Raw genomic sequence first — 54,549 nt, forward strand, 5'->3', positions numbered from 1 at the left:
GGAGTCCTACCGAGCGGAGAAGGGATTCGCGGGCAACAGAAACGCAACCGTGCCCGCGCGGCGTAGCGGCTACCACTTTTGCGTTTCCCCGCGAATCCCTGCGGAGCGGACAGTCCCAGCCCTCAGCAGGACGGAGCCTGGAGCCTAGACTGGAAATATTCTTCTCTCCACCGCAGCCACATAAAAAAGCAGGGGCAGACTGATTTTTGCAGTCTCCCCCTGTCTTATATAATTCGGATCGCTTAGCGAATCGGGCAAGCTCCGCCTTCGCAAGATTCAGCCGTGGACAGATCAGCCTCGCCGCCAGTTTCATACTGCTGCAAAATCGCAGGATCAAACGGCTTCATGGACTGCTTTAATGCCTCGTACTGTTCTTTGGTGCACTCTTCGTAAGGAGCCAATTGGTAGTTTCCGCCATCCAATTGCAAGAAGGATACACCTACGAAATTATCCCAGTTATCGTATACGATGTCTTCTACTTCTGCCCATTCTTCCTTACGTACAGTAATGGTGTTCGAAGAGTTGTGCTCCGTATATTCCTTCTGGAAACGGAAGTACGTATCGAATTGGCGTTTTGCACTTACTTCGTTCTTCGTTTCTTCTGCCCCTGATGCTACAGGGAAATCGATGACGAGTGTACGTGCATTTGCCATGCGCTCTTCATACGTTTCGCCTGGTGTTCCTACCTCTGGGTTGACTGTCCAGCCGAGAGTTTGTACCGCTTTTGCCAATGGATCCTCAGCATTAATGCGAATGCGGCGGATGTAGTACGGCGAATGGGACCAGTGCAGACCGCTGGAGACACCACCAGCTACCTGAGACAGCGTACCTTCCGGCTTCACAGTCGTTACCAAGAGTGGAGAGTTCACACGCAGCTCATACGCATAACGGTTCGCCTCGTCACGAGCAGCATCGCCCAGCTGGCGCAGCAGTTCGAGCTCTTGCTCTTCTGTATAGCCAAGGGATGCCAACGCATCCTTCACTCCAGTAAGAGAAGTTCCGAGCAAGCGGTCACGCTGTTGAACGGTATCCCAATGCGGCAGCTCCAACGTGACCAGCGTCATGCGCAGACCGGCACGAGCAGATTTGCGCTGTGCTTCCAGCAAGCCATCGAGATCCAGATACTTGGAGCCATCCCCGCGATCCTTCACGAATTCAACCAGATTGACTGTCGTCAGGTTGCAGACGCCATAAGAATCGAGCAGGATTTCTGCACAAGGGTTCAAGCCCTCTGCATTTGGGCGGCGACGGTTTGCTTCTTCCAGGTTGATGAAGCCTGGTTCGCCTTCCAATTGCATCAAAGTGAACACGAGGTTCAAGAATGGCTTAGTTGGTTGTTTGGTAAAGGCGATGGAGTTGTTGGACATACGGCGGTGATCCAGACCAAAGCGTCCGTCTCCTACGTTTTGGATGCTGTCAAACCATACAGGCTTGTGCTCTCCCAACAGCTCGCCTACACGACGGTGATGGTTCAGCTGATCCTCCGTCCAGAAACCATTGATGCCGTATTTCGCCAGCATGCACTCATAGTCATCGTGATCAAACAGGAAAATTTCCGCTGTACGGCGTACGCCACCTACCACAACGTTTGCTCCGATGAGGTTTCCAATGTCGAGAATATGTATCGGACGGATTTTACCGTATCCTATTTCATCACTCTCGATTGGTGCCAAATGCTGGTCGATTTGGTTTTTCAACACTTTATCGATTCCTTCAAACATTTCGCGAAGCGGCTCATGACCACTAGCTGTACCGCCAAAACGCTTCAGTCGCTCGCCTTTCGGACGCACGCTGTTATAAGAGATTTTCACGGTGTGAATGTGCTCGTAAGTGGAATCTGTCAAAATTTGCAGGTAGAGACGGAGGGATTCTACCCAGCCTTCTTTACTGTCTCCCACATAAATTTTGGCAAAGCCGTTATCCAGTACATTCAGCTCAGAGCGCTCCAGGCGTTGATGCTTTGGCAGCGGTCTGTATTCAGAAGAAAGCAGCGAGACATTCGTGCGAATCGGGCCCAGTCCAGCAGCCATTTCCTTCGTGCATTTGAAGCCTACGCCAGTTCCTACCAAGAGAAGGTAGAACAAATCGCCCAAGTCATCCCAAGACTTGATGTTCAGGAAGGAGCAGTTGAAGTTCGCCAACGGATACAAATCCGCTACGCCGTTGTCTGCACCGCCAACCCACAAGGTACGGCCGGACAAAAACTGGCGAAGGTTGAACATGTTGTCAAACAATCCTTCTGCCTCTTTTTCCATTGCGCGGGAATCGGCATACATTCCGATTTTGTTCAAATGCTGATAAGCCAGCTTAATATTGTAATCCACCGAGCGGCGGCAAGTTTCTTTCCACGTTTCCCGTCTTCCTTTTTCCGGTACAAAGCGAGAATAAGTACGGTAGTAAACAAATTGTCCAAGAGGACTCATATGGTTCGGAAAATCAGGATATTGATTTAAGAATTCATCCCGCAAAAATTGAGTTCGGGATACGGTTTCGGTCGCCAGCATATCGTTCCTCCTTCGAATCTTTCCTCTCTAGTTTAACTATCTTTATCTGTAAAACTCAATAGTTTCACCTATATATTGTGCAAAATAATTTTCGACAATACTAGATGTTGTGTTCACCCTAAAAAAACACTTGACACAAAATCCCGAACATTGGACGTACAAAAGGACCATTTTACGTTCAGCCTTTTCCTGAGAACGAGCCCTACAACACCCATTCTGTCATGATTTGGAAACCCCGAACGTATGGATTTCATCCGTTCTGGCACAAAGCCACCGACCGATTTTAACAGATTCCCACTCGCTTTGCATCACCTAATAATCGCCGTTATCTGGTAAAACTTATCAAGCAGTTCGTCGGCTAATCCTTTTTCCACCAAGCCAAAAAGGGTGACACTTGGTCACCCTTCAGAGGCATTCTTCATTAAAGTTGAATAGTATTACCTACAGAATCCGGGCATGTCCTGAATAAATATGCCCACGTTCAGAATCCACCGTTACGATTTGCCCGTCCTTCAATACATCCGTTGCAAATTGCACACCTACGATGACTGGAATGCCGAGATTCAGGCCTACAATGGCTGCGTGAGAAGTAAGTCCTCCCTCTTCGCAAATCACCGCTCCAGCCTTGCCAAACGCTTCAATCATATCGGAGTCGGTACCGATGGTAACCAGGATTGCACCTTCTTCTACCTTTGCCAGCGCCTCTTCAGCGGATCTGGCAATCACTACCTTGTTGGTGACAACTTTTCGGCCGATTCCTTGTCCTTTTGCTACCACATCCCCAATGACGTGGATTTTCATCAGATTCGTTGTCCCAACCTCACGCACAGGCACGCCTGCTGTGATCACAACGAGATCGCCATGACGAACGAAGCCTGTATCAAGCGCCTCTTGAACAGACATCTCCAGCATTTCATCGGTGCTATTCGCCATTTCGCCCTTCACCGGATACACGCCATTTACGAGTGCAAGACGGCGAATAATCGCTTCGTGCGGCGTTACAGCCACGATTGGTGCTTTTGGACGGAACTTGGATACCATGCGAGCTGTGTGTCCGCTTTCAGTCGCAGTAATGATTGCCGCTGCGTCCAGATCCAGTGCTGCATTGGATACAGCTTGGCTGATGGCATCGGTAATCGTCACTTGTTTGAGCTGTGCTTGTGCGTACAAGATCTCACGATAATTCAGCTCTTGCTCTGCACGTACAGCAATGCGCACCATGGTTTCGACAGACTCAACCGGGTATTTACCGGCAGCCGTCTCTCCAGAGAGCATGATTGCGTCTGTCCCATCGAAAATGGCATTCGCAACGTCACTCGCTTCCGCACGTGTTGGACGTGGGTTGCGCTGCATGGAATCAAGCATTTGTGTCGCCGTAATAACTGGCTTCGCGAGTTCGTTACATTTTTTGATCAGCTTCTTCTGAACAAGTGGTACTTCTTCTGCCGGAATCTCTACGCCCAAATCACCACGCGCAACCATGATTCCATCTGTTACTACCAAAATTTCGTCTACATTATCGACGCCTTCCTGGTTTTCGATTTTCGCGATAATATCGATACGCACGTTATGGCGCTCCAGGATTTGGCGAATCTCCAAGATATCCGAAGCTTTTCGGACGAAGGAAGCCGCAATGAAATCGACTCCTTGTTCAATACCGAATTCGATATCCTGCGCATCCTTTTCTGTGATACCTGGCAAGTTGATTTTGACACCAGGAACATTGACGCCTTTTTTGCTCTTCAGTGTTCCGCCGTTTTTGATCAAGCAGATGATTTCGGTGTCACTCACTTCTTGTACAGTCAACCCGATCAAGCCGTCGTCGATCAAGATCGTATCGCCGATTTTTACATCACCAGGCAATTCCGGATACGTAATGGAGACGCGCTCTGCGGTACCCGCTACTTCCTCCGTGGTGAGGATCAGCGTATTTCCTTCTACGAGCTCGACTGCATCTACTGCAAGCGTACCCGTGCGAATTTCAGGACCTTTTGTATCCAACAGGATTGCAACGGGTTTCCCGGTTTCTTTTGATGCCTGACGAATGTTTACAATTCGCGCCGCATGCTCCTCATGGGAACCGTGCGAGAAATTCAAACGCGCTACGTTCATTCCTGCTTCGATGAGTTTTTTCAGCGTTTCAACCGATTCACTCGCTGGTCCGATGGTACACACAATTTTTGCTTTCCTTAACATAGGATGTAAGCCTCCTCGACACTCCGAAAACTGTCAGTATTATATAGATAGCGTGCGCGCCAATTGATAAATAGATAAATCCAATTGATGCTTTTTCGCCAATGCTTCTTGAAAATCAACATCCACGATCTGGTTGTTCTGAATCCCAACCATTCGGTCCTGCTTGCCTTCCAGCAACAAATCGACAGCTGCGGCACCCATTCGGCTTGCCAGCATTCGGTCCATCGCAGTAGGGGAACCACCACGCTGAATATGACCGAGTACCGTCACACGAGTCTCCCAGCCTGTCTCTTTCGTGATCGCTTCGGCGTACGAAGCGGCACTTCCTACCCCTTCCGCCACAATGATGATGGAATGCTTTTTGCCACGGCGTTGTCCAGCATGCAGTCGCTCAATAATGTCGTCCATCTCCTGCGACGCTTCCGGGATCATAATGGACTCGGCACCAGCCGCAAGCCCTGCCCACAATGCCAGGTCGCCAGCATCTCGCCCCATTACTTCAATAATGTACGTGCGTTCATGCGAAGTGGCCGTATCGCGGATTTTATCGATTGCTTCCACAACGGTATTCAATGCCGTATCAAACCCGATCGTGAAATCGGTGCATGGAATATCATTATCAATCGTACCCGGTACGCCAATAGTCGGGAAGCCTTTTTCGGTTAGCTTCTGCGCACCGCGAAACGACCCATCTCCCCCAATGACAATCAGACCCTCAATTCCATGAGTACGTAATTGCTCCACCGCTCTTTGCTGTCCGGCTTCCGTCTTGAACGCTTCACTGCGAGCGGAGTAGAGAATGGTTCCTCCCCGTTGGATAATATCCCCAACAGAGCCTAGAGACATCTCCGTGATATCTCCCCTCATCAGCCCTTCGTATCCGTGGTAAACCCCAAACATTTGTACCTCGTGAAAATGAGCACGACGTACAGCCGCCCGGACTGCGGCATTCATTCCAGGAGAATCTCCACCGCTAGTGAGAACTGCAAGTTTCCGCATGGAATCCACCTCTCCAATCGTATCGTCTTTAGCATGTCATTTAACGGAAACAGTATGTACCATACTTTGTATGAAACATGCTGTATCACTCAAATCCTCATATCTGTTATACAATCAAAAGATATGTGCCATACTTTTTGAAAGCTCTGATAACTCTTTCATCCGACTTCGATTGTAGCAGATTTTCCTCGGAGAAAAAAGAAAAAAACGCCCCCTGTTTCTTACAGGGAGGCGAATTCTCCGATCTGCTTAAACTTCTCGTAACGGTCCTGTATCAATTCATCTGGAGTTAAACGCCCTAGCTGTTCTAGTTGTTCCGTGATGACCGCCTTGACCATGCCTGCCTGCGCGATCAAATCACGATGGGCTCCTCCGAATGGTTCATCAATAATTCCATCAATGACTCCTAATTCCAACAAATCAGGTGCCGTAATTTTCATCGTCTCCGCTGCCCGCATACCCAAGCTGGAATCTCTCCAGAGAATCGCGGCGGCACTCTCCGGTGCAATCACGGAGTAATAGGAATTCTCCAACATATAGATGCGGTTACCTACGCTAATCGCCAAGGCTCCGCCGCTTCCGCCTTCCCCGATGACGATACAAATAATCGGCACGCCAAATGTCGCCATTTCACGCAGATTGCGAGCAATCGCTTCGCTCTGACCGCGCTCTTCTGCCGCTTTTCCAGGATATGCCCCTGATGTATTGATAAAGCAGATGATCGGGCGACCGAATTTATCCGCCTGCTGCATAATGCGCAATGCCTTCCGGTAGCCTTCTGGATGAGCCATCCCGAAATTACGCTTGATGTTGTCTTTCGTGTCTTTCCCTTTTTGGTGACCGATAACCGTAACCGGACGTCCATCCAGCTTGGCAATTCCACCCACAATCGAATGGTCGTCTCCGAACAAACGGTCTCCATGAACCTCGATAAAATCAGTAAAAAGTAGTTGTATATAGTCCAAAGTCGTTGGCCGTTCCGGATGACGAGCCAGCTGTACGCGTTGCCATGGAGTCAAATTGCCGTAAATTTGCACAGCAAGCTCTTTTGATTTTTGTTCGAGACGCTGTACTTCGTCAGAGAAGTCAATTCCCTTTTCCTCAGTAAAACGGCGCAATTCCTTAATCTTATCCTGTAATTCTACTAATGGCTTTTCAAAGGAGAGCTCGCCTGCCATGTTTCTACTCCTTCCCGAGACGTGTGCATCTCTACCAGTTTGGACAGCGTATTTCGCATATCCTTACGGTGTACCACCATATCGAGTTGCCCGTTTTTTAACAAGAATTCCGCTGTTTGGAAGTCTTTTGGCAACTCCTGACGGATCGTTTGCTCAATGACTCGACGCCCAGCAAAACCGATCATAGCTCCTGGTTCTGCGATATTGTAATCTCCCAACGAAGAAAAGCTCGCTGATACCCCACCATATGTAGGATTTGTCATGACCGAGACAAACAGCAAGCGTTCGCGATCCAATCGAGACAACGCTGCGCTGGTTTTCGCCATTTGCATCAGGCTCAACACACCTTCTTGCATGCGTGCTCCACCAGATGCACTGAACAAAATGAAAGGCAAACGCCGTTCGATCGCTTGCTCAATTGCGCGCGTGATTTTTTCCCCGACGACCGATCCCATACTCGCCATACGGAAACGAGAATCCATGACCCCAATCACGATGCGGTTCCCACTCAGGAGACCTTCACCTGTAATGATCGCCTCGTTCAAATTGGTGTTGGCCATATCTTGCTCCAGTTTTTCCAAATAGCCAGGAAAACCGAGTGGATTGGCTGTTATCAAATTGGCATCAAATTCTTCTGTCAGAACCCCATCATCCAGAAGCGCTTGCAGACGCTCTGGAGCGGACATGGAGTAGTGGAACTGGCAGCCTTTGCAGACGCGCAAGTTCTTCTCCAAATCCTTCGAGTAGTGAATCGTCCCACAATGTGGGCATTTATTCATCAATCCCTCAGGGACTTCCTTTTCTTTCGTACCCGCTTCCTTGCTCATGTCGGTGGAAGCAGGGACACGTGCTAGTGTCTCTGAAGGAACTGTAGCGAATTTGCGCTTTTTCCCAAACAGATCTTTAAGCACAGGTACACCCACCTTTCTCTTCAGTGAAGGATCGTGCCGAGAACATCCCGGACTTCGTTTAGTTCGCTCTCGGGCACGAGAATCTCGTATTGCTTGGAGACCCTGCCTTCGCGAACCTTTACCAAAAACCCTTCATCTGTCAAACGTTGCTGTATCCGTTCTGCAATTCTAGCGCTAGGAGCGATGTAGATGACCGTCCACATGCTGGCTTCCTCCTCAATCGTCCAATACAGGTCTGCATCATCATATCACAGCGCCAGCGCCCCTCGCAAATTGAGGGAAAACTAAAGCTTGCTGTTCTCCAAATGCTGTTTCATTCTCTCTAATGCGACGTTCACATCGCCTTCGCGAATGGCTTCCATAATCTGTCGATGCTCTACGAGTGCTGCACTTGCTCTGCCTTCGCGCGACAGTGATTCAATGCGAATACTGTTGCTGTACTCAACCAAAGGCGTCCAGATGCGATGCAAAATCGAGTTACGGCTGGAGCGACATATGACACGATGAAACTGATAGTCTTCCTCCGCAGGTACCTCGCCCCTTGCTACTCTTTCCTCTGCAATGGCCAGGATGCGTTCCATTTCATCAAAATGCTTGTCCGTCGCCCGTCTACAGGCTAGGCGGACAGCATCCAGCTCTAGCATTCGCCGCATTTCGATCAAGTCCTTCTTGGTTTTGGTATCCCGTAGGATAAAAAAGCCAAGAATATCGATCAGTCGATTGTGCCGGTAATGCTTGAGGAAGGTGCCTTCTCCGCGACGCGTCTCAATGAGTCCGAGCAGCTCGAGAGCCCGAAGAGCCTCGCGTACAGAGGAACGCCCTGCTCCCAGTTGTTCGGACAGCTCTCGCTCAGACGGCAGCTTGTCCCCGGGCCGCAAGTTTTGCTCCTGAATGATTTCATGAAGTTGCAGGAGAATTCCTTCGTAAACCTTTCGATCTTGAGAAGAGTCGAGCACGATTATCCCCCTTACTCGTACCTTCAACGAGGAGCACCCTCCACGTTTGTAAGAAGCCTACGTTTTTTCGCGGAGGGCGTCGTCTGTGCCTCGATAAAGAGTATTTTACGCTTCTTGGTAAGAGATAGCTGTCAATTTCGTTGTCTTTTGTTTTACTTCTTCCGGATCAACTGTGATGCGAGCAACACCTGTTTCCATCGCTGCTTTTGCTACTGCCGCAGCTACGTTTGGCGCAACACGTGGATCGAATGCGGAAGGAATTACTTTATCCGCAGTAAGCTCTTCTGGCGTGATCAGGTCTGCGATTGCATATACAGCAGCCAGCTTCATTTCTTCGTTGATCTCCGTTGCACGTACATCCAACGCGCCACGGAAGATTCCCGGGAATGCCAGTACGTTGTTTACTTGGTTCGGGAAGTCGGAACGGCCTGTACCGATTACTGCCGCACCTGCTTCTTTTGCTTCTTGCGGCATGATTTCTGGTACTGGGTTTGCCATAGCGAAAATGATCGGATCGCGGTTCATCGAACGAACCATGTCTTGTGTAACAGCGCCAGCTACGGATACACCGACGAATACGTCAGCGCCCTTCATTGCATCAGCCAGGTCACCTTGCAGCATGCTGCGGTTCGTAATTTTCGCCATTTGTTCCTTCACCGGGTTCATACCGAATGGACGGCCTTCGTACACGATTCCTTTTGTATCAACCATGATGACTTCTTTCACGCCCATGGAAATCAAAAGCTTCATGATTGCGATACCAGCTGCACCTGCACCGTTCGCTACTACGCGGATATCTTCCAGCTTTTTGTCCACCACGCGCAGCGCATTGATCAGACCTGCCGCTGTAACGATTGCTGTACCGTGTTGGTCATCGTGGAAAATCGGGATGTTTGTTTCGCGCTTCAGACGCTCTTCGATTTCGAAGCATGCAGGAGCTGCGATATCTTCCAAGTTCACGCCACCAAAAGTAGGCTCGAGCAGTTTTACTGTCTCTACAATTTTATCTACATCTGTCGTATTCAAGCAGATCGGAAATGCATCTACGCCTGCGAAGGATTTGAACAAAACCGCTTTCCCTTCCATAACCGGCATTGCTGCTTCTGGTCCGATGTTTCCGAGACCCAGTACGGCAGTACCGTCGCTGACTACTGCAACCAGATTGCCTTTCATCGTGTAATCGTACACTTTGGACTTGTCATCGAAAATATCTTTGCAAGGTTCAGCAACCCCAGGAGAATAGGCTAGACTCAGATCGTAAGCATTGCGAACGGGTACCTTGGTCACTGCCTCCAATTTTCCTTGATGTTTTCTGTGAAGCTCCAGTGCTTCCTCTCTCAGGTTGGACATGAGATCCCACTCCATTTCACGATAATAGTTTCTATGATTGCTTGTAGGCAGTAAAAACGCCTGGGGTATTCCAAGTGGTCTGACCACTCATTGAGTTATGCTCTCAATATAATAAAAAACTGTTCTCCTGTAAACCTGCCGAAAACGGCGAAAAAGGGAGGACATTCCTCATCCTCCCCAATTTATAGGCATTTCTTTCCGAATTACGCTGTCAGGCCCCACAATTTCTCGCGCTTGCTCCAAAAATGACTCATCTACGTCTACCCAATTTGCTTCTGGCAGGCGAATTGTCTGTCTTTTTCCCTCGTAGAAGAGGATAACAGGAATCGTTCCTTTTTTTTCGACAAACAAGCGTGAAAGTTTTTGCAGCGTCGAATCGTGCTCTTGCTCTGCAGATATTTTGACAAATAATACAGTCTCAGACTTCGGCTGCGGCAGCGTTTGTGCATCCCAGAAGCGGGAAGCCAAGAGCTTGACCATGTCTTCCTGGTGATCGACTCGGGCTTCTGCCACGACGATTTGTTCGCGCTCGAGCAGTGGCCCGTACTTCGCATACACCTGCGGGAAAACGACCAGCTCTACTGGTGCGGTTTTGTCCTCTAGCGTAATAAATGCCATCGGGTCCCCTTTTTTCGTTTGGATGCGTCTGGCTTCCGTAATCATTCCAAAGACTTTTACCGTCTTGTCGCGTGGCACATCCCCCAACGAAGAGATAACCGATACTTCCGGGCGGTTCGCGACATGAGCAAACTGATCAAGTGGATGACCGGAGATGTATACCCCGATCAAATCCCGCTCCTCTTTTAATTGCTGTGTATGTGAGAGCGGCGGTACCTCGGGATATTCTGCTGGCTCGCGCAAAGGTGTCGTATCTTCTTCTCCCGCAAATAGATTGAGTTGGTTGGCGTCTCGCTCAATTCTCTTGCTGTTTGCCTTCCCTACCGCTTCATCCAGCAATAGCAAAAGCTGACTGCGATGGCCTGGCAACGAGTCCAACGCGCCGCATAAAGTGAGCGACTCTACTACTCTGCGATTGACTAACCGCGCATCCACGCGCGCACAAAAATCAAAGACATCGCGATACGGTCTGCCTTTGCGCTCTTTCACGATCGATTCAATGGCACCGTAGCCGACGTTTTTCACTGCGGCCAAACCAAAGCGAATCGCATCCTGCTCCACTGTAAAGTAGGCCAAGCTCTTATTTACGTCAGGCCCGAGTACGGTAAGCTGCAGTCGCCGCGCTTCCTCCGTGTATTCGGCAATCCTCGTTTGACTTCCAATGGACAAGGATAATAGCGCTGCCATGAACGCAAGCGGATACGTTGCTTTCAAATAAGCCATCTGGTAGGCGATAACCGCATAAGCAACCGAGTGGGCTTTGTTGAAGCCATAATCGGCAAAGCGCACAATCAAATCGTAGACTTGATTGCCCAGCTCTTCTCCGTACCCTTGCCGGACACAACCGGCCACGAACTTCTCCCGCTGCTCCGCCAATAGCTCCCGTTTCTTTTTCCCGACCGCTCGGCGCAAAATATCTGCCTCACCAAGGCTGAAGCCTGCCAGTGTTGAGGAAATCTGCATGATTTGCTCCTGATAAATCATAAAACCGTGCGTCTCCCGCAAAATCGGCTCGAGTACCGGATGTGCGTACTGCACTTTGCTCTGCCCGTGTTTGGCGGCGATATACTGCGGGATAATCTCCATCGGCCCCGGGCGATACAATGCCAGAACCGCAATGATGTCATCAAGGCTGCTCGGCTTCAAATCTCGCAGCACATTGCGCATCCCCGAAGATTCCAATTGGAAAATGCCGGTTGTCTCTCCACGGGAGAGCATGCGAAACGTTTTCTCGTCGTCTGTCGGCAGCTTATCCAGATCAAGCGATATTCCCTGCTCCTGCAAATGACGCAACGTCTCCTGAATGATTGTCAAATTGCGCAAGCCGAGGAAGTCCATCTTCAACAAACCGACTTCTTCGAGAATCTCCATCGGATACTGAGTAAGGGCCAAGCCTTCGTTGCCCGTCTGTAATGGAACGTAATTCGTCAGCGGTTCACGCGAAATGACGACACCCGCCGCATGCGTAGAGGCGTGACGCGGTAAACCTTCTACGCCCCTTGCCGTTTCGATCAGTTGTGCTGCCTGTTTGTTTTCTGCGCACAGCTTGCCGATATCCGGGTTGATCTGCATCGCCCGTTCAATCGTCATGCCTGGCGATTGCGGAATCATTTTGGCAACACGATCCACGATGCCCAAAGACAAGCCTAGCGCCCGTCCAACATCGCGCACAGCTGCACGAGCCGCCATCGTACCAAAGGTAATGATCTGGGCGACGCGATCATGACCGTATTTGCTCGCTACATAGTGAATGACTTCGTCACGACGCTCTACGGAAAAATCGATATCAATATCAGGCATCGTCACCCGCTCCGGGTTGAGGAAGCGTTCAAAGAGCAAGTGAAAGCGAAGTGGATCGACATTCGTGATTTTCAATACGTACGCCACCAGGCTACCTGCCGCAGACCCGCGTCCAGGTCCAGTCGGTATCCCGTTCTCGTGAGCGTACCGCATGAAATCCCATACGATCAGGAAGTAATCGGTGAAGCCCGTCCCTGTAATAATCGCCAGCTCGTGATCCAGACGCGCTTGTGCCTCTGGCGTAATCTCGCCGTACCGCTCCCGGCAGCCCTTTTCACACAGTTCACGCAAATACTGCGTCGAATCTTGTCCCTCTGCCAAAGGAAATTCCGGCAAAATATGCACGCCAAAGGTAAGGTTCAGCTTGCACCTGTCAGCAACTGCTATCGTATTCGCTAACGCCTGGGGAGCAAAAGCAAAGAGCGCCGCCATTTCCTCGGCACTTTTCAGATAGTATTGATCCGTCTCATAGCGAAAACGGTTTTCTTCGCCAACCGTCTTGCCTTCCTTGATCGCCAACAAGATATCATGCTGCTGGTGATCCTCCCTGTGGATGTAGTGAACGTTGTTCGTCGCAATTAGCGGAATCCCCGTCTCCTGGCTCAGTTTCACGAGACGAGCATTCAGCCTGCGCTCCACTTCCAGTCCGTGATCAGCCAGCTCCAAGTAAAAATGCTGCTCTCCAAACATTCGCTGATACTTGCGGGCTGCTTCCTTCGCAGCGTCCGCTTCTCCAGCCAGTAACAGCTTGGGTACTTCCCCTTGCTGACAGCCGCTTAGAGCTATGAGGCCGTCTGTATGCTTTGCCAACACTTCTTTGTTGAGACGCGGAAGGATGTAGTTGCCGTCTGTGTTCGCGATTGTCGCCAGCCTCAGGAGATTCCGGTAGCCCGTTTCGTTTTCAGCGAGAACGATCAGATGACTAGGCGGCGGTGCATTTCGCACGCGATCTTGAAGATTTCCCTCTATTACGTATATTTCCATCCCGATAATCGGTTGGATGCCTGCCTCCAGACAAGCTTTATAAAACGGGATCGCCCCGTACAGATTGGCATGGTCTGTCATCGCCAGTGCATGCATGCCCAATTCGCTGGCTCGCTTCACTAGCGCATCGATACGTGCTGCTCCATCCAGCAGACTGTACTCCGTATGAACATGCAAATGGACAAAGGAGGTCATGATATTACCCCTCTCACTTTTCACGATTGAAACTTTCTCTCTTACATTATACCGGAAGTATAGCGCATACGGACGATAAGAACAAACGTTCTTGCTTGTGTTTGACCGTTATCCCCTGATTTTGGTAGGATGAGTAATACCAGAATGGCTAGAAAGGATGAATCCATCTATGTGGTCTGCCTTTTACATGACCAGTATTCTCGCTTCCCTAGTAGCCAGCGTCTACTATAGTATCCATGCTCGCAGACGAGGCATCCATCCGCTTGAATCGCGTATGCTGCTGGGGAAGATGAATGTGTCATTGGGGATACTCGTTTCTTTGTTCGGCATCAATCAGTTTACTTTTGATTCGCTCGATACGATCCGCATTGTCGTTGCATTGATCATGCTGATTGTAGGGGCTATGAATTTATTTTTGGGAACGCGCAATTATTTTCGTTATCGTACAGCTTGGCAAGCAGAATTGAAAAAAGGGGTATAAAAAAAGGGCATGAGAACAAATTTACGTTCACATGCCTTTTTCATTTGGGGAGAAGCAACGCTGGAAATACTTTTCCTCTATTCCCAGCTGTTTATCATACAAACCCGATAGAGCTCTCGCTATAATGGATTTGTGTGACATTCTATTGCTTCGACAACCTGAGCGGCAGTGCCGAAGGTTGTCCTTTTTTCTGTTCAGTTCAGGAGGGAACGATTCCCAGCTATTGCAGGTCTTCGGCTTTTGCCCACATTTCCTCCGGGTTCAGCTCGTAGATACCTTCTTCCCGATACATATAATGATTCATGATGAATTCCCTGCGAATCGTAGCATAATCTTCGTGGAATTGGCGAATGTATTCGTTGATCTCTGGTTCCTTGTATTTGCGGTCTTTTTCTAACCCTCGAACCATGTATTCAAAGACGATCAGCTTTTTCTTACGCTGGGACGGGATTTGTTTCAGCTTGCCATCTGGCGTAATGAAGCTGCGAATGACCTGCATTTTTTCCGCTGCCATCTGATGCCTCCTTTGAACATGAGAATTGTCTTGTGCAAAAATGTCCTCTGCTGTCGAATCCTTTGCTTTTTCCATGACGTTCACGATTGCCTGCGACTGGCGTTTTACATTGGCTTCGTGCAGGTAAAAGTAAATGGTGTTTTTATCACGCCGTTCGTAAACGACACCTGCTTCCCGAAGCTTTGCCATATGGTGAGTAATAGTGGGAGGTGTCACACCGAGCTTGCCTGCCAACGCCTGTCCATGCAGGGGGCCATTTGCCAAAATCGCGAGAATGCGTACGCGCGTCGGGTCTCCGAGTGCTTTGTAAAAGGTGACGAGTTGGTCTAATTGCAAAATGGGGTACTCCTTTCTTTGATTGATCGTTTCAATTAGATGATGTTCTAATTAGATGATAAGTTGCATTGCTTTTCCTGTCAATTCTAGGACGTTTAAAATACCCTTAACCGTTGCTGTTAGTGGCAGTGGAAAAAGGGAAACCGCGTCCAAAGTAGTCCTCCCCATGGAGCATGTTCAGAGGTGGACGCTTAAAGGCGTGTTTCCCTTTTTCCACTGCGCCTCGGCTGGTGTCCCAAAGAGCCTCGCTTATTTCTCCTTTTTCCTTGAATCGGCTGTCTGTTTAGTTGCGGCTTGATTTGTTCGTTTATCAGGATGATTTTCGCCTCATGAATTAACTTTCAGGATGCCTTTACCAAAGCTGCGTAGAAGAAGCGCATTTCCAGTCCAAGCGCCTCTGGAGCCCATCTCAGCGTAGGAATAAATGGCGGGGAATTTAAGCTTCACTTATGGAATACTTCCTCGAAACTTCAACGTTTGAAGCGCTCCCGCCATTTATTCCGAAGCGGACAGTTCACACCCCTTGCGGGGCGGAGGCCGAAGCGTAGACTGGAAATGCGCTTCTTCTCCCCCACTACAGCCACTTTTCAACACAAAAAAGAACAGTCCATAAGAGACTGTTCCTTTCTTCTAACGCTCAATTATTTGCGCCGTAATCATAGCCTGCCCCACGAGCTGTTCGCCATGGAATACCGATACTTCGACTTTTCCGAAGCGGCGGCTGATGTCCAATAGGCGCGGCTTCACTTCGATATGGCTTTCCATCTGGACTGGCTTCAGGAAATAGACGGTGATATTTTCCGGTACCATGTCTCCTCGACGATGGTGGCGCAACAGGTTACAAGCAGCCTCGACCATGACCGTCGTCATGATTCCGCTGGCAATCGTACCGAGGTGGTTGGTCATTTGTGGGCTCACATCCCCCAGATAGACCATCTCATCTGCCTGTCGCTCCTCACGGAAATGGGACATGATCAGATTCGGGAACGTTTCACTCATCTGTGGTTGCTTAGCTGTAAATTGCAGTGCTTTTAATACGTCGTTGCGGCTCAAGACCCCTACGAGCTTGCGATGATTGTCTACGACAGGCAATAGCTCGATTCCTTCCCACACCATGGTGTGCGCAGATGACGCTACGGATACCCGCGGCGAGGTCGTGATCGGGTTCTTCGTCATGACCTTGTCGATCATTGCAGTCTCCTCATGACCGATGATGTCTTTGGAGGTAACAATCCCGATCAGCCGCATCTGCTCGTCAACAACGGGGAATCTCGTGTCTTGATACAGCTCCGTATACTGGTGCCACTTGGCAACAGAATCTGAAGTCAATAAGACAGGCGTTTCTGCTAGCGGCTTCAAAATATCCTCAACCATTACGATTTCTTTTTTGATCAGGCGATCGTAAATGGCCCGGTTAATCATCGAAGCTACCGTAAAGGAGTCGTAGCTAGAAGAGATGATTGGCAGCGCTAAGCGGTCAGCCAGCTGCTTGATTTCCTCGCTTGTATCGAATCCCCCGGTAATTAATACTGCAGCCCCTTGCTGCAAAGCGATTTTGTGCGCCTGATAGCGGTTACCGACAATCAAGAGACTCCCGGCATCGATATAGCGCATCATGGCTTCGAGCTGCATGGCCCCTATTACAAATTTATTCAAGGTCTTGTGTAAGCCTTCGCGTCCGGCTTGCACATGACCATCGACGATGTTCACAACCTCCGCAAAGGTCAAACGTTCAATATTTTCCTTTTGCTTCTTCTCGATTCTCACCGTACCGACACGCTCAATCGTGCTGACGTATCCTTGTGTTTCCGCTTCCTTGATCGCGCGGTATGCAGTCCCTTCACTCACATCCAGGTCTTTCGCGATCTGCCGCACGGAAATCTTCGAACCGATCGGAAGGCGATCAATATGTTGCAAGATTTGTTCATGCTTCGTTGCCATATTGCTATTCCCCCTTCCTTTTCTCCCACCCGTTCCATGTACGTGCGCTCCTTCGACCAATATACCCGAAGGCGGGGCAAAAAAAAAGGGTAGCTTTTTCGAAAGCTACCGACCAGAAAGTATATCATTAAGGGGGTTTTCATCGTGCTTTTATCATACCCAAGGAATATTACAGGATTATTACAACACAGTTACAGTTTCTTTTCAGTTTTGTTTAACTGAGTAAATTTGCCAATATACCTTGGACAAGCCCAATAATCCCGCCGAGGATAAATCCAAGCACGGTAATCATACGGAATTCCTTGCCTGAGATTCCGACTACCATCTCTTCAATTCTTTCAATCGGGAAACCCTCTACTTGCCGGGTAACAATATCCCGGATGGCCAGGCGCGAAAATATTCTCTCTATGTTTTGTTGCAGCGTGTCCACCATCCACTTGGCCAAACGAGGAACGAGTTCCGTTGTCACCGTTTCAGAAATAGGCGCCGTCAAACGAGACAGAGGCTCGTCCACGATGCGCAGGCTTTGCTCCTCCAGCTTGGCAAAGAGCTTCCGCGCCCAATCGTCCACCTGATCTCGCCCAATCCAGGCAACCACTTCACCCACATTTTTGTCCAAGAGCTTGTCCGCTTCCTTATGTAAAAAGTGGTGCACGCGTTCTGAAAGCTCTCTGCTTTGCAAAAGCTCATCGAGATACGGGAGAATCTTGCCCAAAATCTTGTCATCCCCAAGAAACATCCCGACCAAGCCACCAAACATGCCTCCGCCTCCACCGAGTAATCCGCGAACCATGTTTTGCAAGGTTTGCTGGCCTTCCGGGGAATGCAAATATTCACGGAAACGTTTCAAGAGTAATTCGCTCACACTGCCAAGTGCAGCATCCAAACGCTCGCGTCCATTGTCCGTTACCAACTCTCGCAGTTTTTTCTCTTCATATTGTGCCAGAACCTGATCGACAAAGGTACCCCATTTCGACTCGATAGGCGCGCGGACACCCTCACTCCACGTTCCGTCTTCCTTAAATAACTGTGGCATCACCGTGAGCAATGCTTGACGCAGACTACGCTCATCTGCCATCCAATCCCGAGCGATGGTGTTCATCCATCCTGTCAGTGTGCTCTCCAAACCACTTTGGTTCAGCGCACGCTTGACCCCCTCTGTCGTCAGCAAATGTTCTTCGACGAGTCTGCCCATTTGTATCGCGATATCGTCCCGTCTTCTCGGGATCAAACCCGGGGTAAAAGGCACTTTCCATCTGCCTATATACCACGGTTTTACTGGTTTAAACAGCATTCGGATGGCTAACTCATTCGTCACTCCACCGATGACAGAGCCTACTGCAATGTTCACTAATAGTATCCAAGCGTTCATAAATCCTAACAACCTCTCTTCTCTACATGGCACCAAACGTTTTGGATGCTCATACCATAGACTAACTTTGCCTGATGGGAAGGGGATACTCATGTCCTACGTTCCAACAATCGTTGTCGAAAACGAGATAATATCGGAAGTAGACCTTTACCTGCCCCAGGCGCACTTGCGCAAATGGAATCTTTCAACACCATCCACCATTGCGGTCCAATTTGGGAGCAAAACCGTTTCCGCACGCGTAGGCGGTTGGGAACGGGGAGGCAAAACCTCGGGTAAAACCTTCATTCGACCCTCTTTAGCTCAATCACTTTATCTACCCAGGGGCGTTCCTCTCTTAGTCCGTTATGATGCGAGTCAGAAAATAATCGTATTCGGACCGTATGTAGGTGTTCTTGTTTCAGGCTACAATGCAGCGTTCTCGCAAGGACCGTTTGGACACCTAAACTCTTTCTTCCATGAGATGTCCGATATCACCCGCAAACGCGGAGGGATCCTTTGCGCATTTCGGCTTCAGGATGTCAACTGGGATGCAGGAATCGTGCGCGGCCTCGTCAGAAAGGGAGGCGTCTGGAGACAGACCTTACTTCCGCTTCCGCAATGCATTTACAACCGGCTCGTATCCCGCCAACGCGAACGAAGCGAACAGATGGCCAACTGGGTTCAACGCTGCAAGGACGCTTCCATTCCCTTTTTTAACGAGCGTTTTTTGAATAAGTGGCATGTACACGCCGCACTCGAGAATCAACCGACAGCCTCCGAACATCTTCCCAGTATGGTTCGTTATTTGAAACAGGAAGACCTGCGGCAAATGCTATCTACCTATCGCACCGTTTATGCAAAACCAGCTAACGGAAGCATGGGGCGCGGGATCATTCGAGTTCGCAGTTCGCCCGAGGGATACCAGCTCGCGTTCCCAGGAGGATTGCGCAAATCATTTGCTAGCATTCAGGGCTTACATCAGTATTTGCAAAAAAGGACAAAAGGCACATCCTATTTGCTGCAGCAAGGGTTACCGTTAATCGGCATCCAAGGACGACCGACAGATTTTCGTGTATTGGTGCAAAAAGACCGAAAAGGCGAATGGTCCGTCACTTCCATGGTCGCTCGCCTGGGATTAAACCGCATTGTTTCCAATATATCCAGAGGCGGGCAGATGATGACTCCCCTTCAGGCGCTGCGAGTATGTGGACCTCGGGCGAGTGCGATTCGACCTTCTCCCCAAACGTTACACGCCGTAGCACTGAAGCTCGCAATCCTTTTAGAGGAATCACTGCCTGGGCATTACGCAGAATTCGGAATTGATCTGGGAGTCGACGTCCATGGACGGGTGTGGCTATTGGAGGTCAACAGCAAGCCATCCAAGTCAGCCAAAACTGTTCCGCTGCCTGAGGGTGCCGAAGAGCTGCCTCGGCGTGCTCGCCCTTCTGTCATTCGCATGCTGGATTATTCCGCCTTTCTAAGTGGTTTTCCCCGGACCATTCAACCACAAAAGACGATAAAAAGAAAACCGAAACGCAACAATAACAGGCGAAGGTGACCTACATGACAGCATCCGAGAGAAGTCTTGGCATCATGGCCCGGTGCCAAGGCTCCCACTTTGTAGACAAAGGGTACTACAAAAAGCTTACGCTCTATGGACGCAAGCACGGTATTCGCGTCTTCGTTTTTTCACCACGTCAGGTTAACTTTTCCACGCGTATGGTAAAAGGCTTCGAATATCGCAATGGGTCCTGGCACGCGAAAGACTTCCCAATCCCCACCTTTATCTATGATCGTTGCTTTGTGGGCCCATCTTATCGCCACTATAAACCATTTGTGGAAAAGTTGCAAAACGATCGCAACATTACGTTTTTGGGGCATGGTCTGTCTGGAAAATGGCAGGTGCACCAGATGCTCGTTAAGTCCCCTCTCCTCGCCCCGCTGCTACCACCTACTGAAATATTCTCATATCCTGTGCTTCATGCAACCTTGGAAAAATACGGGGCAGCCATCATTAAACCGATGGCGGGAACTCACGGTATTGGCGTCGTGAGAATCAAAGAAATGCGCAGTGGCTATGAAGCTTCCGGACGAAACCGGGACAATAAACCTTTCACCAGGCGAATTCATGACACTGCCGGATTAAAAAATTTTGTGTCAGTCTTTACTGCCGGCCGCAAGTTCCTGGTACAGCCCTATTTGGAGTTGCATACCCCGGATGGTACCCCATTCGATGTCCGTGTTCTCGTTCAAAAAAACGGGCTGGGTAAATGGGGGACAACGGGCAAAGCTGTGCGCCTGGGAGACAAACGCAGTATCACCTCCAATTTACACGGAGGAGGGAAAGCAACACCTCTGGCCTCTTTCCTGCCCCTTCACTTCACATCCGCAAAAGCGGCACGCATCGAGCAAACAATCAACCGAGTGGCGGAAGAACTTCCCCGTTTTTTGGAAGAGTCACACGGCAGACTCGTTGAGCTGGGAATCGATATTGGCATCGACACCGCAGGTAATGTTTGGATCATCGAGGTAAACAGCAGACCAGGGCGAACTGTTTTTCGCATGATTGACGACCCGACTGCGCAACTGCATTCGATTACTCAGCCTGTTCGCTACGCCCAATATCTCATGAAAGAGCGTGTAGGAGGTTAAAGCATGGAAACGTTCAGAATGCGGCTTCGCTTCCTTTCCAACCCACGTATCAGTGGGATTATCCTGCCAGCTACTCTCTTCCAACAGCTACAGCTACGGCAACGCCAAAAAATTAAAGTCTTACTGGGTAAAAAGGAAGTAGTCGCAACTGTCTTACAAGATAAACGCAATCCGGATACGAACGTCATGAAAGTGACAACGCTCTTGCAAACGGAGCTGGGCATTCCTCATCCTGGCTTGATCCAGCTCAAACTAGAGGGCTCCGCACTCCGGATCGGTCCTTCCATCGGGATCGTTACGACTGGCATCAGACGAGATCCCAAGCAACCAATTGGCTCTCGCACCTCGTTTTTTTACAATTTGTTACAGGCACAAGAAGGGAAAGGCGTTTTCTACTATATATTTTCCCCAAACGATGTGGACTGGGAATCCAATACGGTCAAAGCGTGGTTTTTGCGTAGAAACAAGTCAGGTGGATACTTTTGGAAAAAGCATGTTACCGCTATGCCCGACGTCGTCTATGATCGCATTCCCTCTCGTTCGGCAGAAAAACATGAAGCCGTTCAGGAATTCAAGTATCGACTCGCCAGCTACCCCAATTTACCGATGTTCAATCAGGGCTTTTTTAACAAATGGGGCGTGCACCAACTGCTGTACCCGAATCCAGAAGTGAATGAGCATATCCCGGAGACTTACACCTCTCCGTCCCTTACAACAGTTCGAAACTTGCTTCGTAAATACCCTATCGTTTATTTGAAGCCCAAAAATGGAAGTCTCGGGTACGGAATTGTCAAAGTTGTTCGCCAGGCCGGCGGTGGCTTTACTGCCTCTTATCATACAGGCAGCGGCAATGTCAAAAGACAATTTTCCAAGCTGTCCAGCCTTTATCAGCATGTCTTCCGTAGTCGCCGGGTCAGTGCGTATCTGGCACAACAGGGCATTTCGCTCATGACCTTCCATGGACGACCGTTTGATTTCCGTGTTCACTTGCATAAAAATCAGCAAAATGAGTGGGTCGTCTCCTGCACGGCAGCCAAGGTTGCTGGTTCTGGCAGCGTAACTACCCACGTACGCACTGGTGGAACTGTCATCCCCGGCGATGACCTGTTACAACACCTGTTTGGCAAACAAAAAGCCCTCATGACCCAGCGAATTTCCGATGCCTCGATCCGACTCGCTACCGCGATTGAACTGGCAAAAGGAATCGATTTAGGCGAATTGGGGCTGGACATGGGGATTGATACGCAAGGTCATGTCTGGATGTTCGAAGCGAATTCCAAGCCTGGCCGTTCTATTTTCAAGCACGCCCGTCTCAGGCAGGCTGATCAAGAATCACGCAAGCTGCTCGTCGATTATAGCTGTTACTTGGCCAATTTCTAGTCACACGCGATCTGTACCGTTTTTCAGGAAGGAGGAACACCATGCTTCAGCAGCGCTCCGGGTGGCTGACGATCCTCCCTAGCGGTAGATGGTTCGTACAGTTACCTCGGCTAGTCCTTAAACGCTCGCCAAAGCCACTGGTCGCCAGTCTTGGTCCCTTTTCTCATACGAAACGGATATACGCTGGTTTACCCCGCGTGCAAGCAAGCCGCATTCGTACACGCATTAACTGGAAAATGGCGGACGACTCCCTGAAGCTTGGCCCATTATTTGGCATATTGACTGTTGGTGAAGGGGCAGCATTTTTAGGAAACCGAGAGAACTTCAAGGATATTTCCCAATCGGGAAAGCAATGGGGTGCACTCGTCTATGTGTTCACTCCACAAGGAATCAATTGGGAGAAGAAAAAGGTGCGCGGCTATTTGTACAACAATCGTCTAAACTCGTGGCAAGAGGTGATTCTGCCTTTCCCCCATGTGGTTTACAATCGAATTCCGACGAGAAAAGCAGAACGGCGACCTGAAGTCCGAAGAGCATTGAACCGCATACATGAGATGCCAAATGTCACATTGTTTAATCGCGGCTTTTTTGACAAGCAGCAGCTGTTTACGATGCTTGAGTCCCACCTGGAAGTGCAAGCCTTTCTACCGGAGACGAAACAGCTGGACACCTTGGCTCGCTTTCGAAGCTTTTGCACAGAACATCGCTTTGTCTACTTGAAACCTGTGCGCGGTAGAGCTGGTCAGGGAATTATGCGCATTGATTTCAAAAACGATAAGTGGTTCCTGCAACGGTTAAAGGAGCATAAGGCCATTACTCGACGCTTTTCCAACTTGAATGAAGTATGGAAGCATATTAGACTTCATGTCAAACAGCAAAAGTACATCATGCAGCAAGGTATCCGTCGTGCCCGTTACAACGGCAAACCTTTTGATGTGCGCGTCCTCGTACAGAAAGATGGCGAGGGCGAGTGGAGTGTAACCGGGGTTGGCATCAGAAGGTCCGGCTCGCAAAGCATCACCACTCATGTGCCACGCGGCGGCTCAATCCACTCGTTATCAACCGTTATGCAAGCCTTGTTTCATAATCATCACGAGCAAATGGAAAGACACATTCACGATACAGCGCTCGCTATCGCACGATCATTAAATGAAGAATGGACGGATTTGGCTGAGATGTCGATGGACCTTGGCTTGACAGAAGAAGGAAAGCTATGGCTCTTTGAAGCAAATGCAAAGCCGGAGAAATTCGATGAACCATCGATTCGACGATTATCGCTATCAAATTTGATCCACTACGCACAACATGTCTCCCACTTGCCAGGCAAGCGAGGGAGTGCCGCAGGATAAAGGAGTCGAGCAGCACTTTGATTCACAGACGACCTTCGTGCGATTTGCCCGTCAGGAAGGGGAACGGCGCATCACCCAACGAACGACTGGCTGACGCGATTGACCCCCAAGCTGTTGACTTATAATGGGTCAATCCTTCCTGGTTGTAGATAAACGCTACCGCAAAAGGTGAATCGGCATGCTGGCTGTACGTGCGGGTAGCACTGAACAATGAGGCAAGTCTCACGTTTTGCTTTAAAGGAACATGCCGTTTTGACTCCGGCATGTTTTTTTCGTTATCGGATGCATGACAAAATCGAGCTTGGAAAAAATAATCCATGGAGGTGGTCTTAACCATGACCTACACAAATAACAATATGATGCAATCCCAGCAACAACCGCAATTTTTTGGAGCAGTAGGCCCTGCAGGTTCGATGTTCCAACCAGGCTTCGCCGGAACCAACGTACAAGAAGTACAATATTGGAACCAAGGCGGCCATGCACAATCGCTCGGAACGCCTTCATCTGCTGCATCCTTCAGTGGCGGAGTCGGTGGTGCCCAATCCATCTTTTCCCCAGGCTTTGCGAATACCAATGTACAAGAAGTAAGACAACAAAATGCTAGCTATCCAGTACAACAGCAACAATTTGGTTTTGGTCAAAATCAGGCATCCCAGTACATCCCAGCGCAGCCATCGTATCAACCAGCTTTTGGTGGAGCGAACGCGGTCTTTTCTCCTGGCTTTGCTGGAACTAATGTTCAAGAGGTTCAGGCGCGAAATCAAGCTGGCTATAACAGCTTCGCGGGTCAAACTGGCTTCGCAGGTCAAACTGGCTTCGCTGGACAACCTGGATTTGTGAACCAAGCCGGAAACGCTGGCAGCATCTTTTCCCCGGGCTTTGCCGGAACCAATGTTCAAGAAGTACGCCAATTGAACAACACCGGATTCGGTCTGCAAGCACAGCAGCCTCAACCGCAACAGCAGGCTTTTGCTAATACAATCGGCATGGGCGCACAATCTGTCTTCACTCCAGGTTTTGCTGGCACGAATGTACAAGAGGTGCGCCAATTGAACGCTCCAGGTCAGGTTGCTCCACATACAGGATCAATCTTCCCTGGCACTTTCTAAATGAGAAAAGCGTGACCATCCATCGCGACGGTCACGCTTTTTATTATCGGTGGTTCAGCAATCTACATTTTCCCAAATCGCCTGATACACGGCGTGCAAATCTCGCAGACTCTCTTCATCCACTGTAAAAATGATACTGCCAAACACGTAAGCATCCTTCTGCACGCAGGACCATCCATCTCCGATTGGTTGAAACTGCGCCTCCACACAAGCCTCCGTTTGATCCAGCAGTTGCCGTACCGCTACATGCTTTTCCAACGATGGTCGGTATCTTTCCATCACTTGCGCAAGGCGTTCATCCTGACGCGCCAGCCGATACAGGGCAAGCTCAATCTGGAGCCAGCAGGTCACATAAAAATGGAACTCCAAAAATAACGTGTGTACGGCTGCACGGATTTTGTCGTGGTCACCAGTTTCCAAGGCCGCCCGTGCTTCCTGCTTTTTCTCCTGAATCAAGTCAAAATGACTGACAGCTCCGCGGTAAAATTTGCGCACCACGTTGTACAACATCTCTGGTGTACGCTGCGGGAGATTGCGATGTCGTTTTTGCACATCTCGCATGACTTGTTCTCCTCTTTCCGACACTCGTTTTCTTCTATTGTACAACAATGGTGCACGATGCAGGCTACTCTTTCCCGTTTTTCCAGTAGTCATAGGCATGAATCGCGAGCCCCCAATAAGAGGAGTATCGATCCAGCGCTTTTGTCACCAGATCCAGCTGCCGATCCATTTCGCCCATGCCTTCATCGTGAAAGGTGATTCCTTTCCCTTCGTGGCTCTCTTTTGTCTCCACGGCGACGACCAGCTTTTTCTGGAGACTCTCTGCGTACTTCATCTGATTTTCAACCAAGCCAATGATCCCAGGAGCGCGATCGCGAAAGGCCATCAAGGTCGTATGATCAAGCTGCTCGATCATCCAATGCGAAAAGGGCAATTCAGGCTGACCCGGAGTAGGTGTCTTGTCCAGCCACGCGGCGAGATCGACGCTTGCTTCCAGGGAAGTTTCTTTCTTGGTCTCCTCGACAAAAGCTTCGATGTTGCCCATCCATTGACGTAAAACTTCCTCTTTATCCTCGCGCCAGACAGGAAGGACATACGGCTCAATGTCTAAGTGAATGCCGTGAAACTGCTCGTCTGTCGAGACAGCCTCATTGTAGGCTTTCACCCAATTAACGAGCTTCATGATCTTGCTCCGACTTTCAGACAGAGCCCAAATCGGATGGCCGCCCATCGCATGAACCTCGATCCCCGCTTCACGAGCCTCTCTGACGAAATCGCGATAATAGGAAGTCGGTTGCTCTAAATCCAGACGAACATAGAGGAGATTCACCCCGTTTTGTTCCGCAAAGGAGAGAATTTCCTCCTTTTCCGTGCCTATCAATTCTGCACGCCATATGTAGGTGCCTTTATAACGCTGCTTCGTTATCGGGGGCAGTGGAGCCGCCTCCTTCCAATAGCGATAATCGTGGATCGCGACTCCAGAGAAGGACGGATGGTGTGCCAAATGTGCAGGCAATTGCTCTAATTGCTGTTTCATAAGAGCCGGGCCTTCCTCTGCAAAAGAAGCGTGGTCTTCATCCAGTGGCTTAATATTCACAGCAACCAAGACACGCTTCTCTAATTCATCCGCTTCCTTCATTTCCTGATCAATTAAATTCAGGATGCCGTTTTGACCGGAAAGGGTGTCCCGATACGCCATGATACATACCGTATCAAACTGGCTGATCATCCATTTGGACAGAGACATCTCTTTTTGCCCTGGAACAGGAATATCGTCCAGCCAAAATGGAATGGCTGCGCTGGCAACCAAATCCTCATCTTTTGACACCTCGGCTGTGAACGCCTGTACATTGGCTTGCCATTCACCGATAATCCGCTTCTGATCGGTATCCCAAAACGGCAGGAGATACGGCTCGATGTCTAACTGAATCCCGCGAATACGCTCATCCTTCTGTGCTTCACGGTTGTAGCTTTTTACCCAGTGGACGATGTTCATCATCCGCTTTTCATTGCTTTTGAGCGCCCACGCCGGATGACCGGCTACCGCATGAACCTCGATCCCCATCTCTGTTGCTTCGCGGATAAAATCGCGGTAGTATTCATAGGGCTTGTTCATCTCGATTCGCAAGTAGACGAGATGAATATCGTTACTTTTGCAGAAATCGAGAATCTCTTGTTTCTCTCTCCCGATCATTTCGGATTGCCAGATCCATGTTGCTTTACTCTTCTTCTCCGCGGGGGAAAAGCCGAACAGAAAGCCGACCGTCAGGCAGAGTACACTCAAATAGATGCGCGCAGCTTTCATTCGTCAAAGTTGCTCCTCTCGTTGACTTGCGTGCTTCCAGCTCTCGTAATCATGGATCGCACTTCCTGCAAACGCCGGATTGTTTGACAGCTCCTCCTGTAAAATGGCCAACTGATTGTTCATCTCTTTTGTGCCTTCTTCAAAAAAGCTCACATGCGCGCCTTCCATCGTTTCCATGATGTTGACGCCTACGATGACCGACCCTTTTTTGCGTACATTGGCATCATCGACGATTTTTTCTACGATTTCGACGATCCCATTTTGCCCAAGAGCCTGATTGCGGTAGGCCATTAACGTAATACTGTCGAGACGCTGCACCATCCAGTTGCTCACTTTCTCATCACTGTCAGGAACGTTTACGGAGTCGATCCAAAAAGGCAAGTCGGCACCGACAGCGAGATCAGTATCCTTCTTTGTCTCCGCTACCAGATAGCTGACATTTTTCAGCCATTGCTGGACGATTTCCGCTTGGTCTTCCTTCCATGCAGGCAACAAATACGGCTCGATATCGACGTGAATCCCCGCGAATCGTTCATCTGGCTTGGCACTGCGATTGAACGCCTTCACCCAGGAGATGAGATCGTTGATGCTCTGACGATTCGCTGTTAACGCCCAATTTGGGTCACCGCCAAGCGCCTCTACCTTGATGCCTGCCTGATTGGCTTTTTCAATGAAGGTACGATACGTCTTAGGCGCAACTGTTGCTGGTTCGACGTGAAGATAGATCAGGTTGATGTCGTTTTTCTCGGCAAACTCGATCATTTCATCGGTTTGGGTCTCCATTTGCTTGGCATCCCATATCCAGGTTGCTTTTGTCAGCGGAGAGCGGGTGTTTGCCAACGACAGCATGATGATCGAAGCCACTGTCACAAGGAGCAGTGCTATCCAAAGCCAGCTATATCGACGAAGTACCTGCATCAGCGCTGGTCGGTACCGTACTGTTGTGTCGTCGCTCCCACTCCAGCAAAAGCCCGCTCACCAAACGTACTGCCATCAACCGCTGAAAAGGGCTGAATTCTCGTGTAATCCTCGATACTCTTGTTTTTGACCAGCGCGTACGGCCCGATTTGGCAGCCTTCACCAATCTGTGTGTCGCCAAGTAGGCAGGTTCCCGGATAGAGCACCGTATCGCGGCCGATCATTACGTCCGAATCGATGTATGTCGAGCTCGGGTCTATCATCGTAACTCCGTTTCGCATATGGAAATCGTTGATTCGCTTGCGCATCAGTTGTTCCAAATCTGCGAGCTGCACACGATCATTGACGCCATTGCCTTCTTCTGGATCATCCGTTGCAAACGCCGCTACCAAATGACCTTGCTCTTGCAAAAGCCCCAGAACGTCTGGCAAGTAAAACTCCCCTTGCGCGTTTTCATTTGAGACCTTCGGCAGCATCGAAAACAGCTTTTGATTGTCAAAGCAAAAGATTCCGGTGCTAATCTCGTTTACCTTTTTTTGGCCCAAGGTCGCGTCTTTTTCCTCGATAATTTTACGGACATCGCCGTTCTCGTCGCGAATGATCCTGCCATAGCCTGTAGGCTCGTCCACAATGGAGGTCAAAACCGTGGCTGCTGCTTGTTTGAGCTGGTGATACTCGAGCAAACTTCGCAGCGTCTGTTCTTGTACGAGAGGTGTATCGCCATTCATGACAATCGTAACACCATCCTGCGCCCCGAGAATTTCGTGGCTCATCCAAACAGCATGAGCTGTTCCCAGTTGTTCCGGTTGATACGCATACTGAACGCGGTTTTTCAGCTGCTCTTTGACTACTTCGGCTCCGTGACCGACAACGACGACCAAGTGGCGAAGCGACAAGGCCTCCAATGTCTCTACGACATGCTCAATCATCGGCTTCCCGCAGATTGGATGCATGACCTTGTAGAGCGAAGACTTCATTCTGGTTCCTTTTCCTGCTGCGAGTACTACTGCATGTATGTTCATCCTATCGCCTCCGTCTTGGTCAGCTCCCCATTTGCAAGCTGACCCTGTTGGATTTGCTGATCGAAGTATGGTTTCAATTCATAGGTCAGTGTGTCAATCATCATGCTCAAATTAATGTCTTTCCTCTGCACGCCCAGCTGATAGGCCTGAAGCATAATCTCCAGTAATTTCTCCTGATTCAACGTCCGCTTCGAGGTGTTCATTCATCTTTCCCCCTTTTTCCTATTACTCTCTAGCCTTAATACGACTGACGTTCGTGTTTACTCAACTGTTACACTTTTGGCCAAATTCCGTGGACGATCTACGTCATTGCCGAGCGCAACCGAAGTGTAATAGGAAATGAGCTGGAGGGGGATAACGCCTAACACCGGTGTAAACAAGGCATCTGTCTGCGGAATCAGGCATACATCATCAACCGAGCGATGCAGCTCTACATGTCCATCCAAGGTAATACCGAGAACCTTTGCTCCACGGGCTTTCACTTCTGTAATATTGCTGATCATTTTCTCATGCAGCTCATCCTGTGTAGCCAAGGCAATGACTCTCGTTCCCTCTTCGATCAGCGCCAGCGTGCCATGCTTCAGCTCCCCTGCCGCATACGCCTCCGAGTGAATATACGAGATTTCCTTCAGTTTGAGTGAGCCTTCCATCGATACTGCATGATCGAGTCCTCGTCCGATGAAAAACAGATGCTGCTCGTCCTTGATCGACTCAGCGAAATGACGAATCTCATCTGCATGCGCGAGAATATGCTCGACTTGATCCGGGAGAGCCGTCAGTTGGTCAAGCAGTGAGGCACGGGTGCCAATATCCAGTGTTCCCTTCGCTTGCGCCAGATAGATGCCAAGCAAGTAAAACGCAACCAGCTGCGAGGTATATGCCTTCGTCGAAGCAACCGCGATTTCCGGACCAGCATTTGTCGTAATTACGTCATCAGCATCACGGGCAATCGAGCTTCCGACTACATTCGTAATAGCGAGCACTGCCGAGCCGTTTCGCTTGGCTTCACGCATGGCTGCCAGTGTATCTGCTGTCTCCCCTGATTGGCTGACGGCAATCGTGAGCGTATTGGACTGAAAAAGTGGGCGACGGTAACGAAACTCCGACGCTACGTCTACTTCTACCGGAATCTGTGCCAGTCGCTCGATCACATGCTTGCCGATCAAGCCCGCATGATAAGCGGTACCGCATGCGACAATGTAGATTTTCTCCACACGCTTGGCATCCGCTTCCGATAATTGAAGAGTAGGAAAAATAACCTTTTGCTGGGTAGCATCGATTCGACCCGTCATTGTGTTGCGCAGGGCACGCGGCTGCTCGTAAATTTCCTTTTGCATATAGTGAGCAAAGCCGTCTTTTTCCGCTTGTTCCTTGTCCCACTCAATCCGCACCAGCTCTCGCTCGATTGGCTCCGTCGTATCCAGACGCATGACGTGAACAGAATCTTTGGTCAAAATCGCCAGGTCTCCGTCTTCCAGAACGTACACATCACGCGTGTGCTCCAGGATCGCCGGGATATCAGAACCGATGAAATTCTCATTCTCTCCTACCCCGATAATCAACGGGCTCGCCATGCGTACTGCAATCAGCTTGTCAGGCTCATGCTCCGTCATCACACCAAGGGCAAATGCTCCGCGAATTTTGCCAGCGACCTTCTGCACTGCCGCAACCAGGCTATTGTCGTATTCCTGCGCCAAAAGGTGTACGATGACCTCTGTATCTGTCTCCGAGGTAAACGTCACGCCTTTTTCGATCAACTCCTGCTTGAGATCCAGATAGTTTTCGATAATGCCGTTATGCACGATCGAGAACTTGCCGGATTGATCAAAATGAGGATGAGAGTTTTCATCAGAAGGTCGCCCGTGTGTCGCCCAGCGCGTATGACCAATGCCGATGGAGCCTTGCAAGCCGGACTTTTGGGTTTGGCTCTCCAGTACATCAATTCTGCCTTTTGCCTTGCGAATGCCGATGGTTGCTCCATCACAAATCGCAATGCCTGCTGAATCGTAGCCTCTGTATTCCAGCTTTCGCAGCCCATTGATTAGGATCGGCTGCGCTTCCCTGTTCCCGATATATCCCATAATTCCGCACATGTCTTCGGTTCCTCCCTTGTTGCGTATAATGCTCGGATTTTGTATTATGCGAGCAAGCTGACGACTTCTTTCTCCTGCCTGATTGCGACGGAGGTTCCGATGCGATACACATTCGGATTCGTGATGCCCTCAAATGCATTTCGTGTGTCGATAATGGCCACTCCCAAATCCGCCAGCTCCTGATAGGCAAAGCATTGGTGATTCGTAATGAGCACCATGCAATCGTATGTCTTGAACGCCTCGTAGTCATTGGCGATGGAATGGACGATCTCGCCTTTTTTATTCACAAAGCTCTGCGCATACGGGTCGTAATAGTCAACCGTTGCTCCACTATTAGTGAATAGCTCGTAAATCTCCAGACCCGGTGATTCACGCAGATCATCTACTTCCGGCTTGTAGGCCATGCCGAGAATCAAGATGCGCGAGCTGTTGATCGCTTTGGCGTAAATATTGAGCACCTGTGCTGTCTTGTTTCGGACATAGTCCGGCATGTTGTCGTTAATCGATTGGGCAATCTCAATAAATTGGCTGTGAAAACGAAAGCCCTTGGCCTTCCACGACAAATACATCGGATCGAGCGGTATGCAATGCCCACCGATTCCGGGTCCCGGGTAAAACGGCATGAACCCGAAAGGCTTGGTCGATGCGGCCTTGATTACTTCCCAAACATTGATGCCCATTCTGTCGCACATCATTGCCATCTCATTCATGAAAGCAATATTGACGCTGCGGAAGGTGTTTTCCAAAAGCTTGGACATCTCCGCCACTTTTGGCGAGGAGACCGGTACGACGGTTTTGACCAGACTGCCATACAAGAGTGTGCCTAGCTCCATGCAGCGTTCTGTCGTCCCGCCGATCACCTTTGGCGTATTGTACGTACTGTATTTGCGATTGCCCGGATCGACCCTCTCCGGCGAGTAGCAGAGGAAAAAGTCGACGCCAGCCCGATAGCCCAGCTTTTCAAATTCGCGCTGGATCAGCTCCTCCGTTGTTCCCGGATAGGTTGTGCTCTCCAGCGTAATGAGCATTCCTCTTTTCATGAATCGCTTGATTTGCTCGACAACGTTTGTAATGTAAGAGGTGTCCGGGTCCTGATTGGGACTGAGTGGAGTCGGAACGCAAATGCTGATCGCATCCAGCTCCTCGATTACGCTATAATCAGTCGTCGGAAAAAAGCGATTGGTCGCGAGGCATTCCTGCAAGGTCTCATTAGAAACATCCTGGACGTAAGATTCTCCTCTTTTCAGGCTCTCAATTTTTCCGCCATGCAGATCGATTCCGATTACGGTATAACCACTCTTGATCGTCTCTACCGCCAGCGGCAGCCCTACATACCCAAGCCCAATGACACCCACTCTCGCTGTCTTTCGTTGAATCTTCTGTTGCAGTTCCTCGTATCTCGCCATCCTCGTCTCTCTCCCTTTCTCTTTCTAAAATTATGAAATTAGCCTTTTCACCCTGGCTTCCAGTTCTACCGGGGAGAATGGTTTGGTAATGTAGTCAGATGCTCCCATCGCAAATGATTTTTGCACATCTTCTTCCAGACGTTTGTCTGTGAGCACCATAATCTTGCTCATAGAAGCGCTGATATCCTTGATTTTTTCCATGAGCTGGTATCCATTGAGGATAGGGAGATTCAGGTCGGTAATCACGAGATCAGGGGCGACCTCCTGATATTTTTCCATGCCATCCATCCCGTCATTGGCTACCGTAACGAGATACCCTTTGCGCTGAAAGTAGATGCTCAAAAACTCGTTGACAGTCTCATCATGGTTAACCAGCAAAATACTTGCCGGCCCCTCTTTTTGAGCGGGATTCTGCTCGTAAATCTTGATTTCCCCATGAGCACCTGGCTCTCTCATCTCTTGGATCATCCGCATCAGCATTTGACCGGACGAGCGAGAGCTTTCGGGAAAACTTGCAATCAAAAGGCTGCCTGCTAGCAGTTTGTGCTCTTGCAAATAGTCTTTGACACGCAAAGCATAGAAATGGGTGTTCGAAAGCTTCTGTCCTTCCAGCAGTATTCCGAAGAGCTGCTTGTTTTTGTCATACGCGTAGTGCAAAGCAATCTCGGAGCCGTCTCCTGAACTGGTGCCCAGGTCTTGCTTGATCAGCTCCATTGACTCTTTCGTGAGGGTTTTGCAAGCCGCCAGAATAACCCCACACGCCAAATGTTTCTCTTCCATCTTGTTCAGATGCTCGTAAAAAACAGGTACGAGATTACTCATGATCTAGCCTCCAAACTTGAAATGTTTTCGCTGCTCTTCGTCTGCCAGCTCGTCCGCGTCATCGTTCCCCAGGAGTTGTTGTTGCGCAAATATTCAATATGACCGAGGAATCTCCAGATGACGCCGATTTGCCGATAGCCGAAGAACATCAGAATCGTATAGAAAAGCATTTTGACGATGTCCCGAAAACGCGGATACCGTCGAAACGCGATTTCCTCCAGCAATAAGGAGCCAATGCCAAGCAGCATGCCATACAGCACATTGAGCAAGCCGTAGAGTAAGAGGACGTAGCCGTTGGTCATATCCAGCAAGGTATAACCGATGAGGGCCAATAGACCCGTGATACGGAAGTACGGATTCAGGGTTTCAAACAAGATATTGAACGGTAGCGTGAGCATCCCGAACAGCTTGTACTTCGGGCGAAACGCCATGTATCTGCCGTACTCAATCATGTTTTTCAGATTGCCTCGACCCCATCTGCGGCGTTGACTGCCCAAGATTTTGAGCGTATCCGGCGCTTGCGTCCAGCAGACCGCATCGGGGCAAAATGCCACTCGGTACGGCAGCTTGTTTTCAAGCATGTACTTGTGCAGCTTGATGATGATGTTCATGTCTTCACCCGGATACCCCTCGCGATAGCCGCCTACCTTGATGATGTAATCCTTGCGAAAAACACCGAACGCACCTGAGACGATAATCAATCCGTTGATTGCGCTCCAGCCGATTCGTCCCCCGAGAAACGCCTTGAGGTATTCGACGGATTGCATCATCGGCAAAAACTTGTCTGGCAAACGAATGTCTTTCACGACACCGTCTTCGATCTTGCAGCCGTTGGCAATACGAATATCTCCGCCGATAGCTACGGTTTCATCCGGGTTTTCCATATACACCTTCGCAATGCGAATCAGCGCGTCTTTTTCCAGCAAGGAATCTGCATCGATAGAAGCGATCAACGGATAGTGGGAGAGATTGATCCCCGCATTGAGCGAGTCAGCTTTTCCTCCGTTCTCTTTGTCAATCAAGTACAGATTCGGAAAAGCCGGATTGTGGTAGACTCCCCTGATCTTCGACGTATGCAGAAGCGGCTGCACCGGCATGTGCTCGGAATAAACCAGTGAAAACTCGTCAATCAAGACCTGCAAGGTAGCATCCTTCGATCCATCGTTGACCACAAGCACCTCGTAGCGCGGATAGTTCAAGGACAAGAGCGACCTTACGTTTTCAATAATCGTCAGCTCTTCGTTGTATGCCGGCACGAGAATCGAAATCGGTGGAACGTGCTCAGAACCTGAAAGTGTCTGGAATCTCGAATAGATGGAGCTTTTTAAGATTCCCATGATGCTCTTGAACGAGAACAGCATGATGATGAAGTACAAAGAGTTGATCGCGATGACGTAATAGACCGCAAATACTCCGTAGTAAAGTAGAAATTCTCTCATGGCAGCCTCCTTTCGCTCTATCTTTCCAATACCTGAACCGTGGAGATCGTTTTGCGGTACGACTTGCGGTACAGATGCAGCTTTTCGTTGTATTGCACGAGCTTCTCTGTCGTTGTTGCTGTCGCACGCTGTAGAACCAGCTTCTCTTTTTCCAGCTCCTCCTGGATCACTTGATGAGCCATCTCACTCTTATGACTGTTTCTCTCTTCCTGCAAAATTTCACACAGGGCAGCAAAGCCTTCGACCTCTAGCTGCGCCAGACTGCGCGCACTGTGATGGCGAACCCACCAGTTCGCATCACCCACCGCTTTTTTCAGTGAGGGGATGTACGAATGCAATTTCAGTGAGCCAATTGCTTTCGCTGCCATTGCCCGAATTTCCCAATCTTTGTGGTTCATAAAATCCGTGACTGTCTGCTCATTCATATAGCGGATATCCCGACTCATGAGCTTGACTGCCTTAATTCGGACTTCCTTGTCAGGCGATTGAATGAGCTGGTATAGCGCAGGCTCAATGCCAGGCTGGGCATGCACCGCGTAGCCAATCAGTCCGATTTTGACCAGTTCAGCATCGGATTCTTGTAAAAACTGTGCGAAAAGCGGTGCTGTATCCACCTGCGCATCACTGATGATGTCCACGATAAGCTGGTGGACATTTTTCTTCGCTCCGACAACCCGGGTCACCATTTCCCGCAAATCTTCTGTGTTGCGTGCACATTTGGCGACGGAGCGCGCAATGATAAAAACACTGGTGTCATTCGTGTTTTTTTGCAGCAGGGTGAGTAGTGCAGGTACGGCGAGCTTGGAGCGCATGATCCCCAAATTGTAGGCGGCATCCACCCTCGTCCATTTCCACCAGCCATTTAGTCTTTGCATGTCCAGCTCTACGAGTCCCATATCCTCGCAGAGCCAGATCAGCTTGTCCCGATGAATGCCTGTGACTCGCTCCATCAGCTCAAACAGCTTTTTCTGAATGATTTGCTTTTCTTTTTGGGTCACATCGCCATAAGGCACTTGCAAGCGCTCGTCTTCTTCCCCGTGTGCTTGCAGGTAAACGAAGTAGTCGCGATATTTTTCCAGACAACGCATGGTCTGTTTCTCCACCGAAATGTTGCGCAGCTTCAGTGCGAACAAGACAAGCAAGCCTAGTACTGTCAATCCACATAGCGCGTACAGAAAAACAATTGCCGTCGCCAATGGTGTTTGCACGTTTGCCACTCTCCTATCCAATCAAGGCTGAGTCCCGATCTTCACCGGAGCCTCAATCTCATGGAATGCTTTTTTTAGTATGGAATAGCTCTGTTTTTTGCGTTCGTGATAGCCGACTTGCTCCCAGCCTTGCCATGAATACATCGGGAGCTTCGTCAATGCATAAGCCTTTTGTCCGACGATTTGTTTGGTCGCTGTATCCACCAGGAGCGGCAGGATGCGAATGCCTTTCGTCTTCTTCGTCGTGAAGCTTTTGCCGTCATCTTCATAGCTCATGACGGACAAGGAGCTCGGGTCTGTAAATCCAAGCAGCATCCACGGTACTCTCAGCTCTACCACTTTGCCCTTCGCTTGCCAGGCGGTTCGTGAGTCGTACTGCGGGTCTGCGGCATCTGTCGTTCCCCGGATTAGCTTGCCGACCTCGACTTCCTCCAACGGATAGTACTTCTTGCTGTCTGGCGGCTCCATCTCCAGGCTAACAGCTAGCTTCCACGGCTTGAAAATCCCGGAATTGTCTTTTTTCTCCTCTTCCTTGATGGCAAGCATGCCGTAGCGTTTTCCGTATAAGCGTGCATGAAAGTCGTAATTGGCGGCGATTTGAATCTGGCTCTCGTCTGCTTTTCCCAACGCGATCAACGTCTCTAGCCCCTCATCCAGCGTCAGACCAGGAAGCTGAGCCGCATGCCTGTTCCCGCCAGGAAGCGTATCAATACCCATATAGAGCTGTTGTTTTGCCGGGTCAAAGTCTTCCTTCAATTGAGCAAGAAAATAGACGTACCCTTCATCATGTGTCATCCAGATTTCGTCGACGCCCGGGACTTGAACATCGAGGCGTTGCTTCTCTTCCGGCACGAGCTGATCCCAATCCGTGCGATTCCCATCGATGGTCAGCACGCCTTCTTTGTTCGGATACATTCCGAGGACTCCGAACAGAGACTCGTTGGTCAACACGTTGATCCACAGGGAGCGTCGATCTTCCGGCAACTCAAAGCGCATCGTGTTCCACGTTTTTTTGAACCACTCGTCCTGCCACACGAATACGATTGCTCCCGCATACCCTTCCTGATGGATTTCCTGCAAAAGCTCGGCGTCGATCTCTCCCTGCTGCTTTTCTGAATGACCACCCTGATTGCGCCCCAAATTGCCCAGATGGGCGACTCCCACCGATGCTGGGACCCCGAATTCTGTCACCATGATCGGCATGTTTTTGTGATACTGCTTCAGTTGTCGTAAATACGCTTTGTACGTATCGATTTGCCCTGCATCGTTCTTCAACTGTTGCAGGGTAGTGTCGTAACGGAAGAAATCCGGATAATACGGGTACACGTGATAGGAAGCGAAGTAGCCTGCCTCCCACTGCGCTGGCTCTATATGGGTAGGATCGACACTGACCAAATCTTCATGATGGACCGGCTCTCCCGGATGCGATAAGGGATCTGTAGTCACCCAATTGGTGAAGGTCATCGGATGCTGCCAACCGTATTTGCTCTCTTCCATTGCCACCGTATCTACCATTTCAGCAATCCATGTCTCAAAAGCGGTTGCACTCGGTGTCGCGTGGAAGTACTTCCCTTGATAGGGAGTAACTTTTTGATGCAGGCGGTTGGTGTTTCGTACCATCACGGGGTCCCACTCGGTCCCTGTGTGCCAGCCGATCAAGTATTTGCCCGCATTGGCACGGTATGTACCACTTGCCTTTCCCGGTTTTTCTGGCAGGGTGATACCCCCGTAGACAGCGCCGACTGCATCCTTGATTTCCTGTCGAAACTCCTCGCGAATCTCTGGCAAATAGGCGTCTTTCTTTTCAATCAACAGCTCCTCTGGACTCCAAATGCCCTGCATCAAATAGAGAGGGTCCCCTTCTTTTCGCCGATTGTAATCGACCAGCGCTTCATAAAAGACAGGAGAATGGATGGTATACACACGAATGACGTTCGCTCCCATCTCGTCGATCATTGCGAACCAGCGCATGTAATCCTCTCTTGTTATGGGAAGCTCACCCGGATAATGACCCGGTAGCGATGCCCCCAGATTGACGCCTTTCGCAAAAAAGGGCTGCCATTTCTGATTCTGATAGACTTCGAACAGCTCGCCATTTGCGCGAAATTTTAATTGAGCACCTGTATTCGTCTCCATGCTTTCGACACGATCTGCTGCCCAAAACCACCAGAAAGCACTTGCCCCCACCACGATCAGCATGGTCAGGCTCATCCAGCGCCATCTTCTCTTTTTTGTTGGCTCCATTTCTCGTCAACCTCCGATATGTTGCCACGTCACAGTCATTGTAAACATAGGGAGCAAATCGTTCCCATAGACAAAATTCACTATTGTGTCTTTTTCAGATTTGTCATGAAAATGTAATGTTGGGACAGATTCACCTCCATCGTCCTACGTTTTTTGGAGGGAAGTCCTGCAACCGGGACGGTCTTCTGGCCCACATTTTTTGTCAACTAGGTACATTTACTCCTTCCTTTTTTTTCCTTTTGACTCGTAAAAATGGTAGGTTGCTACTATTTGAAAGGCGCTGGATTTTTCCGATATAAAGGATTATTTACAAAAAGAACACAAAGTGTTTCTCGGCTTGATTCCTGGGAAGGTTCGTTTATAATAGATATTACAGGTCTATAATAGTTATTTTACTTTTATTACAGATATAAAGAATCTGCAAAGGTGGTATACAAACATGAATCAACTTATCGATGTAGGGATTATTGGCGGCGGACCAGCAGGTATGAGTGCCGCTCTCGCACTTGGCAGGGCAAGAAAAAGCGTCGTCGTTATCGATGAAGGCCGTCCACGCAATCGGGTTACACGTGAGTCACATGGCTTTCTTACGAGAGACGGCATCACTCCGGGCGAATTTCGTCGCATTGCAAGAGAGCAAATCAGCGCCTACCCCTCCGTCCGTTTCGTGGAGGATACAGCTGTAACGATAACGGGACAAGATGGAAATTTCCTCATTACGACTGCACAGGGAACGACTTATCAAAGCAAAAAGCTGCTGTTCGCAGTGGGAATGAAGGATCTTCCTCTACCTGTTAACGGATTGGCAGAAGTGTATGGAAAAAGCGCTTTTGTCTGCCCTTATTGCGATGGATGGGAATTACGCGACCAGCCACTCGTCTTGATCGCCAACGGGGAAAAGGCATTGCATTTGGCAAAAATGCTGTCTGGTTGGACCAAACAATACACCATCTGCACCAATGGACCAGATGGATTCACAGAAGAACAAAGGTTGGAGCTGTTGCAGCATCGCGTTCCTGTCTATGACTCCCCGATTGAGCGAATTGTATCTGTCGATGGGATGGTACAGCGCGTTGACCTTGCAGATGGCGATAGCATTTCGTGCAAGGGGATCTTTTTTGCTCCAAAACTCGCGGCTGGATCTGAGTTGCCGCAAGCATTAGGCTGCCAGGTAACGGAAGCAGGAACGGTCATCGTCGACAGCTTTGGGAAAACGAGCGTACCGGGTGTCTACAGTGCAGGCGATGCAGCTACTACACAATACCAAGTGATAACTGCTGCTGCTCTAGGTTCTGCCGCTGGAATAAGCATCAACAACGAACTGCTTTCAGAGGCATGGAATCATCAAAGTTAGCTCCATCCCTCCTCGTTCCTTCCATAAAAAAAGACAATCCCTCCGTCTGCAATAGATGGGTGGGATTGTCTTTCTTCTATATTATAATAGCAATGCTTTTTCTTTGATTACAGCGTCTTCTGACCTGGCTTCCAGTTCGCCGGGCACAGACCGCCAGCCTGCAGAGCTTGCAAAATACGAGTTGTTTCTGTCACGCTGCGGCCTACGTTCATGTCCGTAACTACTTGGTAGCGCAGAATGCCGTCTGGATCTATGATGAACAAGCCACGGTGAGCTGCACCGGTCTCTTCGTCCAGGACGCCATAAGCTCGTGCCGTCTCTTTTTTGAAGTCGCTCGCAAGCGGGAAGTTTACTTCACCGATGCCGTTTTCATCCCGAGGTGTTTTGATCCATGCCCGGTGCGTATGTACGCTATCCGTGGATACCCCCAGCACTTCGCAATCCAAATCTTCGAACTCTTCCATGTTGTCACTAAACGAAGTAACCTCTGTCGGGCAAACGAATGTGAAGTCGAACGGCCAGAAGAATAAAATCAGCCATTTTCCTTTGTAATCAGCCAGCGACACACGTTCTTCCAGTGTCTCAAGGTTTTTGGTCGTGAGCATGTTAAAGTCAGGTGCTGGTTTTCCTACTTGAAGTTGTACAGTTTGCTGGGTTGTCATTGTTGTCATGATAAATCTCTCCTTTTATATGTTATCTAATGAAAATTACTTCGCAGCTTCTTCCAATGCTGCCAGTGCTTTTTTGATACGTGTCGGGTTGAAGCCCAAAATTTGCTTTTCACCAATGACTGTCAAGGGAACAGACATCACGCCTAAACGGCTCAGCTCCTGACCGTACTCTTCCTTTTCATCGATGTTGCGTTCTTCAAAAGAAATGTTTTGTTCTGTCAAATACTTCTTTAATTCCTTGCAGAAGTTGCAATTTGTGCTGGAGTATACGATTGCTTGTGCCATGTTTGTTTCTCTCCTGTTCTTCTATTTGTATTGGGGGACAACTTTTGAACGCTTGTTGATGTATTTGTCTACAGCCATAGCCGCAATGGCACCGTCTGCCGCAGCGACTACTGCTTGCTTCACAGGTGTTTTGCGCACCTCTCCCGCTCCAAATACGCCTGGAACAGAAGACTGCATGAACTCATCTAGAATCATAAAGCCTTCCTCATCGAGGGGAACCTGTCCATCCAAGAAATCGGTACCCGGCTTGCTGCCAGACAGGAAGACGAAGACCCCGTCTACGGATAGCATTTCTTCCGTCCCTTCTGCCGTGCGAATGCGCAACCCTTCGACCGCTTTTTCTCCCACTATTTCCAATGGGCGCGTACGGAAACGCATTTCCGTATTCGGCAGTTCGGGTAGTCCATCTACCCCTTGGAGATCAGCGCGCGGCACCAAGAAGGTGATCTTGTCCGTAAATTTGGTCAGTGCATGTGCTTCTTCCAATGCTTCCTCCGTATCACCGATTACCGCCACATGCTTGCCTTCATAAAAAGCTCCGTCGCATGTCGCACATGTGCTCACGCCTCGTCCGAGCAATTGCTCTTCTCCTGGAAGCATACGGTTACGCCCTTTGGAACCAGTCGCTACGATCACGGCCTTCGCTTGGAAAGTACCATGAGCCGTGAAGATGCTTTTATCCTCATCCTCTACGTCTACCGCAGAAATCGTAGTCTGGATGAATTCTGCACCGAAGCCCTCCGCTTGTCTGCGCATTTTATCCAACAGTTCTTTCCCAGTCATCTCGCCTTCAACCCCTGGGTAGTTGGCAATTTTATGTGTCAGGGCAAGCGCCCCTGTTCCGGGTGCCTTATCGATGACGAGCGTCTTTAGATTTCCACGAGCTGTATAAATGGCAGCGGAAGCACCAGCTGGTCCTCCCCCGATGATGATGACATCATACATGAACGGCTCCCCCTTTCCTTATTATCAAATTGTAATTATTATCAACTAGGAACAATTATCATTCTACTTGATAAAATTTTAAAGTCAATATCTTTTTATAATAATTTTAAATTAGTTCTTATTATAAAAAGCGCACAAAAAGTCCGCCCACTGCCTTGAATTATTTTACGATTCCGAATTCACCCGATTTCGTTGACGAAACAAGTAATTCAGGATAAAGTACCACTAACACTTGAACGCACAAAAGCAAAAAAGCAAGAAAGCACAAAAGTGCGAAAGTAAAATGTGCCTTCTCACTGCTTTCAGGCTGATTTAACAAGGAGTTGCCATTATGAACAAGCCATTATCTTTTTCACAAAGTATTTGGGTGCTTGTCACCGTATTCGGAATCTTGTTTCCTGCCCTTTTCTGGGGAAAAGTTGAGCCGCATATGCCGCTCTTCCTCGCAACCATAGGAGCTGCCACTCTTCTCTTCCTGTTCGGCGTTCCGTGGAAGCAAATGGAGGAGGGCTTGATCAAAGGAATTCAAACCGCGATCGCCCCCATGCTGATTCTTTCCTTGATCGGCATTTTGATCGGGGTGTGGATGATGAGTGGTACCGTTCCGATGATTCTGCACCTCGGCATTTCGCTCATCTCACCGGAGTACTTCACACTCTCCGCCCTGTTTCTGACGGTGATCGTCTCGACTGTTACAGGAAGCTCTTTTACCACGGTTAGTACGGTAGGGGTCGCTATGATGGGGGTCTCCACTGCACTCGGACTTGATCCGTTGATTACAGCTGGAGCTATTATTTGTGGAGCTTGCTTCGGGGATAAAATGTCGCCGCTCTCCGACACGACCAACTTTGCAGCAGCCATTGCGGGCGTCTCCTTGTCGGAGCACGTCAAGTTCATGTCACGCACTGCCGTTCCTGCCCTTGTCATTACCGCGATTTTCTTCGGAATTCAAGGACAAAGCGCCAGCGTGAATCTTGACGCCATTCAAGAAATCCAGCTTGCTTTGGAACAAAACTTCTCGCTTAGCCTCTTATCGCTGCTGCCTGCATTCGTCGTCCTGTTATGCTCAGCGCTGCGAAAACCTATTTTGCCTACATTGGTATTCGGGATTTTGAGCGGGATTGTCACAGCTGCTCTTTCCGAAGGAGTTACCTCTCCGGTCGAATGGATGACCGTCATGCAAAAAGGCTTCACCAGCAATATCGCCAATGAAGCCGTTGCATCGATTGTAGACCGCGGTGGACTGTTGTCGATGACCTGGTCCCTCGCCTTGATTTTGATTGCCTTGTCTTTAGGCGGCATCCTGCAATACAGCGGTGTGTTTCATGCACTCTTTTCCGGATTCATCAATCGAATCAAACGGGACGCTGAAATGGTCGGACTAGCCGGCTCTTCTTCTATTCTCGTGAATCTGCTGACAGGAGAACAATATTTGTCCATCCTGCTCCCTGGGCAGATGTTTCGTGAAGCATTCACAGCTCGCAGAATGGCGGGCAGACGACTGTCTCGTACTCTCGAAGACTGCGGGACACTCGTCAACCCACTCATTCCATGGGGGGTAAGTGGTGCATTCTTTACCGCTACCTTGCATGTATCTACAGTGGAATACTTGCCTTACGTCATCTACCTGTGGATCTCGCCAGTTTTGACGTTTCTTTTCGCCATGCGTCGGCAGAAAGCTTAGCCGGCTGCATACACGGTCGTACAGTTTTTCCCTTTGCGCTTGGAGCGGTACAGTGCCTCATCTGCTGCCCGCTTCAAGCCATCTGCCGTGTTTGCGTCTTGAGGGTAGCGCGCGATGCCAACACTGACCGCTATCAAGATGCAGCAATCGTCCTGTGTTAACGGGCGCAAGCGCAAATATTCCCGAATGGCATGCGCTTTTTCCTCCGCCATCTCCATCGACGATCCGGGGCAGAGCAGCATGAACTCGTCTCCCGCATAACGATACGCAGTATCCTCTGGTCCCGCCACTTCTTTCATCGCTTCGGCAATTTGTTTAATCAGTGCGTCCCCTGCATGATGACCATAATGGTCGTTTACCGTTTTTAAGCTGTCTGAATCCAGCATGATCAAAGAGACAGACGCATCCTCTTCACCCAGCAGCTTTTCCAAATCACGATGGAAAGCACGATAGTTCGCAATCCCTGTCAGCTCATCCTGAAACGACATCTGGTACATTCGCTCATATAAACGCGCCGTTTCGATAGCACTTGCTACCTGAAAACCAATGATTTTCAGTAGTTCCTCGTGCTCTTTTTTATAAGCAAACTCGCGATAAGACTGGGCAGAAATAACGCCTTTGATCTGATTCCCCAGCATGAGTGGAACGAAAATGCATGTATTCGTATCAATTTCCGGGCTTCCCCAGCGGATCATTTCTGGTTCGCTTGGCTCGTTCTTCATCGTCTTGATGTGGATGGTTTCCCTTGTATCAATCACTTTGGACACCATCGCTTGCCCATAGGGAATGGTGAGCGGACCATAATTGACCCCGTTATCGATGCTGATCGGAATTTTGATCTCACTGTCGCCTTCATCATAAAAGGCGATAAAGAAAGCATCTGCACGCATTACGCGCGAGACCAGCTCGAATGCTTTCCACAAAATTTTGCTTTCCTCAAACGTTTTCGCAAAAATGTGGCTGAGATCGTGCAAAATCTTCATATGCTCGGAGATCCACATCATTTCGGTTACCTTATTGCGCAACTCCACAATTTGCTTTAGCAGTTCCGCATGCAAGGCACTGTCCTGTTCCGACAGCATGCTGTCTACCTCACGGGATAACGCTTCAACCTCGCCAAGCTCGACTTCTTCTATGTTGCCGAGCCATTGGCTATAACGCTCCAGCAACTGTCTTGCATACGCTTCTCTAACGTCATGCTTCTCATGCATATTCAACCCTCCGGCTATTGGGTAGCTTTACACTTTTTTTTCATGATATCGCTCAATAGCTGCACGGATGGCTTGCAAGACAGCTCCCTGACCAGGTGCTAAAAAGCGTTCTTGGATAGCCTTCGTGATCTCCTGCATGCCATCTGCAACTGTCTTGCCCACAAGCAAGCTCACCAAAAACTCGCTCGTCTTGTCCATGACAAAGGTAAAGCTGGCGTCGCAAATCACTTCGGCGTCTACATCAATGATGAGTACACAGCCCACCATGGTAGAAACCTCGTACAAGGTAGTTCCCTTGGGGATTTGGGCGAAGCCTGCTGTCAGTACCGTATTTTTATTCATCCAGTCGTCCTCCTAGCTGCTGATCGGCAAGCATACCTCGACTGCTGTTCCGTTACCTGGGGTGCTTATCAACCGCAAAGTTCCCCGATGGTTCTCGATGATTTTGCGGCTCACCATCAATCCCAGGCCCGTCCCCGTTTCCTTCGTCGTGAAAAAGGCCTCTCCCAATCTCGCTATCTGATGGGCGGGGATTCCCACTCCATTGTCTTCAAACCGAATGACGACTCGGTCATCTTCACACCGCAGTCGAATCACAATTTCTCCATTGCCTGAGGTCGCTTCGATCCCATTTTTCAAAAAGTTAATGAAGGCTTGCTTCAACTGATTCTCGTCGCAATGGATCAAGGGGACTTCCGATTCGAAAACGACCTGAATCATGACCTTTTTCAAAATCGCCTCCGTCTCCAAGAGCGTAACCACATGCGTGATCAGGTTGGACAGATCGCGAGCTTCAAACACAGCCGTATGCGGCTTCGCCAAGACCAACAGCTCTGAGACAATCATCTCGATTCGCGCCAATTCCGAGCTCATGATCGAAAAATACTCTGGCTTTCTCATGCCATCCTTTTGCATTAATTGCACAAAGCCTTTTAACGAGGTAAGCGGATTGCGTATCTCATGCGCGATCCCTGCCGCCAATTGCCCGACCAGAGCGAGTTTTTCCGAGTTTTGCAAAAATTCTTGCGCCCGTTTGCGTTCCGTAATATCTCGGATCAGTATATACATAGAGAGCTTATCCTGGATCGTCATAGATGTTCCACATACTTCTACGTCCGTCCGACTGCCATCCAAGCGGATCAGCTCGACCTCTATTGGCGAGGCCGTTTCCTCTTCTTCCAAAGTGCGGATCAGACCCTTGATCTTCGGTACATCACGGGGATGGAAAAAAGACTGAAATGGATACCATAACAGCTCGTCCAAGCCGGAAGCCCCAACCAGCTTCATCCCTGCTTGGTTGACATATTGAAGCTCCCCAGCACGGAAAATGAACGCACCTTCACCGGAAATATCCAATACTCTGCACTGTTTGGAACCATAGCTGTCCCCAAATGGGGCCGGAAGCTTCTGCACCATCGCATAATACCCAATTGATGTGCCTTCCTCCCAAAATGTTCCATATGTAATATGCACGGGAATGCTTGTCCCATCCTTATGACGAAAAGCGGTGAAAAAAGGTCTCGGATCACCATTCATCGCAAATTGTGTTTGAAGGCGTACCATTTCTTGTTCTTCCGAAACAGCCAGCTTCCAAAATGAGGACCCTTCCCATTCTTCTACGGAGTAGCCATTCAACACCTGACAGGCAGGATTGCCTTTAAAAACTCTACCAAATTGATCGAGCAGAAAAGTGGCCTGAATCATTTGATCAAAGAAGGAACGATAGAGATGACCACTTCTCCAACCACTGTCCAATAAATTTTTCATCGTGCCCCTCCCTCCTGGGACGAGAAAACGGCTACTCCAAATTACGGAAATAGCCTACATCGTTCTCAAATCCTATTCTCACCCAATTTTACCCTATTCGCTCTGTTGTTTCCATCCCCCGGAAAATTTAATTATGCGATTTTTCCAGTACCTCTGCACTGACACGCAGTTGTTCTGCCATTTTTTCATCTACAACTAAGCCCAGCTTTGTGATAGCCGCTACCAGCGCTCCAACGACAGGTGATACCGTGGGAATGACCGTTTGAAACGAAGCTCTCCCAATCAGTTGTTTACGAAGGATTGTACTGGCCGTTAACAATCCTCCCGCCAAAACAACTGGTACAGGCTCCTGGATCTTTTTTAAGCAAGCATCGGCCAATTCTAGCAAATCCTCTACTGCTTGCATGATCAAAGCATTCGCCACCGGATCGCCCATAGTTGCGGCTTTTTCCACGAGCTGACTCGTTTTTGCCAGCTCCATTCGCGGATTGCTTCCCCCGTAGATCAGGCTGATCAGCTCATCAGGACGCCTAACGCCATAGTGGTCCATAAACAGTCGCGTCAGTACTGTCGATTCACCGCGCCCATCGTATTCGCGCAATACGGCGCTTGCCGCTTTTTTGCCCAAATCAAATCCGCTGCCCTCATCCCCTACCAGATAGCCCCATCCACCTACACGATGCCTAGCCCCCTCTTTTGAAAAGGCACAGGCAATCGAGCCTGTACCGGCAAGGAGTACGACGCCTGGCTGCCCCCACGTCCCCGCGTAAAGAGCTGCGATGACATCACTATCAATCAATAGCCGTTCTCCCCACTCATTGGCAAAGGCATGCTGAATTCTTTCCTTGATCTGCGGACGATCTGCACCGCCAAGCCCAATAAACAGACCGGCTACGTCCTCTTCTTTCGCACCTGCCTTTATCCTTACAGTATCAATGAGTTGGCGTAGCGTAGCTTCCACATCCGCCCAGCTTCTGGAGAGCGGGTTTGATGATTCCCCCATCACAATTGCCTGTACCTGTCCCGCCTCATTGCAGATGGCTGCTCTGGTTTTGCTTCCACCCCCATCAATCCCGACAAACCACTTTTCTCCATTACTTGACTGCACCTGCCGTCAACCCCTCCATAAACTGCCTCGATGCCATCAAAAATACGACGATCATCGGTAACGCAGACAACGTGAGCCCAGCAAACAGCAGGCTCCAATCCGTTTCATATTCTCCAAACAGCACCATCATGCCTACCGGAATCGTCTTGAGCGCTTCTTCTTGAATGAAAATCAACGGGAAGAAAAAGTCGTTCCACGCATGGATGAAATTAATAATGACCACCGTAGCCAAAGCTGGACGAATCAGCGGCAGGAGTACGCGCCAAAACACCTGAAAATGGCTGCATCCATCGATCCGCGCCGCTTCCTCCAGCTCAATCGGCAACGTCCGAAAGAAGCCCGTCAAAATAAAAACAGAGATCGGAATGCCACTCGCCGTATAGATCAGAATCAGCGACCAAAGAGAATTCAAGAGGCCGAGATTCTTCATCAGCAAAAACAAGGGAACGATCCCCAGCTTAATCGGAATCATCAGGCCAATAATGAAAAAGAAATACAGCCCCGCTGTCCATGTAAAGGAAAAACGCGACAAGTAAAAGGCTGCCATCGCTGAAAACACCGTAATGAGCAAGACAGACAGAGCACTGACAAATACACTGTTCCATAAAAAGTCGGCAAACGGCACGGCTTCCCACAGCTTTTTGTACGTATCCAGACTAAACGTCTTCGGAAGGGAGAGTGGACTCGCGAATATCTCCCTATTCGTTTTCAAGGAAGAAGAAATCATCAGTACGATCGGATATAGCGCGATTAATGCAAATATATACGCCAGCACATAAGAAACAGCTCTCCCACCCACAGTCATTTTCACATCTCATCCTCCTTTCCACTCAGGAACACGCAATTAGTGTTGGACTTCTCGTTTCCTCATCAAATAGAGTGATAGCGCCGACACAGATCCGACGATGAAAAACAACACGACAGCCAATGCCGAACCGAGTCCGAGTGTGACATCTCCAGATCCGCTGCTAAACGCCATGCGATAAAAGTATACCGCCAGCGTATCCGTGGAATAAAACGGCTCACCCATCGAGCCTTGCATGGCGTAGACGAGCTCGAACGCTTCAAACGCTTGAATGAACGTAAATATCGTCATAATCGTGATCGCTGGCATGCACAGCGGCAAAATCATTTTCCACAGCATCCGCAAGCCTGTTGCCCCATCCAATCTCGCCGCTTCGATCAAATCCTCCGGGATCGATTGCAGTCCCGCCAAAAAGATCAGCATGGCAAAGCCTATGCCAAACCAGCAGTTAATCAAAATGATCGCGAGAAGCGCTGTATCCGGGTCCCCGAGCCATGGTCTGGCCCACACTCCAAGACCAATTTTCTCCAATATGGTATTAAGGGCACCGTAATTCGGATTTAAAACCAATTTCCATAAAAACCCAATCACAATAACAGACAACAGCCTTGGCATGAAATAAGCGATCTTGAGAAACCCGGACCCTCGTATTTTGCGATAGATGAGAAAAGCCAGACCGAAGGCAATACCATTTTGCACAATCATTTCGACCACAAAGTAGAAGACGTTATGCCGAAAAGCGTTCCAAAACATTTCGTTGAAAGGCTCTACTGTAAATAGCGTAATGAAATTTTGCAGTCCGACAAAAACCCCGCGCTTGATGCCATTCCAGTCGTACAGGCTGTATAAGAAGGCCGAAAAGATCGGGTACACGACAAACACCGTATAAATAACAAGCGCGGGCAGCGGAAACAAGTGAATCAGCCAGCGAACTTGCCCCTTTGTTCGAATGCTTTTCCGGTTTACCGTCTCGATGATACCCACCCCTTTTTTCTGAAAATCATCGCGGTCTGTTCAGAAGCCGGGAGTGAACCCAACTCAGGTCCACTCCCCTTTTTCGTCTGCTATGTTCTACTTTTTAAAGGGAGGGAACCAGGTAGCAGCCGACTTTTGTACTTCTTCTGCGACCTGCTCAGGGGTGAGCTTGCCTAAATACATGCCTTGGAGAGCGTTTTCCAATGTTTGCTTCGTGGTCGGTTTTCCTTCCGCGAAGTTGACGACCATCAAATAGGGTGTGGCGCTTGATTGGGACAGCTCTGCCATCTTGTTTACCAACGGATCGTCTGTCGATACTCCTGGCACCGCGCTGATTCGTTTGAACTGATTGGCGAATAGCTCCCCGAACTTTTTCGTCGCCATGAATTCCATGAACTTCAATGCCTCGGCTTTGTGTTTGGACTTGGCATTGATGGCATAGGAACCATCGACCCAGGTTGTCAGGACTTGTTTTCCGTCATTCGTTGGCATCGGGAAAAAATCAAGTGGCAAATCGGGGTTGAGCTTTTTGATACCTTCCAATTCAAAGCTGCCATTGATGAACATCGCTGCTTTTTCCGTGGCGAACAACGTCCGCATATCATTCAATTCGAGACCCACATAATTTTCCGGGAAATAAGGGATAAGTTCTTGCATACGCTGCACGGATTGGAGGAACTCGGCGCTTTTTAAGTCACTTTTTCCTTTTAGCAGCTTGTCGAGATAGTCCGTTCCGCTATAGCTAGCTGGAGCAATCACACCATGACTGAGAGAGAGGAGCCAGCCTTCCTTTGCTCCGAAAGAGATCGGAACGATTCCCTTTTCTTTCAATGTTTTGGCTGTCGCGATCAGTTCATCCCAGCTTTTCGGTGGCTGGAGTCCATTTTGTTCGAAGATTTTCTTGTTGTAGTAAAATTGGGTCGAGTTCAGGGATAGTGGGACACCGTAGACTTTACCATCTTTACCTGTGGCCGCTGCGAGGACGTCTTTTGGGATGGTAGATATGCCTGGCACATTGTCAAGAGGCTCCAGATGTCCGGCTTCAGCCAGCGCAATCCCTGGAGCGTAGGGACGTAGCTGCAAAATATCTGGACCACTGTCGCTTTGCAGCGCCGTGTTGAGGATGGTATTGTACTCCGTTGCTTTGAATGGTTTGAAGTCGATTTTGATATTCGGATTGTCTGCCTCAAAAACTTTGATAATTGCTTTGTAGCCCTCCGTGTCTTCTACTCGCCAACTATGCATGGAGAGTGTTACCTGTTGTCCTCCACCCTGACCGCCGCCAGACTCTGTTTGGGTTCCCCCACTGCTACATCCTGTCACCACCATAACCGCAGCCAACACGATAGAAGCTACATAGCGAAAACGAATTTGCTTCATGCGAAAACCCTCCCCTTTTTCTTCCCTTAGGTCTGCAAAAGCTGAGCCGTAACAGCATCGTGCAAAATCGGTCGTAATTGCCGAAGCTGATGATTGCGGCCTAGATGAACGGCGTTAGTGAGAAAGATGACTGCAAACTGTTGCTCTGGGTCGATCCACATACTGGTACCCGTAAAGCCCGTATGTCCGAAGCCCTTACGATGAAAGCCGCTTCCACAGCTCAACGTAGTGGATGCTTGATTAAGCTCCCAGCCATACCCTCTACTCCCCCCTGCTTGCTCTGTATGATTGCGTATCGCCAGTTCGTACCATGCACTCGCAAGTATTCGAGGATCTTGATACAACCAGCTCATCGCGTATCGGCAAAGATCGTCAGCCGTTGAGAAAAGTCCAGCATGTCCGGCAACCCCTCCCATCGCAAATGCTTTCTCATCATGAACCTCGCCTGTAATGTAGGCATTGGTGAGGCTACAGCATTCAGTAGACGCAATATTCCGATAAATTTTTCGATCGGGACAGAAAACGGTATGCGCCATCCCCAATGGGGTGAAGATACGCCGAGTGACAAACTGATCCAAGTGCTCTTCTGTTACTTGCTCGATAACGAGGCCTAGCCAAATCATGCCCAAATCACTGTAAATTACCTGGGTCCCTGGCTCGCAAATCAATTTTTGCGCGTACAGCAACTCGGGCAAATCGATCTCGCTGTCTCGCCTTCTCTCTGTCAAATCTGCCGGCATTCCTGAGGTATGCGTAAGCAACTGTTCGAGTGTGATCCGCTGTTTATCGGCGGGACAATCGGGAAAAAACCGACCAATCTGATCATCTAGCGCTACCATTCCCTCCTGCACAAGCAGGAGGATAGCAGGCAGCGTCGCTGTCACTTTGGTGAGTGACGCCAGGTCAAACATGGTATCCGGCGTCACTGGCTGGTCTTTGGCGATATTCGTCGTTCCGACATCACACGCATACCAGATACGGCGATCACGCACGATTCGCAAGGCAGCTCCCGGGAGCAAACCGTTGTCCACCCATCCTTGCAAAAGCAGCTCCAGATCGTCCATGTCTTCCCTCCCTTCTCCTACGTCGATGAGCGTTTCGTCCGACTCACAGCAAGCCTTGATTTTTCCAACAGGGGAATGACTTGCTCTTGCATCCTGCTAATCATGGTAATAAACAAAATATCGATGACATTCAATTGGGCAATGCGTGAGGCCATGGCTCCGCTGCGAATGCTTTTTTCTACTGAACTGGTGAACAGCCGGATGTTGGCTAATTCGGCTACTGGCGAAGGGCCTAATTTGGTCAGGGTAATGATGGTCGCTCCCTGCTGCTTGGCCTCCGTCAACGATTGAATAATGTCTTCGGTCTGTCCTGAATAAGATATGCCGATAACTACGTCTTTTTCCGTTAAAGTGACTGCCGACGTCAATTGAGCGTGAAAATCCGAATAAGCCTCGCACCACAAGTTAATCCGCGAAAATTTTTGCCGGATATCGTCAGCAATGACTGCCGATGCACCGACGCCGTAGACATCGATCTTCCTGGCTACCGACAGCACGTCGACTGCTTTCTTTACTTCTTCGTTAGACAAGACGGAGAGCGTATCCTGGATGGATTGAATATTGTTCCAGCTGACCGCTTGCATAATCGATTCAACTGAACCTTCCATCATAATCTCCTGATAGCTGCCTATCGCCGTCTGTTTCGTCAAATCTCCCGCGACGCGCAGCTTTAGCTCCTGATATCCCTTCATATTAAGAGAGCGAGCCAAACGGATAATCGTCGCCTCGGATACCCCACTATATTCCGCCAATTTTTGGACAGATAGCTTCACGACATCTTCCGGGTGAGCAAGGATATAATCAGCGACTTTTCGCTCCGAAGGCTTCAATTGATCCAAGATTGCTTGCAGGCTGACAAGCCCTCCATTTAACATATGTGACATCTCTTTCTTCCCCCAAATCTTATCTACATTTTATGTAGCGTTATTTCTCTCGTCAATTGTTATCTAATAAACAATATTTCAAATTTGCAAAGCTCAGCACAACTCGTCTGAATTTGTTCTCCCTTTTTCAAAAAATTCCCTCCTTGACTTTCTCGCGGCGTCAAGCTTTACGCTTGCATCGCAACTAGGAATAAAAAGGAGGATTTTCCCATGGAAACGTTACTGATTAAAGACTGCATGATATGGACGATGGTTGAAGGAGAGAAGCCATTTCTCGGGGATATTTGGATCGTGGATGGTCGAATCGCCAAAATCGGACCATCCCTTGAAGAGGAGGCAGACCGTGTCATACTGGCTAAAAATAGGCTAGCGATGCCTGGTCTCATCAATGCTCACAACCATGCCAGCATGTCCTTGCTGCGTGCTTTTTCCGATGATCTCAAGCTGATGGATTGGTTGGACAAAAAGATGCTCCCGGCTGAAGCCCGGATGACAAGAGAAGATGTCTACTGGGGAACAACACTGGGAATCGCGGAAATGATCGCTTCTGGCACGACCGCCTTTGCCGATATGTACGTGCATATGGATGCTGTTGCCCAAGCGGTACTTGATTCCGGGATACGTGCTTCCCTGACTCGCGGCATGGTCTTTATCGAGGATGACGGAGGACGACGAATGGCCGAAGCCTTGGACCTCATCGACAACTGGACGGGAATTGGCGATGGCAGAATCACGACGATGCTCGGTCCGCACGCTCCTTATACGTGCCCGCCAAAGCCCTTGCAAGGAGTCATCGAGCTTGCCCGCAAGCGCCAAATCCCACTCCACATCCATCTGGCCGAAACAATTGAGGAAGGAGAGAAAATCCGGGCCAAGTACAATCAGACTCCCACGGAGTACTTGCACGAACTGGGCATGTTCGACGATACGCACGTCTTGCTCGCGCATGCTGTTCATCTGAATGAATCCGATGTCGCGCTTCTACGCGGGATGAGAGGCGGTGTCGCACACAATCCTGTCAGCAATTTGAAGCTCGGCTGCGGCATCGCCCCTGTCAGGGAGCTAATCGAGGCTGGGGTCACTGTCGGGATGGGAACAGACGGTGCCGGCAGCGCTACGACTCTCGATATGTTTGCCGAGATCAAAGCCGCGACTTGGATGCAAAAGCTCAAGCACGGTGATCCAACGGTACTGCCTGCTGAAACGGCCTTGCGCATGGCTACCATCGAAAGTGCAAAGCTGCTTGCAATCGATCACGAGGTCGGAACACTGGAAGCCGGAAAGCGAGCCGATCTCATCCTGATCGATCTGGATAAACCGCACCTCCAGCCTGTCCATGACATCCCTGCCCTGCTTGCCTACAGCGCGACGGGAGCCGATGTGGATACAACCATTGTGAACGGAAAAATTTTAATGCATCAGCGCCAATTCCAAACCCTCCATTGGGAGGAAATAAAAAGAGAAGCGACAGCACGAGCCAGCCGACTCGTCGAGGGACTGTAATTGCTATTGTACTCACAGGTTGCGTAGGCAGAAGCCAATCGTGAGACACATCGCAAACACGCTCCACATGAAATAGGGAATGAGCAGCGAGGATGCGATTTTGTGGTGGGGACGAATGGCGCGAATGAGTACCCATGTGGAATACATCACCAGAATGGTATCCAGCGCAGCCAACACGAGCAGTTGATAACCGATAAACAACACGAAAAAAAGTTGATGAAAAAACCAATTGATTCCATAGAGGAGCAAAAGCTCACGGTCTATCTGCTTTGTTCCAATCAAGATCAACAACGACCATGCTATGAGTGCATATAAAATGAGCCAGATGATGCGAAACAAGTAGATTGGCGGTGTTCCATCAGGCTTTGCAAGGGAATCATACCAGGCTCCACCGTCTGGAAAAGCAAGACCACCCAGTGAATAGAGGGCCACTCCCGCAAGAAATAGAAGACTATTGTTCACCAATCTCATCCAGGAAGTCACCCTTTCTTCTTTCTCTTCTTTCCTCTTCTATATCTATGAGCGGTCCTTCTCTTTTCATGCTAGTTTCAGAGATTTCTTTTTGGGTAAAAAATCTTGGTTCGTGCTGTAGTGGTGGGGAGGAAACAGGAGAAAACGCTCCAGCTTCTAGGGCCACCCGCTGGGGGATTGA

At 49.5% G+C, this 54,549-nt stretch carries 48 protein-coding genes; 10 read left to right on the top strand and 38 right to left on the bottom strand.

Annotated elements, in window-relative coordinates; translation table 11 throughout:
• Positions 1-203: hypothetical protein (locus tag KB186_RS26195; protein ID WP_232774677.1), on the top strand; the 203-nt coding region annotated here is incomplete at its 5' end.
• Positions 204-242: 39 nt separating this feature from the next.
• Here KB186_RS26195 and nrdJ read toward each other — a convergent pair.
• From nrdJ to KB186_RS26240, 9 genes are all read right to left on the bottom strand, one after another.
• On the bottom strand, positions 243-2,504 hold the full coding sequence (gene nrdJ / locus KB186_RS26200; protein WP_173608871.1) for a ribonucleoside-triphosphate reductase, adenosylcobalamin-dependent: 2,262 nt from the start codon (positions 2,502-2,504) through the stop codon (positions 243-245).
• A 441-nt stretch (positions 2,505-2,945) separates the two neighbouring features.
• Positions 2,946-4,700 (bottom strand): pyruvate kinase, encoded by a 1,755-nt coding sequence (gene pyk / locus KB186_RS26205; RefSeq protein ID WP_173608872.1) that lies wholly within the window; start codon positions 4,698-4,700, stop codon positions 2,946-2,948.
• A gap of 39 nt (positions 4,701-4,739) precedes the next feature.
• Positions 4,740-5,699, bottom strand: coding sequence for a 6-phosphofructokinase (gene pfkA, locus KB186_RS26210; protein ID WP_173608873.1), 960 nt, complete (start codon positions 5,697-5,699; stop codon positions 4,740-4,742).
• A 221-nt stretch (positions 5,700-5,920) separates the two neighbouring features.
• Complete coding sequence (gene accA, locus KB186_RS26215; protein ID WP_173608874.1) at positions 5,921-6,877, bottom strand: acetyl-CoA carboxylase carboxyl transferase subunit alpha; 957 nt, start codon at positions 6,875-6,877, stop codon at positions 5,921-5,923.
• On the bottom strand, positions 6,844-7,788 hold the full coding sequence (accD, locus tag KB186_RS26220) for an acetyl-CoA carboxylase, carboxyltransferase subunit beta (protein ID WP_173608875.1): 945 nt from the start codon (positions 7,786-7,788) through the stop codon (positions 6,844-6,846). The genes accA and accD overlap by 34 nt, the downstream gene beginning before the upstream one ends.
• A 20-nt stretch (positions 7,789-7,808) precedes the next feature.
• Positions 7,809-7,991 (bottom strand): glutamate decarboxylase, encoded by a 183-nt coding sequence (locus KB186_RS26225; protein WP_173608876.1) that lies wholly within the window; start codon positions 7,989-7,991, stop codon positions 7,809-7,811.
• A gap of 81 nt (positions 7,992-8,072) precedes the next feature.
• Entirely contained in the window at positions 8,073-8,744 is a 672-nt protein-coding gene (locus KB186_RS26230; RefSeq protein ID WP_047070614.1) for a FadR/GntR family transcriptional regulator, read from the bottom strand.
• 105 nt (positions 8,745-8,849) lie between these two features.
• The gene (gene ystJ / locus KB186_RS26235; RefSeq protein ID WP_017250746.1) at positions 8,850-10,094 is read right to left on the bottom strand and encodes an NADP-dependent malic enzyme; all 1,245 of its coding nucleotides are present in this window, start codon (positions 10,092-10,094) and stop codon (positions 8,850-8,852) included.
• A gap of 168 nt (positions 10,095-10,262) precedes the next feature.
• Positions 10,263-13,691, bottom strand: a complete 3,429-nt coding sequence (locus tag KB186_RS26240; protein WP_232774678.1) for a DNA polymerase III subunit alpha — start codon at positions 13,689-13,691, stop codon at positions 10,263-10,265.
• Between the two features lie 169 nt (positions 13,692-13,860).
• Between KB186_RS26240 and KB186_RS26245 the strand changes: the two genes are divergently transcribed.
• Complete coding sequence (locus tag KB186_RS26245; RefSeq protein ID WP_232774679.1) at positions 13,861-14,172, top strand: YtpI family protein; 312 nt, start codon at positions 13,861-13,863, stop codon at positions 14,170-14,172.
• Positions 14,173-14,392: 220 nt separating this feature from the next.
• Here the strand turns inward: KB186_RS26245 and KB186_RS26250 are convergent, their stop codons facing one another.
• The 3 genes from KB186_RS26250 to KB186_RS26260 form a co-directional block, all read right to left on the bottom strand.
• Complete coding sequence (locus KB186_RS26250) at positions 14,393-15,022, bottom strand: DUF2087 domain-containing protein (RefSeq protein ID WP_173608879.1); 630 nt, start codon at positions 15,020-15,022, stop codon at positions 14,393-14,395.
• A gap of 630 nt (positions 15,023-15,652) precedes the next feature.
• A complete protein-coding gene (locus KB186_RS26255) occupies positions 15,653-16,963 on the bottom strand; it encodes a DRTGG domain-containing protein (RefSeq protein WP_137030251.1) in 1,311 nt (436 codons plus the stop codon).
• A 214-nt stretch (positions 16,964-17,177) separates the two neighbouring features.
• Positions 17,178-18,335: a DUF445 domain-containing protein gene (locus KB186_RS26260; protein WP_232774680.1), complete on the bottom strand. Its 1,158-nt coding sequence runs from the start codon at positions 18,333-18,335 to the stop codon at positions 17,178-17,180.
• A 91-nt stretch (positions 18,336-18,426) separates the two neighbouring features.
• Here KB186_RS26260 and KB186_RS26265 point away from each other — a divergent pair, with 91 nt between their 5' ends.
• Genes KB186_RS26265 through KB186_RS26280 form a run of 4 tightly spaced genes read left to right on the top strand, consistent with a single transcriptional unit; the run spans position 18,427 to position 23,695 of the window.
• On the top strand, positions 18,427-19,872 hold the full coding sequence (locus KB186_RS26265) for a YheC/YheD family endospore coat-associated protein (RefSeq protein ID WP_221867555.1): 1,446 nt from the start codon (positions 18,427-18,429) through the stop codon (positions 19,870-19,872).
• A gap of 5 nt (positions 19,873-19,877) precedes the next feature.
• A complete protein-coding gene (locus KB186_RS26270) occupies positions 19,878-20,966 on the top strand; it encodes a YheC/YheD family endospore coat-associated protein (RefSeq protein ID WP_221867554.1) in 1,089 nt (362 codons plus the stop codon).
• A gap of 3 nt (positions 20,967-20,969) precedes the next feature.
• Positions 20,970-22,346 carry a YheC/YheD family endospore coat-associated protein gene (locus tag KB186_RS26275; RefSeq protein WP_173608883.1) on the top strand — a complete coding sequence of 459 codons (1,377 nt, stop codon included), beginning with the start codon at positions 20,970-20,972 and terminating at the stop codon, positions 22,344-22,346.
• A gap of 41 nt (positions 22,347-22,387) precedes the next feature.
• A complete protein-coding gene (locus tag KB186_RS26280) occupies positions 22,388-23,695 on the top strand; it encodes a YheC/YheD family endospore coat-associated protein (protein WP_173608884.1) in 1,308 nt (435 codons plus the stop codon).
• Positions 23,696-23,717: 22 nt separating this feature from the next.
• Here KB186_RS26280 and KB186_RS26285 read toward each other — a convergent pair whose 3' ends face one another.
• On the bottom strand, positions 23,718-23,960 hold the full coding sequence (locus KB186_RS26285; protein WP_173608885.1) for a hypothetical protein: 243 nt from the start codon (positions 23,958-23,960) through the stop codon (positions 23,718-23,720).
• Positions 23,961-24,030: 70 nt separating this feature from the next.
• Between KB186_RS26285 and KB186_RS26290 the strand changes: the two genes are divergently transcribed.
• On the top strand, positions 24,031-24,804 hold the full coding sequence (locus tag KB186_RS26290; protein WP_173608886.1) for a hypothetical protein: 774 nt from the start codon (positions 24,031-24,033) through the stop codon (positions 24,802-24,804).
• Between the two features lie 54 nt (positions 24,805-24,858).
• On the opposite strand, the gene KB186_RS26295 is transcribed toward KB186_RS26290, so the two are convergent.
• From KB186_RS26295 to KB186_RS26345, 11 genes are all read right to left on the bottom strand, one after another.
• Positions 24,859-25,365, bottom strand: coding sequence for a hypothetical protein (locus KB186_RS26295; RefSeq protein WP_173608887.1), 507 nt, complete (start codon positions 25,363-25,365; stop codon positions 24,859-24,861).
• Positions 25,366-25,429: 64 nt separating this feature from the next.
• Complete coding sequence (locus KB186_RS26300; RefSeq protein WP_173608888.1) at positions 25,430-27,109, bottom strand: hypothetical protein; 1,680 nt, start codon at positions 27,107-27,109, stop codon at positions 25,430-25,432.
• 3 nt (positions 27,110-27,112) lie between these two features.
• Entirely contained in the window at positions 27,113-27,979 is an 867-nt protein-coding gene (locus KB186_RS26305; protein ID WP_232774681.1) for a hypothetical protein, read from the bottom strand.
• 47 nt (positions 27,980-28,026) lie between these two features.
• Positions 28,027-29,049, bottom strand: a complete 1,023-nt coding sequence (gene glmU, locus KB186_RS26310) for a bifunctional UDP-N-acetylglucosamine diphosphorylase/glucosamine-1-phosphate N-acetyltransferase GlmU (protein ID WP_221867551.1) — start codon at positions 29,047-29,049, stop codon at positions 28,027-28,029.
• Entirely contained in the window at positions 29,046-29,252 is a 207-nt protein-coding gene (locus tag KB186_RS26315) for a hypothetical protein (RefSeq protein WP_173608891.1), read from the bottom strand. Before KB186_RS26315 ends, glmU begins: the two co-directional genes overlap by 4 nt.
• A 57-nt stretch (positions 29,253-29,309) precedes the next feature.
• Positions 29,310-31,142 (bottom strand): glutamine--fructose-6-phosphate transaminase (isomerizing), encoded by a 1,833-nt coding sequence (gene glmS, locus KB186_RS26320; protein WP_232774682.1) that lies wholly within the window; start codon positions 31,140-31,142, stop codon positions 29,310-29,312.
• 44 nt (positions 31,143-31,186) lie between these two features.
• Positions 31,187-32,548 (bottom strand): nucleotide sugar dehydrogenase, encoded by a 1,362-nt coding sequence (locus KB186_RS26325; protein WP_173608893.1) that lies wholly within the window; start codon positions 32,546-32,548, stop codon positions 31,187-31,189.
• A gap of 30 nt (positions 32,549-32,578) precedes the next feature.
• Complete coding sequence (locus KB186_RS26330; protein WP_221867548.1) at positions 32,579-33,370, bottom strand: response regulator transcription factor; 792 nt, start codon at positions 33,368-33,370, stop codon at positions 32,579-32,581.
• Complete coding sequence (locus tag KB186_RS26335; RefSeq protein WP_173608895.1) at positions 33,367-34,809, bottom strand: glycosyltransferase family 2 protein; 1,443 nt, start codon at positions 34,807-34,809, stop codon at positions 33,367-33,369. Before KB186_RS26335 ends, KB186_RS26330 begins: the two co-directional genes overlap by 4 nt.
• Positions 34,810-34,826: 17 nt before the next feature.
• Positions 34,827-36,017, bottom strand: coding sequence for a HEAT repeat domain-containing protein (locus KB186_RS26340; protein ID WP_221867547.1), 1,191 nt, complete (start codon positions 36,015-36,017; stop codon positions 34,827-34,829).
• A gap of 21 nt (positions 36,018-36,038) precedes the next feature.
• Positions 36,039-38,261 (bottom strand): hypothetical protein, encoded by a 2,223-nt coding sequence (locus KB186_RS26345; protein ID WP_232774683.1) that lies wholly within the window; start codon positions 38,259-38,261, stop codon positions 36,039-36,041.
• Positions 38,262-38,700: 439 nt separating this feature from the next.
• On the opposite strand from KB186_RS26345, the gene KB186_RS26350 reads away from it, so the two are divergent.
• A complete protein-coding gene (locus KB186_RS26350) occupies positions 38,701-39,615 on the top strand; it encodes an NAD(P)/FAD-dependent oxidoreductase (RefSeq protein WP_232774685.1) in 915 nt (304 codons plus the stop codon).
• Positions 39,616-39,722: 107 nt separating this feature from the next.
• Here the strand turns inward: KB186_RS26350 and KB186_RS26355 are convergent, their stop codons facing one another.
• From KB186_RS26355 to KB186_RS26365, 3 genes are read right to left on the bottom strand one after another with little or no spacing between them, the layout of a single operon-like run.
• A complete protein-coding gene (locus KB186_RS26355; protein WP_173609140.1) occupies positions 39,723-40,277 on the bottom strand; it encodes a peroxiredoxin in 555 nt (184 codons plus the stop codon).
• 45 nt (positions 40,278-40,322) lie between these two features.
• On the bottom strand, positions 40,323-40,571 hold the full coding sequence (locus tag KB186_RS26360) for a glutaredoxin family protein (protein WP_173608899.1): 249 nt from the start codon (positions 40,569-40,571) through the stop codon (positions 40,323-40,325).
• Between the two features lie 21 nt (positions 40,572-40,592).
• Positions 40,593-41,516 carry an NAD(P)/FAD-dependent oxidoreductase gene (locus tag KB186_RS26365; protein WP_232774686.1) on the bottom strand — a complete coding sequence of 308 codons (924 nt, stop codon included), beginning with the start codon at positions 41,514-41,516 and terminating at the stop codon, positions 40,593-40,595.
• A gap of 331 nt (positions 41,517-41,847) precedes the next feature.
• Between KB186_RS26365 and nhaC the strand changes: the two genes are divergently transcribed.
• Positions 41,848-43,200 carry a Na+/H+ antiporter NhaC gene (nhaC, locus tag KB186_RS26370; protein ID WP_221867545.1) on the top strand — a complete coding sequence of 451 codons (1,353 nt, stop codon included), beginning with the start codon at positions 41,848-41,850 and terminating at the stop codon, positions 43,198-43,200.
• Here nhaC and KB186_RS26375 read toward each other — a convergent pair.
• From KB186_RS26375 to KB186_RS26415, 9 genes are all read right to left on the bottom strand, one after another.
• Positions 43,197-44,411 (bottom strand): sensor domain-containing diguanylate cyclase, encoded by a 1,215-nt coding sequence (locus KB186_RS26375; RefSeq protein WP_173608902.1) that lies wholly within the window; start codon positions 44,409-44,411, stop codon positions 43,197-43,199. The genes nhaC and KB186_RS26375 overlap by 4 nt on opposite strands.
• Before the next feature lie 27 nt (positions 44,412-44,438).
• Positions 44,439-44,753, bottom strand: a complete 315-nt coding sequence (locus KB186_RS26380) for a DUF3870 domain-containing protein (protein WP_173608903.1) — start codon at positions 44,751-44,753, stop codon at positions 44,439-44,441.
• Positions 44,754-44,765: 12 nt separating this feature from the next.
• Positions 44,766-46,178: an ATP-binding protein gene (locus KB186_RS26385; RefSeq protein ID WP_173608904.1), complete on the bottom strand. Its 1,413-nt coding sequence runs from the start codon at positions 46,176-46,178 to the stop codon at positions 44,766-44,768.
• A 127-nt stretch (positions 46,179-46,305) separates the two neighbouring features.
• Positions 46,306-47,286: an N-acetylglucosamine kinase gene (locus KB186_RS26390; RefSeq protein WP_232774687.1), complete on the bottom strand. Its 981-nt coding sequence runs from the start codon at positions 47,284-47,286 to the stop codon at positions 46,306-46,308.
• Positions 47,273-48,097: a carbohydrate ABC transporter permease gene (locus tag KB186_RS26395; protein ID WP_173608906.1), complete on the bottom strand. Its 825-nt coding sequence runs from the start codon at positions 48,095-48,097 to the stop codon at positions 47,273-47,275. The genes KB186_RS26390 and KB186_RS26395 overlap by 14 nt, the downstream gene beginning before the upstream one ends.
• A 33-nt stretch (positions 48,098-48,130) precedes the next feature.
• Positions 48,131-49,075: a carbohydrate ABC transporter permease gene (locus KB186_RS26400; protein WP_232774689.1), complete on the bottom strand. Its 945-nt coding sequence runs from the start codon at positions 49,073-49,075 to the stop codon at positions 48,131-48,133.
• Between the two features lie 87 nt (positions 49,076-49,162).
• Positions 49,163-50,446: an ABC transporter substrate-binding protein gene (locus tag KB186_RS26405; protein WP_232774691.1), complete on the bottom strand. Its 1,284-nt coding sequence runs from the start codon at positions 50,444-50,446 to the stop codon at positions 49,163-49,165.
• Positions 50,447-50,472: 26 nt separating this feature from the next.
• Positions 50,473-51,510: a serine hydrolase domain-containing protein gene (locus KB186_RS26410; RefSeq protein WP_232774693.1), complete on the bottom strand. Its 1,038-nt coding sequence runs from the start codon at positions 51,508-51,510 to the stop codon at positions 50,473-50,475.
• A gap of 17 nt (positions 51,511-51,527) precedes the next feature.
• The gene (locus KB186_RS26415; RefSeq protein ID WP_463674825.1) at positions 51,528-52,385 is read right to left on the bottom strand and encodes a MurR/RpiR family transcriptional regulator; all 858 of its coding nucleotides are present in this window, start codon (positions 52,383-52,385) and stop codon (positions 51,528-51,530) included.
• 219 nt (positions 52,386-52,604) lie between these two features.
• Here KB186_RS26415 and KB186_RS26420 point away from each other — a divergent pair, with 219 nt between their 5' ends.
• A complete protein-coding gene (locus tag KB186_RS26420; RefSeq protein WP_232774694.1) occupies positions 52,605-53,897 on the top strand; it encodes an amidohydrolase in 1,293 nt (430 codons plus the stop codon).
• Positions 53,898-53,909: 12 nt separating this feature from the next.
• On the opposite strand, the gene KB186_RS26425 is transcribed toward KB186_RS26420, so the two are convergent.
• Together KB186_RS26425 and KB186_RS26430 are read right to left on the bottom strand one after the other, a co-directional pair.
• Positions 53,910-54,368 (bottom strand): TspO/MBR family protein, encoded by a 459-nt coding sequence (locus KB186_RS26425; protein WP_232774695.1) that lies wholly within the window; start codon positions 54,366-54,368, stop codon positions 53,910-53,912.
• On the bottom strand, positions 54,349-54,549 hold a 201-nt coding region (locus KB186_RS26430), incomplete at its 5' end, for a hypothetical protein (protein ID WP_232774696.1). The genes KB186_RS26425 and KB186_RS26430, both read right to left, overlap by 20 nt.

The sequence above is a fragment of the Brevibacillus sp. AF8 genome (assembly GCF_021270385.1).
In the GTDB taxonomy this organism is placed as follows: Bacteria; Bacillota; Bacilli; order Brevibacillales; family Brevibacillaceae; genus Brevibacillus.

What these genes read in the sequence shown, in the direction of transcription:
- KB186_RS26260 (WP_232774680.1), bottom strand. Translation starts at nt 18,335, where the DNA reads ATGAACGCTTGGATACTATTAGTGAACATTGCAGTAGGCTCTGTCATC.
- KB186_RS26420 (WP_232774694.1), top strand. Translation starts at nt 52,605, where the DNA reads ATGGAAACGTTACTGATTAAAGACTGCATGATATGGACGATGGTTGAA.
- KB186_RS26240 (WP_232774678.1), bottom strand. Translation starts at nt 13,691, where the DNA reads ATGACCTCCTTTGTCCATTTGCATGTTCATACGGAGTACAGTCTGCTG.
- glmU (WP_221867551.1), bottom strand. Translation starts at nt 29,049, where the DNA reads ATGAACATACATGCAGTAGTACTCGCAGCAGGAAAAGGAACCAGAATG.
- KB186_RS26355 (WP_173609140.1), bottom strand. Translation starts at nt 40,277, where the DNA reads ATGACAACCCAGCAAACTGTACAACTTCAAGTAGGAAAACCAGCACCT.
- nrdJ (WP_173608871.1), bottom strand. Translation starts at nt 2,504, where the DNA reads ATGCTGGCGACCGAAACCGTATCCCGAACTCAATTTTTGCGGGATGAA.
- KB186_RS26410 (WP_232774693.1), bottom strand. Translation starts at nt 51,510, where the DNA reads ATGGACGATCTGGAGCTGCTTTTGCAAGGATGGGTGGACAACGGTTTG.
- accA (WP_173608874.1), bottom strand. Translation starts at nt 6,877, where the DNA reads ATGGCAGGCGAGCTCTCCTTTGAAAAGCCATTAGTAGAATTACAGGAT.
- KB186_RS26275 (WP_173608883.1), top strand. Translation starts at nt 20,970, where the DNA reads ATGGAAACGTTCAGAATGCGGCTTCGCTTCCTTTCCAACCCACGTATC.
- KB186_RS26300 (WP_173608888.1), bottom strand. Translation starts at nt 27,109, where the DNA reads ATGAAAGCTGCGCGCATCTATTTGAGTGTACTCTGCCTGACGGTCGGC.
- KB186_RS26295 (WP_173608887.1), bottom strand. Translation starts at nt 25,365, where the DNA reads ATGCGAGATGTGCAAAAACGACATCGCAATCTCCCGCAGCGTACACCA.
- KB186_RS26225 (WP_173608876.1), bottom strand. Translation starts at nt 7,991, where the DNA reads ATGTGGACGGTCATCTACATCGCTCCTAGCGCTAGAATTGCAGAACGG.
- KB186_RS26380 (WP_173608903.1), bottom strand. Translation starts at nt 44,753, where the DNA reads ATGAATAAAAATACGGTACTGACAGCAGGCTTCGCCCAAATCCCCAAG.
- KB186_RS26285 (WP_173608885.1), bottom strand. Translation starts at nt 23,960, where the DNA reads ATGCCGGAGTCAAAACGGCATGTTCCTTTAAAGCAAAACGTGAGACTT.
- KB186_RS26375 (WP_173608902.1), bottom strand. Translation starts at nt 44,411, where the DNA reads ATGCATGAGAAGCATGACGTTAGAGAAGCGTATGCAAGACAGTTGCTG.
- KB186_RS26325 (WP_173608893.1), bottom strand. Translation starts at nt 32,548, where the DNA reads ATGGCGAGATACGAGGAACTGCAACAGAAGATTCAACGAAAGACAGCG.
- KB186_RS26245 (WP_232774679.1), top strand. Translation starts at nt 13,861, where the DNA reads ATGTGGTCTGCCTTTTACATGACCAGTATTCTCGCTTCCCTAGTAGCC.
- KB186_RS26335 (WP_173608895.1), bottom strand. Translation starts at nt 34,809, where the DNA reads ATGAGAGAATTTCTACTTTACTACGGAGTATTTGCGGTCTATTACGTC.
- KB186_RS26350 (WP_232774685.1), top strand. Translation starts at nt 38,701, where the DNA reads ATGAATCAACTTATCGATGTAGGGATTATTGGCGGCGGACCAGCAGGT.
- KB186_RS26405 (WP_232774691.1), bottom strand. Translation starts at nt 50,446, where the DNA reads ATGAAGCAAATTCGTTTTCGCTATGTAGCTTCTATCGTGTTGGCTGCG.
- KB186_RS26345 (WP_232774683.1), bottom strand. Translation starts at nt 38,261, where the DNA reads ATGGAGCCAACAAAAAAGAGAAGATGGCGCTGGATGAGCCTGACCATG.
- KB186_RS26315 (WP_173608891.1), bottom strand. Translation starts at nt 29,252, where the DNA reads ATGAACACCTCGAAGCGGACGTTGAATCAGGAGAAATTACTGGAGATT.
- nhaC (WP_221867545.1), top strand. Translation starts at nt 41,848, where the DNA reads ATGAACAAGCCATTATCTTTTTCACAAAGTATTTGGGTGCTTGTCACC.
- KB186_RS26270 (WP_221867554.1), top strand. Translation starts at nt 19,878, where the DNA reads ATGACAGCATCCGAGAGAAGTCTTGGCATCATGGCCCGGTGCCAAGGC.
- KB186_RS26360 (WP_173608899.1), bottom strand. Translation starts at nt 40,571, where the DNA reads ATGGCACAAGCAATCGTATACTCCAGCACAAATTGCAACTTCTGCAAG.
- KB186_RS26255 (WP_137030251.1), bottom strand. Translation starts at nt 16,963, where the DNA reads ATGGCAACGAAGCATGAACAAATCTTGCAACATATTGATCGCCTTCCG.
- KB186_RS26280 (WP_173608884.1), top strand. Translation starts at nt 22,388, where the DNA reads ATGCTTCAGCAGCGCTCCGGGTGGCTGACGATCCTCCCTAGCGGTAGA.
- pfkA (WP_173608873.1), bottom strand. Translation starts at nt 5,699, where the DNA reads ATGCGGAAACTTGCAGTTCTCACTAGCGGTGGAGATTCTCCTGGAATG.
- KB186_RS26385 (WP_173608904.1), bottom strand. Translation starts at nt 46,178, where the DNA reads ATGAAAAATTTATTGGACAGTGGTTGGAGAAGTGGTCATCTCTATCGT.
- KB186_RS26425 (WP_232774695.1), bottom strand. Translation starts at nt 54,368, where the DNA reads ATGAGATTGGTGAACAATAGTCTTCTATTTCTTGCGGGAGTGGCCCTC.
- KB186_RS26290 (WP_173608886.1), top strand. Translation starts at nt 24,031, where the DNA reads ATGACCTACACAAATAACAATATGATGCAATCCCAGCAACAACCGCAA.
- glmS (WP_232774682.1), bottom strand. Translation starts at nt 31,142, where the DNA reads ATGTGCGGAATTATGGGATATATCGGGAACAGGGAAGCGCAGCCGATC.
- ystJ (WP_017250746.1), bottom strand. Translation starts at nt 10,094, where the DNA reads ATGTCCAACCTGAGAGAGGAAGCACTGGAGCTTCACAGAAAACATCAA.
- KB186_RS26365 (WP_232774686.1), bottom strand. Translation starts at nt 41,516, where the DNA reads ATGTATGATGTCATCATCATCGGGGGAGGACCAGCTGGTGCTTCCGCT.
- KB186_RS26415 (WP_463674825.1), bottom strand. Translation starts at nt 52,385, where the DNA reads ATGTTAAATGGAGGGCTTGTCAGCCTGCAAGCAATCTTGGATCAATTG.
- pyk (WP_173608872.1), bottom strand. Translation starts at nt 4,700, where the DNA reads ATGTTAAGGAAAGCAAAAATTGTGTGTACCATCGGACCAGCGAGTGAA.
- KB186_RS26330 (WP_221867548.1), bottom strand. Translation starts at nt 33,370, where the DNA reads ATGAGTAATCTCGTACCTGTTTTTTACGAGCATCTGAACAAGATGGAA.
- KB186_RS26265 (WP_221867555.1), top strand. Translation starts at nt 18,427, where the DNA reads ATGTCCTACGTTCCAACAATCGTTGTCGAAAACGAGATAATATCGGAA.